General features: G+C 73.0%; 42 protein-coding genes and 1 riboswitch. Of the genes, 7 read left to right on the top strand and 35 right to left on the bottom strand.

The window, feature by feature from the left end:
- Window positions 1-93: 93 nt before the first annotated feature.
- From IH80_RS0130620 to IH80_RS41100, 3 genes are read right to left on the bottom strand one after another with little or no spacing between them, the layout of a single operon-like run.
- Entirely contained in the window at window positions 94-726 is a 633-nt protein-coding gene (locus tag IH80_RS0130620) for a TIGR03086 family metal-binding protein (protein WP_030964817.1), read from the bottom strand.
- Entirely contained in the window at window positions 723-1,250 is a 528-nt protein-coding gene (locus tag IH80_RS0130615; RefSeq protein WP_030964815.1) for a DoxX family protein, read from the bottom strand. The genes IH80_RS0130620 and IH80_RS0130615 overlap by 4 nt, the downstream gene beginning before the upstream one ends.
- Window positions 1,247-1,639 (bottom strand): GNAT family N-acetyltransferase, encoded by a 393-nt coding sequence (locus IH80_RS41100; RefSeq protein WP_051810144.1) that lies wholly within the window; start codon window positions 1,637-1,639, stop codon window positions 1,247-1,249. Before IH80_RS41100 ends, IH80_RS0130615 begins: the two co-directional genes overlap by 4 nt.
- 282 nt (window positions 1,640-1,921) lie before the next feature.
- On the opposite strand from IH80_RS41100, the gene IH80_RS0130605 reads away from it, so the two are divergent.
- Entirely contained in the window at window positions 1,922-2,212 is a 291-nt protein-coding gene (locus tag IH80_RS0130605) for a hypothetical protein (RefSeq protein WP_030964819.1), read from the top strand.
- Window positions 2,213-2,273: 61 nt separating this feature from the next.
- Here the strand turns inward: IH80_RS0130605 and IH80_RS0130600 are convergent, their stop codons facing one another.
- From IH80_RS0130600 to IH80_RS0130575, 6 genes are all read right to left on the bottom strand, one after another.
- Window positions 2,274-2,567, bottom strand: a complete 294-nt coding sequence (locus IH80_RS0130600) for a WhiB family transcriptional regulator (protein ID WP_030964814.1) — start codon at window positions 2,565-2,567, stop codon at window positions 2,274-2,276.
- Window positions 2,568-2,721: 154 nt separating this feature from the next.
- Window positions 2,722-3,465: a class F sortase gene (locus tag IH80_RS0130595; RefSeq protein WP_030964813.1), complete on the bottom strand. Its 744-nt coding sequence runs from the start codon at window positions 3,463-3,465 to the stop codon at window positions 2,722-2,724.
- A gap of 29 nt (window positions 3,466-3,494) precedes the next feature.
- Window positions 3,495-4,325 carry a hypothetical protein gene (locus tag IH80_RS0130590; RefSeq protein WP_051810141.1) on the bottom strand — a complete coding sequence of 277 codons (831 nt, stop codon included), beginning with the start codon at window positions 4,323-4,325 and terminating at the stop codon, window positions 3,495-3,497.
- Window positions 4,326-4,409: 84 nt separating this feature from the next.
- On the bottom strand, window positions 4,410-5,039 hold the full coding sequence (locus IH80_RS0130585) for a ribosome-inactivating family protein (RefSeq protein ID WP_234432434.1): 630 nt from the start codon (window positions 5,037-5,039) through the stop codon (window positions 4,410-4,412).
- Between the two features lie 237 nt (window positions 5,040-5,276).
- The gene (locus tag IH80_RS46975; RefSeq protein ID WP_030964809.1) at window positions 5,277-6,239 is read right to left on the bottom strand and encodes an FAD binding domain-containing protein; all 963 of its coding nucleotides are present in this window, start codon (window positions 6,237-6,239) and stop codon (window positions 5,277-5,279) included.
- The gene (locus tag IH80_RS0130575) at window positions 6,236-8,800 is read right to left on the bottom strand and encodes a molybdopterin-dependent oxidoreductase (protein WP_030964808.1); all 2,565 of its coding nucleotides are present in this window, start codon (window positions 8,798-8,800) and stop codon (window positions 6,236-6,238) included. Before IH80_RS0130575 ends, IH80_RS46975 begins: the two co-directional genes overlap by 4 nt.
- A 318-nt stretch (window positions 8,801-9,118) precedes the next feature.
- On the opposite strand from IH80_RS0130575, the gene IH80_RS0130570 reads away from it, so the two are divergent.
- Window positions 9,119-10,333, top strand: coding sequence for a hypothetical protein (locus IH80_RS0130570; RefSeq protein ID WP_030964806.1), 1,215 nt, complete (start codon window positions 9,119-9,121; stop codon window positions 10,331-10,333).
- A gap of 187 nt (window positions 10,334-10,520) precedes the next feature.
- Here IH80_RS0130570 and IH80_RS0130565 read toward each other — a convergent pair whose 3' ends face one another.
- From IH80_RS0130565 to IH80_RS0130485, 16 genes are all read right to left on the bottom strand, one after another.
- Window positions 10,521-11,765, bottom strand: a complete 1,245-nt coding sequence (locus tag IH80_RS0130565; RefSeq protein ID WP_037881570.1) for a M20 metallopeptidase family protein — start codon at window positions 11,763-11,765, stop codon at window positions 10,521-10,523.
- Window positions 11,766-12,221: 456 nt separating this feature from the next.
- On the bottom strand, window positions 12,222-12,878 hold the full coding sequence (locus tag IH80_RS0130555) for a CE1759 family FMN reductase (RefSeq protein WP_030964804.1): 657 nt from the start codon (window positions 12,876-12,878) through the stop codon (window positions 12,222-12,224).
- Complete coding sequence (locus tag IH80_RS0130550) at window positions 12,875-13,987, bottom strand: LLM class flavin-dependent oxidoreductase (RefSeq protein ID WP_030964803.1); 1,113 nt, start codon at window positions 13,985-13,987, stop codon at window positions 12,875-12,877. The genes IH80_RS0130555 and IH80_RS0130550 overlap by 4 nt, the downstream gene beginning before the upstream one ends.
- 153 nt (window positions 13,988-14,140) lie before the next feature.
- A complete protein-coding gene (locus IH80_RS0130545) occupies window positions 14,141-14,869 on the bottom strand; it encodes a hypothetical protein (protein ID WP_030964802.1) in 729 nt (242 codons plus the stop codon).
- Window positions 14,870-15,100: 231 nt separating this feature from the next.
- Window positions 15,101-15,706, bottom strand: coding sequence for a hypothetical protein (locus tag IH80_RS0130540; RefSeq protein ID WP_030964800.1), 606 nt, complete (start codon window positions 15,704-15,706; stop codon window positions 15,101-15,103).
- Between the two features lie 203 nt (window positions 15,707-15,909).
- A complete protein-coding gene (locus IH80_RS0130535) occupies window positions 15,910-16,230 on the bottom strand; it encodes a hypothetical protein (RefSeq protein ID WP_030964799.1) in 321 nt (106 codons plus the stop codon).
- Between the two features lie 99 nt (window positions 16,231-16,329).
- Complete coding sequence (locus IH80_RS0130530; RefSeq protein WP_037881567.1) at window positions 16,330-17,316, bottom strand: ABC transporter substrate-binding protein; 987 nt, start codon at window positions 17,314-17,316, stop codon at window positions 16,330-16,332.
- Between the two features lies 1 nt (window position 17,317).
- Window positions 17,318-19,381 carry an ABC transporter permease subunit gene (locus IH80_RS0130525; protein WP_030964797.1) on the bottom strand — a complete coding sequence of 688 codons (2,064 nt, stop codon included), beginning with the start codon at window positions 19,379-19,381 and terminating at the stop codon, window positions 17,318-17,320.
- Between the two features lie 118 nt (window positions 19,382-19,499).
- Window positions 19,500-20,639 (bottom strand): quaternary amine ABC transporter ATP-binding protein, encoded by a 1,140-nt coding sequence (locus IH80_RS0130520; protein WP_030964796.1) that lies wholly within the window; start codon window positions 20,637-20,639, stop codon window positions 19,500-19,502.
- Entirely contained in the window at window positions 20,636-22,195 is a 1,560-nt protein-coding gene (locus tag IH80_RS0130515) for a GMC family oxidoreductase (protein WP_030964795.1), read from the bottom strand. The genes IH80_RS0130520 and IH80_RS0130515 overlap by 4 nt, the downstream gene beginning before the upstream one ends.
- A gap of 16 nt (window positions 22,196-22,211) precedes the next feature.
- Window positions 22,212-23,696 (bottom strand): aldehyde dehydrogenase family protein, encoded by a 1,485-nt coding sequence (locus IH80_RS0130510; protein WP_030964794.1) that lies wholly within the window; start codon window positions 23,694-23,696, stop codon window positions 22,212-22,214.
- 285 nt (window positions 23,697-23,981) lie between these two features.
- Window positions 23,982-24,749: a hypothetical protein gene (locus IH80_RS0130505; RefSeq protein ID WP_158943680.1), complete on the bottom strand. Its 768-nt coding sequence runs from the start codon at window positions 24,747-24,749 to the stop codon at window positions 23,982-23,984.
- Between the two features lie 26 nt (window positions 24,750-24,775).
- Window positions 24,776-25,051: a WhiB family transcriptional regulator gene (locus IH80_RS0130500; protein ID WP_051810139.1), complete on the bottom strand. Its 276-nt coding sequence runs from the start codon at window positions 25,049-25,051 to the stop codon at window positions 24,776-24,778.
- 96 nt (window positions 25,052-25,147) lie between these two features.
- A complete protein-coding gene (locus IH80_RS0130495; RefSeq protein WP_030964791.1) occupies window positions 25,148-25,609 on the bottom strand; it encodes a hypothetical protein in 462 nt (153 codons plus the stop codon).
- A complete protein-coding gene (locus IH80_RS0130490) occupies window positions 25,596-26,051 on the bottom strand; it encodes an Ohr family peroxiredoxin (protein ID WP_037881564.1) in 456 nt (151 codons plus the stop codon). The genes IH80_RS0130495 and IH80_RS0130490 overlap by 14 nt, the downstream gene beginning before the upstream one ends.
- Before the next feature lie 78 nt (window positions 26,052-26,129).
- Window positions 26,130-26,191: riboswitch (guanidine-III (ykkC-III) riboswitch) on the bottom strand.
- A 7-nt stretch (window positions 26,192-26,198) separates the two neighbouring features.
- Window positions 26,199-27,200 carry an AraC family transcriptional regulator gene (locus tag IH80_RS0130485; RefSeq protein WP_030964789.1) on the bottom strand — a complete coding sequence of 334 codons (1,002 nt, stop codon included), beginning with the start codon at window positions 27,198-27,200 and terminating at the stop codon, window positions 26,199-26,201.
- A gap of 217 nt (window positions 27,201-27,417) precedes the next feature.
- On the opposite strand from IH80_RS0130485, the gene IH80_RS0130480 reads away from it, so the two are divergent.
- Together IH80_RS0130480 and IH80_RS0130475 are read left to right on the top strand one after the other, a co-directional pair.
- Complete coding sequence (locus tag IH80_RS0130480) at window positions 27,418-28,194, top strand: type 1 glutamine amidotransferase domain-containing protein (protein ID WP_030964787.1); 777 nt, start codon at window positions 27,418-27,420, stop codon at window positions 28,192-28,194.
- A 104-nt stretch (window positions 28,195-28,298) separates the two neighbouring features.
- Entirely contained in the window at window positions 28,299-30,449 is a 2,151-nt protein-coding gene (locus IH80_RS0130475) for a hypothetical protein (RefSeq protein WP_051810137.1), read from the top strand.
- 41 nt (window positions 30,450-30,490) lie between these two features.
- Here IH80_RS0130475 and IH80_RS0130470 read toward each other — a convergent pair whose 3' ends face one another.
- The 6 genes from IH80_RS0130470 to IH80_RS0130445 form a co-directional block, all read right to left on the bottom strand.
- Window positions 30,491-31,096, bottom strand: a complete 606-nt coding sequence (locus IH80_RS0130470; RefSeq protein WP_030964785.1) for a TetR/AcrR family transcriptional regulator — start codon at window positions 31,094-31,096, stop codon at window positions 30,491-30,493.
- Between the two features lie 14 nt (window positions 31,097-31,110).
- Window positions 31,111-32,010 carry an NmrA family NAD(P)-binding protein gene (locus tag IH80_RS0130465; RefSeq protein WP_051810135.1) on the bottom strand — a complete coding sequence of 300 codons (900 nt, stop codon included), beginning with the start codon at window positions 32,008-32,010 and terminating at the stop codon, window positions 31,111-31,113.
- Window positions 32,007-32,432: a nuclear transport factor 2 family protein gene (locus IH80_RS0130460; protein ID WP_030964783.1), complete on the bottom strand. Its 426-nt coding sequence runs from the start codon at window positions 32,430-32,432 to the stop codon at window positions 32,007-32,009. Before IH80_RS0130460 ends, IH80_RS0130465 begins: the two co-directional genes overlap by 4 nt.
- A 204-nt stretch (window positions 32,433-32,636) precedes the next feature.
- Window positions 32,637-33,002, bottom strand: a complete 366-nt coding sequence (locus IH80_RS44105; protein WP_079026062.1) for a hypothetical protein — start codon at window positions 33,000-33,002, stop codon at window positions 32,637-32,639.
- Between the two features lie 244 nt (window positions 33,003-33,246).
- The gene (locus tag IH80_RS44990; RefSeq protein WP_158943678.1) at window positions 33,247-33,429 is read right to left on the bottom strand and encodes a hypothetical protein; all 183 of its coding nucleotides are present in this window, start codon (window positions 33,427-33,429) and stop codon (window positions 33,247-33,249) included.
- A gap of 247 nt (window positions 33,430-33,676) precedes the next feature.
- The gene (locus IH80_RS0130445) at window positions 33,677-33,838 is read right to left on the bottom strand and encodes a hypothetical protein (protein ID WP_030964779.1); all 162 of its coding nucleotides are present in this window, start codon (window positions 33,836-33,838) and stop codon (window positions 33,677-33,679) included.
- Between the two features lie 309 nt (window positions 33,839-34,147).
- On the opposite strand from IH80_RS0130445, the gene IH80_RS42810 reads away from it, so the two are divergent.
- Window positions 34,148-34,321 (top strand): CsbD family protein, encoded by a 174-nt coding sequence (locus IH80_RS42810; protein ID WP_078906817.1) that lies wholly within the window; start codon window positions 34,148-34,150, stop codon window positions 34,319-34,321.
- A gap of 564 nt (window positions 34,322-34,885) precedes the next feature.
- Here IH80_RS42810 and IH80_RS0130435 read toward each other — a convergent pair.
- Complete coding sequence (locus tag IH80_RS0130435) at window positions 34,886-36,163, bottom strand: hypothetical protein (RefSeq protein WP_030964777.1); 1,278 nt, start codon at window positions 36,161-36,163, stop codon at window positions 34,886-34,888.
- Window positions 36,164-36,353: 190 nt separating this feature from the next.
- Between IH80_RS0130435 and IH80_RS0130430 the strand changes: the two genes are divergently transcribed.
- Window positions 36,354-37,649 carry a NucA/NucB deoxyribonuclease domain-containing protein gene (locus IH80_RS0130430; RefSeq protein WP_030964776.1) on the top strand — a complete coding sequence of 432 codons (1,296 nt, stop codon included), beginning with the start codon at window positions 36,354-36,356 and terminating at the stop codon, window positions 37,647-37,649.
- Between the two features lie 370 nt (window positions 37,650-38,019).
- Here the strand turns inward: IH80_RS0130430 and IH80_RS0130425 are convergent, their stop codons facing one another.
- The 3 genes from IH80_RS0130425 to IH80_RS44985 form a co-directional block, all read right to left on the bottom strand.
- Window positions 38,020-39,252, bottom strand: coding sequence for a hypothetical protein (locus IH80_RS0130425; protein WP_158943676.1), 1,233 nt, complete (start codon window positions 39,250-39,252; stop codon window positions 38,020-38,022).
- A gap of 219 nt (window positions 39,253-39,471) precedes the next feature.
- Window positions 39,472-39,732 carry a hypothetical protein gene (locus IH80_RS0130420; protein ID WP_158943673.1) on the bottom strand — a complete coding sequence of 87 codons (261 nt, stop codon included), beginning with the start codon at window positions 39,730-39,732 and terminating at the stop codon, window positions 39,472-39,474.
- A gap of 280 nt (window positions 39,733-40,012) precedes the next feature.
- Window positions 40,013-40,150: a hypothetical protein gene (locus IH80_RS44985; RefSeq protein WP_158943671.1), complete on the bottom strand. Its 138-nt coding sequence runs from the start codon at window positions 40,148-40,150 to the stop codon at window positions 40,013-40,015.
- 277 nt (window positions 40,151-40,427) lie between these two features.
- Between IH80_RS44985 and IH80_RS0130410 the strand changes: the two genes are divergently transcribed.
- The gene (locus IH80_RS0130410; RefSeq protein WP_030964772.1) at window positions 40,428-40,823 is read left to right on the top strand and encodes an STAS domain-containing protein; all 396 of its coding nucleotides are present in this window, start codon (window positions 40,428-40,430) and stop codon (window positions 40,821-40,823) included.
- Window positions 40,824-41,547: the final 724 nt, after the last annotated feature.

Below are 41,547 nucleotides of genomic sequence, written 5' to 3'. Positions count from 1 at the left end.
ATCCCCGGCTACCACCTCACCGACCTCCCCGCCCCCGCCCACTACCACGCCGCACTCGCCACCCTCACCACCACCTGAGACCTGCGGAGCACCTCACGGCGCCGTCGGAGGTGCCCAGCCCGGGTCCCGTCCCGACAGACCCACCGCCCGGTCCAGCAACGGGGCGTCGTCCGGGACAGGTACCACCGGGCCGAAGATGCCACCGCCGCGGTCCCCTTCGTGCGCGGCTGCGAGGAGGAAGGCGTGCGAGGCACGCAACGCGGCCCCGTCCGGCAGGTACTCCTGGCCCGTCGCCCGGGCCAGATCCCAGCCGTGGATCACCAGCTCGTCCACGGCCACCGCACCGGCGACCTCGCCCGGGAGGTCCACGCCGCCCGCCCGGGTCATGCCGGTCCAGGCCCCGGGGTCCTGCCAGGCCTCGGCCAGCTCGCCGAGGACCCGGGGCAGTTCCTCGCGCCAGGCGGCGGGCAGGGACGCTGCAGCCGGGTCCGGTGCCGTGTCGGTCGTCGGGCCCAGGTCCTTGCGGGCGGCGTCACGGAACGCGACGGCGAGGCCCCTGAGGTGGCCCAGCAGACCTCCCACCGTGTACGCGGGGCACGGCGTCGGGCCGGCCAGCCGGGTGTCCGGCACTTCCGCCACGAGGCGGGACACGATCCGGGTCTGCTCCGCGAGATCGACGGACGGCGTACCGGTCGTCCTCTGCTCCTCCGGGGGCACTCTTCTCATTCCTCCTCGGCGCCGTCGTCCGACTGGTTGCGTGCGCGCCTCGTGACCACGGCTGCCGCCGCGAGGGCACTCGTGGCGAAGGCCAGGGCGAGCATCCACCGCTGGTCGAAGGTGTGGCCGGTGGCGTGGTCGAGGGAATAGCGGCCCGCCCCGGCGAGGCCGATGGTGGCGGCGGTGAAGCCGAGGAAGGCCGGGTACTCGAACCCGCCGCCCTGGGCGAAGAAACCGGCGGGGGCGTGGACGGCCACTGCTCCGGCCATGGCTCCCGCGGCCACGGCGCCGGCCGCCGGCGTGGCGAGGCCCAGCACGAGGAGCGCCCCGCCGCCGGTCTCCCCCAGGCCTGCGGCAAGGGCGCTCTGCCGGCCGGGGGTATAGCCCATGTGCTCCATCGCGGCGGCCGTCTTCTCGAGGCCGCCGCCGCCGAACCATCCGAAGAGCTTCTGCGTGCCGTGCGCCATGAGAACCGCTCCGGTCCCTGCCCTCAGCGTCAGCAGGGCGAGGTCGCGTCGGTTGATGCAGCTCATGGAGGTCTCCCTGGAGGCGGCGGGCCCGGTCGTCGTGCGGTGACGACATTCGTATCCCGTCGGGGCCGCAACGACCCCGCGCCGCCCCGCAAGTCCGCCGAACGGGCGGCAGCCCGGCCGGGCACGGGCCGGGCTGCCGCCGGGCGCGTGGGTGTCCGGCGCGGCAGGCCCAGCCGGTCGGCTACGTGTGGCCCCACGCCCTTCCCCCGGGTGTCCGGTGCCACGATGAGGCGGGCCAGTTCGACCTCGTCCTCCTCGTCGTCGAGCCACAGCTCTCCGTAGCCCACGACCGTGCCGTCCTCGACGAGGACGCGGGCCCGGACGTCGGCGTCCCGCTGCCAGTCGGTGACCGTGGCGGCGTGGGCAGCGGTGAAAGGGAGGAGGTCCATACCCGTCGGTCCGTCCGGACGTCACGATGCGGCAGCGCCCCGCACCGGGACGCAGGGCGACCCTCCGTGTGCCTCGGGCACCATGGCACACGGGTATTCCGCGCCCGGTGTGCCGCGCCCCGTTCGGCGCTCTGTTCCGCGCTCTGCTCCGCCTCTGTTCCGCGCCCGATCCTGTGTCGCAGCGGGACGCCGTCGCCTCCGCAGGGCGCGCGAGGGCCCACGCGTTCACACTGGCAGGACGACGAGTGCAGTGCACTGCGTGCAGTGCGGCAAGGAGGCCGGATGAGCTGGGCATCATGGACCACTCGCGGGATCTTCGCCGGCCGGGACGGTGTCATGACCGGCGAAGCGGGACCCGTCCTCACCGGTGAGCTCGACATCCACACCACGTGGACCGAGGTCGAGGGTCTGGCGCACGTGACGGTGCAGTACAGCGGGGCCTCCGACTGGCTTCCCCTTGCGGGAAGCCCCGTCCCGTGCCCCAGTGAGGAGGCGAGCCGCGCCCTGCACGAGGCGGTCATCAATTCCGTACGTGCCGGGTCGACCCTGCCCCTGAGCGCCGGTCTTCCCTGATCCACGGGCGCTGCCGGGCGGTGCCTGGCAGTGCCCGGGCGGCGCCGGGCGGCGCCGGCCGTCAGGCGGCCGCGCCCACGCTCCGGCGGGCGACGTGCTGGCGGCGTTCCTCCTCGGTGAGCCCGCCCCACACCCCGTACGCCTCGCCGGTACGCAGCGCGTGCTGCAGGCACGCCTCCCGCACCGGGCACCGGGCGCATATCTCCTTGGCCGCCTCGTCGCGGGCGGCGCGGTCCTCACCGCGCTCTCCCGCCGGGTGGAAGAACCGGCGCGAGCCCAGGCCCCGGCAGGCCGCTTCCGCCTGCCACGCCCAGTGGTGCTCCGCCAGGCCCGGGAGTCGCGAGACGTCGGACATTGCTGGCTCCTTCCGAGGGATGGTGATGACGAAGGCTCGCCTGCTCACGATCCGCCGGATGAAACGTCCGTGGCGACACGGCCGTCGGGCGGGGCCCGTCGGCCGCAGTGGGGGGCTGCGGCCGACGGACGTCTTTCCGGCCCTGCCGTGCCGGCTACGCGGCGCCCGTCATACGGGCGAACACGACCACGTTGCTGTCGTAGTAGTGCTTCTTGGGATCGAAGTCTCCGCCGCAGGTGACCAGACGCAGGCCCGCGTGGTCGAGGTTCTTGTAGACCTCCAGCGTGGGGAACTCGGCCTTCGGGTACTCGCTGACCTTGTCCACCGTGAACGTGACCGTCTTGCCGTCCTTGCGCGTCACCTTGATGGTGTCACCGCCCTTCATCGTCTTCAGCTTCTCGAACACTGCTGCCGCTCCGTTCCACGTGACGTGCCCTGCGATCACGGCCGGTCCCTCCGAGCCGGGCGTCGGCCCCGGCTCGTACCAGCCCGCGAGCGCGGGGTCCTTCGGGGTCTGCATGGTGCCGTCGCCGTTCTGCTTCAGCGTTTCCAGGGTGCTGGTCACGCCCAGTGACGGGATCGTGATCTTCTGCGGCTCCGAGCGGGCGAGGGCGGGCTGGGCCCGGCCCGCCCCCGTGCCGCCTCCCGTGGCCGAGCCCGCGCCCGTGCCGTTCTTCGACGCGTCGGCGGGCTTTCCGCTGGGGGCGCCGCCCGCGGCATCGGGCGCCGCGCCCTGTGCGGCCTGGCCCTGCCCGGCCTGCCCGTCCGGGGCGGCGGGCTTCGCCGCGTCCTGTCCTCCGCAGCCCGCGAGGAGCAGCGCGGCGAGTACGGCGACGGCCAGGGGGCGTACGGTGCGGCGGCGGCTCCACCCGGTGGCCGTGGCGGTCGTGCCGGGCACCGGCGGCGTGCCTGCTTCTCGGGTCGGCTTCACGCGCCGCCCCCGGTGTTGTCCCGGCGGACCGGGACGGGGACCACGGACGCCCGCTTGCGCGAGAGGGCCACCGCGCCGGCCGCCGCGGCGAGCACGGTGATCGCCACGCCGTCGCGGACCGTCACCGGCACGGAGGTGCTCTCCGAGGTGCCTCCGCCGGTCTCGATGGCTCCGACGGGGATGGATCCGACGGCCGCGCCCTTGACCTCTCCGCAGTTGGTCGGGGCCGTGGCCTCCTGGGGCAGCTTCGGGTCGAGCTCGCTCTTGCCGGCTCCCTCGAAGTCGTACTTGCCGTTCTTGTTGCGGTCGATGCCGTGCTGTACGACGTGCAGGTCCTTGATGTGGTCGACGACGTCCTGGCCGACGGTGATGGTCCGCTTGTAGGAGACCTTGCCCTTCTTGTCGGCGACGGGCATGCGGTCCACGGCCAGGCCGCTGGCCGGCTTGGTGTCACCTGTCGTGGTGAGCGAGATGTTGATGTCGCCGTAGTCGTGCGTGGCCTCGGTGTTGCTGAGGACTCCGTCGCGGTCGGTGTCGTCGGTCGCGTCCGGGCACTTGAAGTCGTGCCCCTTCGTCGAGCCGTGCAGGTGCTGGGCCGACGGCGAACCGGGCACCATGCCCTCGGACTCGATCTGCACCGTCAGCTGATTGCCCTTGAGACTGAGCATGACCGTGCCGCGGGAGCCCGAATTGTTCAGCTGCGCCAGATCGATCTGGTACGCCTTTCCGCCTTCCGCGAGCGCTGGTCCGGAAAGACCGAGGGTCAGGAACACGGCGGCGGGTACGGCGGCGAGAACCACGTGGCGACCGGCGCGCTTGACTATCACATTCGCTCCTGTTCCGTGGATCCCCAGGACGGGAATCGCAGATCGTACGGGGTGGAAACGAGCCCCCCGGGAAGGGTCTCGTTCCTACTTCGGCGCCCCAACGCCCATGGATGGGTGCCTGTTTGGAAATTTTTCGGCGCCCACTGCGTCCGGCAGCCTTCCCCCGGTCATCCAGATGCGTGACATCGCATCGGCCAGGGCGGGGAATCGGGCTGCCTCGCAGAGCATCACCGAGAGCACGAGCATTCCGTGCGCGGTGGATTTCGGATCCCGGTTGCGGTGCAGCCGCATGACCGCGTCGCCCAGGGGGCGGCGTCCCAGGAGGAGCCCCGGGAGCCGCACGCCCGCGGCCACCTCCAGGTCCCTGCGGCGGCCGCCGAACGGCAGTACCTGCGTACGGCTGATGCCGGGCGGTGCGGGTGAGTCCCGCACGTGGCGGACGTACGCCTCCGGCGGGGCCTGTCCGTTCTCGAAGGTGTTGCGGAATCCGATGATGCGGGGGCCTGCGTCGTGCAGGCGGAGCTCGATGTAGAGCTCGACGAACACACCACTGAGTTGAATACGGAGCGGGAGTTGGGATTTACCCCGGACCCCCGGGCCGGCCATGCTGAAAATACCGTGAGCATCTGCCGCTCTCGACCGGATGGTCGACGTCAGGAGCCGATACTCGTCCACCGATGCGTACGCCGACGAAAACGACACGGGTTTCAGCATGGCCGCCTGCATCAGGTGGAGGAGCCGGGAGCCGGACTCCTCGTGAGTAATCTGAACGGATTCGGTTCGACCTTGCTGTACTCACGCACGCGCATCCACCGCCTTATACATCGTTCCGGTCACCGACGGGAGGGGTGGCCCCCTTCCCCGGTTCCGGATTCGGTTTCGGTTCGGTCTCGACCTTTGTAGTCCTCCTGGCGGGGGCCGGGCGAATAGTTGGCCTGTGATGCCAAAAAATCAGCGCGCTGCCCCGCCCAGTGCCTGTTCCAGCGCCTCCAGGACCGTGTCGCGGAACAGCGTGGCCTTGTAGCCGGTCTGCGGCTGGGGCCGACAGCGGGTCAGTACGGTCGCGGCCGCCGCGGCGAGGGTCCCGGGAGTGGCGTCACGGCCGATCAGGACGGTTTCCACCTCGGGCAGTCGCAGCGGAACGCGTGCCACCCCGCCGGCCGCGACGGCGGCGTGCGTGACGGTGGCGCCGTCGAGGGCGAGCCGGGCGGTGGCCTCGACCAGGGGCCACTCGGCGTGGGCCCGGCTGGTGGCCCGGTGGTAGGCGGCGCGTTCGCCGGGCAGCGGCGCGGGCAGCCGGACGGCGGTGAGGACGCGGTGCGGCGGCAGCAGGTGGTCGGCGTGGTGGAGCCGGTCGCCGTCACCGTACAAGTCGGCTACGCTGCGCGGCGCTTCGTCGTGGATCTCGGCCTTGGCGTCGTAGGTGAGCAGGGCCGTCGCCAGGGTGGACGGATGCGGGGTGATGCAGGGACCGCTTCCGCTGACCACGCCGAAGTGGTGGTCGCCCTCGCGCGCGGGGCAGTCTGCGCCGCCCTTCTGAAGGCAGCTGACGTGCGGGTTGCGGAAGTACCAACAGCGGTTGCGCTGCAGCAGGTTGCCGCCCAGGGTGCCGGCGGCGCGGATCTGCGGGGTGGCGGCGGTCCCGGCCGACAGGGCGAGGGCCGGCCAGCCGGCGCGCACCCGGGGGTCGGCGGCCAGCTCGGCGAGGGTCGTCAGGGCTCCGATGCGCAGCCCGCCGTCGAGCAGCGGCTCGGTGCCGCGCAGGTCCGCCACGCCGTCGAGGTCGGTGAACGGCCCGGTGGAGACGCCGCTGCGCTGCCGGGCGCCGGTGTCGGTGCCGCCGGCGCGCAGTTCCCCACCGCGGGCCCGTACGGCGGCCGAGAGGTCGGTGAGGTCGGGCTGTTCGGTGCTCACGTACCCAGTCCTTCCAGGAGCCGGTCGGGGCGGATGGGCATGTCGTACGGGCGCCAGCCGGTCGCGTCGTGGACCGCGTTGGCCAGGCACGCCGCGGTGGGCAGGGTGGCGATCTCGCCGAGGCCGACGCCGCCGCCGGGGACGTGGTCGAAGCCGTCCTGGTGGAAGTGGACGGTGATCTCCGGGGTGTCGCCGATCCCGGGGATGCGGTAGTCCTCCAGGTTGTCGGTCAGGACCCGGCCGGTGACCGGGTCGGCGCGCCGCTCCTCGTACAGGGCGTAGCCGATGCCCTGGATGACGGCGCCCTCGCACTGGCTGCGGGCCAGCCGGTCCTCGTGGATGCGGCCCGCGGCGATGCCGCTCCAGACGCGCAGCGGGCGGATCCGGCCGAGCCGCGTGTCCACCTCGACCTCGGCGACCTGCACCGAGCCGGTGAAGCCGCGGCCGATCGCCACGCCGCCCAGGGTGAAGGGGAGGGCGAAGCCCCGGTGGTCGCGGGGGCGTCGCCCGGTCACCCGTACGCCGTGGGCGGCGGCGAGCCGGGCGGCGACGTCGGATCCGCCGAGTGCTTCGCGCAGCCGGGCGGCGGCGTCCGCGGCGGCGGGTACGAGGGAGGGGGTGGTACGGCTGCCGCCGGAGGTGGGGCCGTGGACGGTGTCGCTGTGGCCGATCTCGGCGCGCACCCGTGCCTCGTGCAGGCCGAGGGCGTCGGCGACGGCGCCGCGCAGCACGGTCCGCGAGCCGGTGCCCATGTCCTGTACGGCGCAGCGGGCTACGACGATCCCGTCCTCGACGGCGAGTTCGACCTCGGTGACGGGGTCGAGGAGGTAGAGCCAGTTGGCTGCTGCGACGCCGACGCCGCGGCGGAAGCGTCCGGTGCCGCCGCGGCGGCCCGACCAGAGCGGCAGTGCGGCGGCCTGGTCGTAGAGGGCGTGCCGCTTGGGGTTGCCGTCCCAGCGGCGGCGCAGGGCGATCGGGTCCTGGCCGAGCCGGTGGGCCATCTCGTCGACGGCCTGTTCCAGGGCCCAGCACATGGTGGGGCCGCCAGGGCCGCGGAACGGGGCGCCGGGGGGCTGGTGGGTGACCGTGTCGAAGTCGCGGAGCCGGCGGGGGGCCTTGCCGTACATGAACCGGGCGAGGGCCGCCACGGTGCCGCCCACCGAGACCCCGCCGTCGCTGTCCGCGTCCATGGCCAGCGCGCTCAGGTCACCGGCCCCGTCGACGGCCATCGCCAGCCGGATCCGGCTGCCGGGCCGGTATCCGCCGTCGGTGAGTTCCTCGTCCCGGTCCAGCACGACCCGGACCGGCGCGCCGTGCAGCCGGGCCAGCTCGACCGCGGCGACGACGTCGGAGGTCAGTCCCATCTTGCAGCCGAAGCCGCCGCCCACGTGGACGGCCCGTGCCACCACCCGTCCGGCGGGCAGGCCGAAGCGTTCGGCGGCGAGTTCGGCGACGTGTTTCACGGACTGCGTGGACACCTGGAGGTGGAGGGTGCCGTCGGCCCAGTGGGCGAGGCAGGCGTGCGGTTCGAGCGGGGTGTGGGTCTGCGCGGCGGTCGTGAACACGCCGTCGACGACCCTCTCGGGGTGCTTGGTACGGGCCTCCTGGATGCGGCGTACGGCCACGGCGGGGCGTTTGCTCATGGCGGACGGGCCCCGCAGGTTGCCGCGCCAGCGGGCGGGGACCAGTTGGGGGGTCTCGCCGGATCCGGGGGCCCGCTTGCGGGACGCCTTGTCCTCGTAGACCGGCGGGCCTTCGCCGGTGCGGGCCAGGCGTGCGTCCAGGGCCGCGGGCAGCACCTCGTAGTCCACGGTGACGCGCGCCGCGGCCGCTCGTGCGGCGGCCCGGTCCGGCCCGGCGACGGCGGCGACCGGCTGCCCGACGTAGCGCACCACGCCGTCGGGCGGCAGCAGGGGCACCAGCGGCAGGTCCCCGGCCTCCAGTGAGCGTACGTGGGCGTGCGCGTGCGGGGAGCGGATGATCACGCCTTCCAGCAGCCCCTCGGGGTGCAGGTCCGTGGTGTAGCGGGCGGATCCGTCGGTCTTCTCCGGGGCTTCGACGCGGGGAACTGCCGCCGCCCCGGTGCCGGTCGGCGCCGCGTCGTGGTCGCCGGCGCAGGCCGCGGCCACCGCCCTGAAGATCCCCTCGTAGGCGCCGCAGCGGCACAGGTGACCGGACAGGGCCTCCGCGATCTGCTCGCGCTCCGGCCGGGCGGTGCCGTGCAGGGCGCGCCGGCGCTCGTAGAAGGCGGCCGCCTCGACGACGAAGCCCGGGGTGCAGTACCCGCACTGGAGGGCGTCCTCGGCGGCGAAGGCCCGTGCCACGGGGTGGCCGGACAGGCCCTCCACGGTCGTCACTCGCCGCCCGGCGAGCCGGGCCGCCGGGGTCAGGCAGGACACCCGGGGTTCTCCGTCGACCTGGATGGTGCAGGCCCCGCACACGCCGCCGGCGCAGACCAGCTTGGTGCCGGTCAGGCCCAGCCGGTCGCGGACCACGTCCACGGCGGCGGGGTCGCCGTCCACGTCGACCGTCCGCCGGGCGCCATTGACCTCGAACTCCACGAGACGTACTCCTCCGCCGTGGGGTGGTGGCCGCCGGGGCCACGCTCGCCGTCACCCTCCTTGATATCCCGGCGCCGGGGCCGCCGCAGTACGGCGCGGGCCGATGGCGCACGGGCCCGATGCCCCGTGACGGGTCTGCGGGGCCCCGGGCCGCGGGGCGCTACCGGTCGGTCGTTGCTCCGTTCGCGGTGCGCCGCGTGGAGCCGGTCGCGACCGGGTCGCCGACGGGTGGGGGCGGGGGGGAAGTGGCCTGCGCACGGCGGGTGCGGCGCCGAAATCCCCTTCGGGACCCGTCACGGTGCGCAGTAGCATCCCGGGATGCCGAACATCACGACCTTGACTCCCGGGGCCGGCCGGATCGACACCGCCGGGCTGCGGGCGTACGACGCCGACCGGGTCGCGCGGTGCGCCGTCGACCCGGCGCAGCCCTGGTGGCGCCGGCTGGCCTGCGTGGACGCGCTGACGGGCCGGGTGCCGCAGGCCCGGGTGGGTGAACTGCTCGCCTGCGTACGGGACACCGGTGACACCGGATCCGTGCGCAAGGCCCTGCTCGGTCTCCTCGCGGACCGTGTCGAGCTGCTGCCCTGGCTGCGGCACGAGGACCGGCGGAACGAGGAGGCGTACGGCATGAAGGAGGAGGTCCTCCGGGCGCGCGCGGGTCTCGGGGACCTGACGGCGGCGGCCGAGCTGGCGACCCTCGCGTTCAGCCACTGGCGGACCCGGCGGGCGACCGGTGAGGCCGGACTGGACACGCTCGTGGACCGGTACGGGGCGGAGGCGGTGCTGGCCGAACTCGCGGGCGGCCGGCCGGAGGACCGGGCCGCGGTCGTGCGCCTGCGCGACCGCCGCGGCGAGGACGTCATCGACGCGCTGGCCGATCCCGACCCGGGGGTGGCCCACTGCGCGCAGTCGCTGCTGACCGGCCCGGACCGGATCCGCGCCTACCTGGACGCGGCCCCGACGGCCGACGCCGCGCTGTGGGCCGCCTACGCCCTGCACCGGCTGACCGGTGACGCGGCACGGACCCGGGCCGTGTACGAGTCGCTGGGGCGCCCGAGGGTGGAGGTGGCGGGCCTGGACGAGGAGCTGCGCCGGGTGATCGTCCACGAGTACGCGGACGAGTGCGAGAAGCAGAGCGACCCCCGCTGGCGGATCGAGGTCCTGTGCACGGAGCCCCCGCAGCCGCCGGACGAGGAGCGGCAACTCGCCCTGGCGACGGCGGCGCTGGCCGCGGCCGGGCTGGCGCCCCGTGCCCCGCTCTCCTGCGGCGAGGCCCACCGCCAGGGCGACGGGACGTACCACGTGATCGGGTACGGGGAGGACGGCGGGAGCGAGGTCTTCATCAGCACGCTGGGGCCGTTCGCCGGGGGCCACTTCGACGACCCGGCCGCCCGCGCGGCCCTGGAGGCGGCGGGTTTCCGCTGGATCGACGGGCCCACGGGGGCGGTGCGGGTCACCGGCCTCGGCGTCTACTACTTCGGCGCGCGCGAGCCGCTCGACGTCAGCACCCTGCTGTTCTACTGGCAGGACTGAGCGGAGCGGTCGGGCGGGCCGCCACAGCTCGACGCGGTTGCCCGCGGGGGCGCGGGAGCCGAAGCAGTCGGTGTCGGCCGTGTGTCGGTCTCGAACGGCGCGAACACCGCGGGCCCGGCTTCGGCAGGGCGGGCCCGCCCCCACCTGCCGCGGCCCGGCGCGGTGGGCCGGTGGCACGGTGGTGCCGTCAGGTGCGTGGGTCCGTGCCGGGGCCGGCGCCGGGGAGGAGTCCGGCCCGCAGGGCCACGGCCGCGTGGACGGCGGCGCCGACGGCCATGGCGTCCTCCTCGAAGACGACGCGGTTGGAGTGGCAGTCGGGGGCCTGCGCCGGGGGGACGCCGGGCGGACACGCCCCGAGGAACGCCATCGCGCCCGGCACCCGTTGCAGGACGTACGAGAAGTCCTCGGCGCCCATGAACGGCTCGGCCAGGTGGTGGACCCGGCCGGGGCCGAGGAGCGCGGCGGCCGCGTCGTGGAGGTCCGCCGTACGGGCGGGGTCGTTGACGACGGGCGGGTAGCCCTCGACGAGGGTGACCTCGGCCTTTGCCCCGTGGGCGGCGGCGACGTGGTGGGCGACGCGGGTGACGCCCTCGCGCACCAGCTGCCGGGTGGCGGGGGTGAGGGTACGGAAGGTGCCGCGGATCTCGGCGGTCTCGGGAATGACGTTGCTCGTCGTGCCGGCGTGGATCGAGGCCACGGTGACCACTGCTGGATCGAACACGTCGACGGTGCGCGTGACCATGGCCTGCAGGGCCTGGACGATCTCGCAGGCGACGGGGACGGGGTCGAGGGCCCGGTGCGGTGTCGAGGCGTGTCCGCCGCGGCCGCGGACGGTCACGTGCAGCCCGTCGGATGCGGCGAAGGTGGGGCCGGGCCGCAGGTGGAGGGTGCCGCTCTCGAACCGGGTGGTGACGTGCAGGGCGAAGGCGGCCGCGACGCCGCCGTCGGGGGTCTCCAGTACCCCCTCGTCCATCATGTGGCGGGCGCCGCCGCCGGATTCCTCCGCGGGCTGGAACATGAGGACGACGCGGCCCGCGAGCAGGGCGCGGCGGGCCGCGAGCAGTCGGGCCGCTCCGACGAGCATGGCGGTGTGCGTGTCGTGTCCGCAGGCGTGCATGGCACCCGGCACGGTGGAGGCGAAGTCGAGACCGGTCTCCTCGTCCATGGGCAGGGCGTCCATGTCGGCGCGCAGCAGGACCGTCGGGCCGGGCCGGGCGCCTTCGAGTCGCGCGGTGACGGAACTCAGGTTGGATCCGGTGGCCAGGTCCAGCCCGAGCCCGTCCAGCGCCTCCAGCACGGCCTGCTGGGTGTGGGGCAGGTGCGTGCCGGTCTCGGGGCGGCGGTGGATTCTGCGGCGCAGTGCCACGATGCCGGGCAGGGCGGTGCGCGCTTCGGCGAGCAGCTCTTCGAAGGCTTCGGGCGGGACGTGCACGGCGCCTCCTCCGCGGGAGCGGACGACGAACGTAGTGGACCTTCGGGACGTACAGGAGGTACGGAAGGTACGGGAGGTATGGGACGTCTGCCATGGTGCCGCGCCGTCCGCCCGCCCGCCACGCCGGCGCACCGCGTCCGGCGGAGGGCGTACGTGCGTGCGTGGACCCGTGGGTGGCCCCCCGGCTCGGCTCTGGGGCCCGCGCGGGGCGCGTGGGCGGTGACGGCGGTGTACCGGAGCCGGGCGGCGTGCGGCAGGGGTGCGAGGGCGGCGAGCAGTCCGTCTGCGGTCGAGCTCATCGCTGGGCAGTGTGCCTGATGGTGCGGCCTCGGCCCCATCGGATTCCGGGGCGCCCGCCGCCCGGGGGCGGCGGGCGGCGGGCGACGGGCGACGGGCGGCGGGCGACGGGCGACGGGCGACGGGCGGTCGGCGGCGGGCGTGGAGGAGGTGCAGCGGTTACGGGACCCGCAGCGCGGCCAGCCGCTGTTCGAACGGCACGGTCACGAAGCCGTCCGCCGGATCCACCGACGTGATCGCGCCGGTCGCGGAACGGGGCGCGATCGCGGCGGCGGTGTCGACGTCGGGGGCTGCGCCGGGGACCGCCGCGGGGGCGGTGAACCGTGCCAGTTCGGCGCCCGCACGCGCGATCCGCTGCGCGAGTCCCTCCTCGCCCCAGTCCTCCGAGGCCGCGTACACGGCGGTCGGCAGGACGAGCGCGCGCAGGTGGGTGAAGAGCGGGCGCAGGGCGTGTTCGGTGACCAGGGAGTGCCGGGCCGTGCCGCCGGTCGCGCCGAGGAGCACCGGTGTGCCGGTGAGGGCGTCCTTGTCGATGAGGTCGAAGAAGGACTTGAACAGACCGCTGTAGGAGGCCGCGAACACCGGCGTCACGGCGATCAGGCCGTCCGCGGCGGCCACCGCGTCGAGCGCCGCGGCCAGCCTGGCGGGCGGGAACCCGGTGACGAAGTGCTGGGCGATCTCCGTCGCCAGCTCCCGCAGTTCGATCACTTCGGTCTCGGCGTCCGCGTGCTGCAGGGTCGCGGCGGCGAGCCGGTCGGCGAGCAGTCGGGTGGAGGAGGGTGAGCTCAGCCCGGCCGATACGACGACGATCTTCATGCCTGCGTCTCCTCCTTCGCGTCCTTCGTGGTCTCCCGGGCGGCGGCCGCGACCCGGGCCGAGTGCGTCGGCGCGTCGGGCACGCCGGCCCGGCGCATGTTCGCGAACTCCTTGCGCAGTACCGGCACGACCTCCTCGCCCAGCAGGTCGAGCTGCTCCAGGACGGTCTTCAGGGGCAGGCCCGCGTGGTCCATCAGGAACAGCTGGCGCTGGTAGTCGCCGACGTAGTCCCGGAAGGAGAGGGTCCGCTCGATGACCTCCTGCGGGGAGCCGACGGTCAGCGGTGTCTGGGAGGTGAATTCCTCCAGGGACGGGCCGTGGCCGTACACCGGCGCGTTGTCGAAGTACGGACGGAACTCGCGCACCGCGTCCTGCGAGTTCTTGCGCATGAACACCTGGCCGCCGAGGCCGACGACGGCCTGCTCGGGGGTGCCGTGTCCGTAGTGGGCGTAGCGCTGCCGGTAGAGGTTCACCATCTGCTCGGTGTGGGAGGCCGGCCAGAAGATGTTGTTGTGGAAGAAGCCGTCGCCGTAGTACGCCGCCTGTTCGGCGATCTCGGGCGAGCGGATGGAGCCGTGCCATACGAAGGGGGCGACGCCGTCGAGGGGGCGGGGGGTGGAGGTGAAGGACTGCAGCGGTGTGCGGAACTTGCCCTTCCAGGTGACGACGTCCTCGTCCCAGAGGCGGCGCAGCAGCGCGTAGTTCTCGATGGCGAGGTCGATGCCGTCGCGGATGTCCTTGCCGAACCAGGGGTAGACCGGTCCGGTGTTGCCGCGGCCCATCATCACGTCGACGCGGCCGTCCGCGACGTGCTGGAGCATCGCGAAGTCCTCGGCGATCTTCACCGGGTCGTTCGTGGTGATCAGCGTCGTCGACGTGGACAGGATCAGGTTCTCGGTGCGTGCCGCGATGTAGCCGAGCATCGTGGTCGGCGAGGAGGGGACGAACGGCGGGTTGTGGTGCTCGCCGGTGGCGAAGACGTCGAGGCCGACCTCCTCGGCCTTCTGCGCGATGGCGAGCATCGCCTTGATGCGTTCGTGCTCGCTGGGCACGCGTCCGGTCGTCGGATCGGCCGTGACGTCGCCGACTGTGAAGATCCCGAACTGCATGGCTCCCCTTCCCAAGGTTGTTTATGATTCAACTATACCCGGGAACGAGGGGTGCGGCCGCGGTATTCCCGATGACCCGGTGAAACGAGAAGCCGCCCGGCAGGACGGCCCGGGCGGCTGGTGACGACCGCGTCCGCTGCGACGCGACGGCGGTCAGGCGGGGGCGTTCCAGGCGGTCGTCAGCCCGTCCAGCCATGCGGGCGGCAGCTCCACGGCGTCCCACTCCTCGCGCAGCTCCCGCGGTGCGGCGGCGAGCCGCTCCAGCACGGCGATGCTCGTGGCGGAGTGGAGGAGCGAATAGCGGCCGTGCATCGCGATCGGGCTTCCCGGTCCGTAGCCGGCGAACATCCGCTCCAGCCGGGCCTGGTGGTCCGCGGCGAACTCCGTCAGCCGGCCGGCGTATCCCGCCCGCTGCCGGGGGCTCATCGTGCCGAGGACGGCGGCGAGGACCTCGTCCGTCACTTCCGGATCCAGCTCCGAGACCTCCGTGAACGACAGGTACAAGGGGGTGACCGCCACCCGTGCCCGCTCCACCTCCATGCGTCTGGCCCGAGGCCGCTCCCCCGCCGGACCCTGCTCCCCTGCCGCTCCGACGGCCCGTACCAGGGTTCGCTCGGCGACGGCCCCCAGCTCTTCCAGGACGTCCCGGGCCCCGTCGAGCCGGCCCGACGCGTAGGGCTCGTCCTTCTCCCCCGCGGGGCTCCGGCCGCTGCTCAGCTCCTCGTGCGCGAGAGCCAGCGCGCCCGCCTCCAGGAGCCCGATCAGTTGCCGTGCGTCATCGGACGGGACCCCCGCCCGCGCCAGGAGCTGCAGCAGCGTCGCCCTCGCGTTCTCGACGCTGACCTCGTCCGGCCACTGCCGCCCCCCGTCGGCCACGCTCATCAGATCCTCCTCGTCACTCGGTGGTGCGGTGGGTGCGACGCGTCGCACCCTTCGACCGTGCAACGCGCGACGGCCGGACCGTGCTCCCCGCGGCGGCGCAGCCCCGGCGGCCGGGAGAACGCGATCAAAGGCACCGTAGCCGGTGATCCTTCCAGACGGCCGACGGCGCTGCTTCCCGCCCGGCGGACGGCCCCGGCGGCCGCGGCCGGGGCCGTCCGGCCACCGCGGCCGTCAGGGACGCAGGCCCGCCCGCCTGAGTGTGATCTCGGACAGGGCGGAGATGGCCTGCGGGTCGCCGCGGCGCCAGGCGTCGGCGAGGCCGCCGGGCGGGGCGGGGATCGCGGCGAGGTCGCCCGGCGGCCCGGTGAGGGCGCGCAGGGCGAGCAGGTCCGCGCCACCGGGAGCGTCGAGGAGATGCCGGATGGTGGCGCTGCGACGGATCCAGCGCAGCCGGAGGGGAAGCCACAGCAGCAGCACGAAGGCCACGGGGACGACGATCAGGCCGAGCGCGGCCAGGAACGCCACCTGCCCGACGGTGTCCTGCAGCGCCTGACCGGCGTCGGCGAGGTCGCTGCCGGCGTCGGCCGCGGACCGGAACGGCGTCTGCAGGAGGTCGCCGGCGAGCGGCACCCGCGAGGCCGTCTCTCCGGCGTCGTCGAGGGCGGCCGCCAGGCTGTCCCCGGAGCTCTCCACCCTCCGGCCCGGCTCGGCCAGCAGCATGATCGCGTCGTGGACGGCCAGGGCGAACCTCACCGCCGCGGCGATCAGGAGCACCGCGATCAGGTCCGCGAGGATCTGGCGGTTGCGCCGCGCGGGGGTCTGGGCGTAGAGAAGCAACGGCTGCTCCTGTTCCGGTCACGGCATCGAGGAGGGCCGGCCCCCGCCGGAGGCGTCCGCCGCCGACGGCGAGGCCCGGCCGGTCGCTCGACCGTACGTCGCCCCCACCCCCTCCACGGGTGTCCCCCGGCCCCGTTCCACGAGACGTTGCCGAGTTGGCGCAGCGCAGCACCCAGCCCGAAGGCCCGCTGAGCCGTGGGGGCTCAGGGCATGGCGTAGGCGGAAAGGAGGGTGTCGGCCCGGATGCGCAGCTCGGGCGACAGGTCTCCGCGGACGGTCACGGAGACCTCGTCGCCCTCGACGGAGCGGGCGAGCCGGACCTCCGCCCGCTGCGCTGCGCCGGCCAGGGGGTACGCGTACCAGCCGTCGGACCGCTCGTCGTCGGTTTCCTCGACCGCCCCTGCCACCGTCGCCCAGTCCGTGGCATCGACGTCATATCCCACGTAGTGCGACAGCACCTCCAGGAAAGGCCGCAGGTTGCGCTCCCAGATCCATCCGCCGACTTCGGCTTCGGCTTCCGCCATGGCTCCCCCTCAGCGTTCAAGGGGCCAGCCGGCCACGGGCGGCGGGCGGGCGGGGTGGGTGTGCCCTCCCTCCCCGTGGGAGGGAGGGCACAGGGGTGGTCAGGCCAGCCAGGGCTTCCAGACGTTCTCGTTGCGCTCCACCCACTTCTTCGCCGCCTGTTGCGGCGACAGCTTCTCCTCCGCGATCATCAGCGAGACCTCGTTCTGCTGGGCCTTCGTCCAGTGGAACTTCTTCAGGAAGGCGGCCGCCTCGCCGCCCGACTCCGCGAAGCGCGTGTTGAGGTACTTCTGCAGCGGCGTGTGCGGGTACGCGCAGGCCACCTTCTCCGGGTCGTCGGCGCAGCCTTCCGTGTACTCGGGCAGCTTCACCTCGGTCATCGGGACGCGCTCGAAGAGCCACTGGGGCTCGTACCAGTACGTCAGGAAGGGCTTGCGCTCCTTGGCGAACTGCTTGATCTGGGTGATCTGGGCGGCCTCGGACCCCGCGAAGACCACTTCGAAGTCCAGGTCCAGGTTCTTCACCAGCGCCTTGTCGTTGGTGACGTAGGACGGCGAGCCGTCCAGCAGCTGGCCCTTGCCGCGGCTCTCCGGTGTGCGCAGCTGGTCGGCGTACTTGTCGAGGTTCTTCCAGTCGGTGACGTCGGGATGGGCCTCGGCGAAGTACGTGGGGACGAACCAGCCGATGTGGCCCGTGACCCCCAGGTCCCCGCCGCGGGTGATGGTCTTCTTGCCCTCGACGTACCGCTTCTCCTGTTCGGGGTGGCCCCAGTCCTCCAGGATCGCGTCGACGCGCCCCTGGCTGAGGGCGTCCCAGGCGGGCACCTCGTCGACCTGGACGGTGTCGACCCGGTAACCCAGCTCGTGTTCGAGGAGGTAGGAGGCGACGGCGGTGTTCGCCTGGGCGCCGACCCACGACTGGACGGAGAGGGTGACGGTCTTCGCGCCCCGTGCCGCCGCGTACGGGGAGGTCTGGCGGGTCATGTCGGCGGCCCCGCAGCCGGTGAGGACGGCGAGTCCGGTCGCGGCGGCGATGACGGCCGCGCCGCGGCTGCGGCGCAGGGGGCGCCGGTGGCTGGTGTCGCGCATGTCAGGCCTCCTTCGCGGGCTGGGTGACACGGTCGAGGAGCAGGCCGAGGCAGACGATCGCGGCGCCGGCCACCAGGCCGGTGGCGAGGTCGCCCTGCGCGAGGCCGAGGACGACGTCGTAGCCGAGCGCGCCACCGCCGACGAGGCCGCCGATGATGACGACGGCGAGCACCAGCACCACGGCCTGGTTGACGGCCAGCAGCAGCGCGGGCCGGGCGAGCGGCAGCTGGACCTGGCGCAGCAGCTGGGAGCGGGTCGCGCCGAGCGAGCGGGCGGATTCCACGACGGCCGGGTCCACCTCGCGCAGGCCCTGGACGGTGATCCGGACGACGGCCGGCAGTGCGTACACGATCGCGGCCGCGGCGGCCGGGGCGCGGCCGACACCGAAGAGCGCGACCACGGGGATGAGGTAGACGAACTGCGGCAGGGTCTGGCAGACGTCGAGCACGGGCCGCAGCAGCCGCTCGGCCCGGGCGCTGCGGGCGGCTCCCACGGCGATCGCGAAGCCGAGGACGAGGGTGACGGCCACGGCGGCCAGGACCTGGGAGAGCGTGTCCAGGGAGGCTTCCCACACGCCGAGCACCCCGACGGCGGCGAGGGCGAGGACGGCGGTGAGCGCGGTACGCCAGGTGCCGGCGAGCAGGGCGAGCGCGCCGGCCAGGAGCAGGAGCAGCCACCAGGGGGCGGCCTGGAGCCCGGCGCGCAGCGGGTCGAGGACCCACCCGGTGAACCGGGCTGCCCAGTCGGCGGTGCCGCCGACGACGGGGACGCCGGAGTAGAGGTGGTCGGTCATCCAGGCGACGGCGGAGTTCACCGGCTCGGCCAGGGAGACGGTCCAGGACTCCGGCCATACGGAGGTGCCGGCCATCCGGCCGACGACGGCGACGGCCACCGCCGCGAGGAAGGTGAGGAGGCGGCCGTACCACCCCGAGAACACCCGCCGCAGCAGGTGCTGTTCGCTGACGGGTACGGGTTCGGCGCCGAGCCGGCGGCCCGCGGCGTCGGCGGTGCGGTCCAGGACCACGGCGAGCAGCACGATCGGGATGCCTGCGGCGAGGGCGGCGCCGACGTCCACGGAGGCGAGGGCCTGGTACACGCGGTCACCGAGGCCGCCCGCGCCGATCACGGAGGCGATGACGGCCATGGAGAGGCCGGTCATGATGGCCTGGTTGACGCCGAGGAGGAGCTGCGGGCGCGCCAGCGGGAGGCGGGCGGTCAGCAGCCGCTGGCGGCCGGTGGCGCCGAGCGAGGCGGCGGCCTCCATGACGCCAGCGTCGGCCCCGCGTAGGCCGAGGGCGGTCAGGCGGGCCATCGGCGGGGCGGCGTAGACCACGGTGGCGAGGACGGCGGCGGGGACGCCGATGCCGAAGACCAGCACCATCGGCAGCAGATAGGCGAAGGCCGGCAGGATCTGCATGGTGTCCAGTACGGGGCGCAGCAGGCGGTGGGCGCGCGGGGAGAGTCCCGCGGCGAGGCCCAGCAGGGCGCCGAGCACGACGGAGGCGCCGACGGCGACGACCATCAGCGCGAGGGTCTGCATGGTCGGCACCCACATGCCGAGCAGCCCGCAGGCGGCGAAGGCGGCGGCGCAGGTCAGGGCGAGCCGGGTGCCGGCGAGGCGCCAGGCGACCAGGGCGGCCAGGGCGGTGACCCCGGTCCATCCGGCGGCGAGGAGGAGCACGTACACGGCGCGGACGGACACCACGACGGCGTTGCTGACGTGGCCGAAGAGGTAGAGGAACAGCGGGTGGCTGTCGCGGTGGTCGATGATCCAGTCGCCGGCGCGGCCGAGCGGGCCGGAGAGGTCCACGGCCAGGGCCGCGGGCCAGCTGCCGGCGCCCGGGAAGACCACGGCGAGCGGGATCAGCAGGGCGGCGGCGATACCCATCGGCACCAGGAAGGCGCGGCCCGCGACCGGGTCGCGCCGGGCTCTGCGGGGCCGGGCCGCGGCGGCGGGCGCGGTGCGGGAGCGAGCCGGGCCGGCGGGTCGTCCGGCGGACTTCCGGGTCTGCGCGGGAACCACGGCCCGGGCGCCGGCCTGTGTGTGGGTCGGGGACGCGGTCATGCGCACCACCTCCGGGCGTCGGTGACAGGGGTCGGGGGACGGTCGGGGCGGGTCGTGCCACCACCCCCCGTCCGGGCGGGGCGGGTCATGCCGCCACTCCCCATTCGGGCGGGGCGGGTCATGCCGCCATCCCCCTTCCGGGCGCGGCCGGGAGTCCGGCCACGACGGCGAGCAGCCCGGCGTCGTCCACGACGCCCAGGCAGCGGCCGTGGTCGACGACGCGGGCCGGTCCGCCGCTGCGGGCGACGGCCTGGATGGCTTCGACGACGGTGGTGGCGGGGCCCAGTGCCGGTCCCCGTTCTGCCTCGCCCGCGGCGGCGGGGCGCATCGCGGTGCGGACGGTGAGCACCTGCTCGCGCGGGACGTCACGGACGAAGTCCCGTACGTAGTCGTCGGCCGGGGAGCCGACGATCTCCTCGGGCGTGCCGAGCTGGACGATGCGGCCGTCGCGCATCAGGGCGATCCGGTCCCCCAGGCGCAGCGCCTCGGCGAGGTCGTGGGTGATGAAGACCATGGTGCGGCCCTCCTCGTGGTGGAGCCGGGCGACCTCCTCCTGCATCTCCCGTCGGATGAGGGGGTCGAGGGCGCTGAACGGCTCGTCGAACAGCAGCACTTCGGGGTCGGCGGCGAGGGCGCGGGCCAGGCCGACGCGCTGCTGCTGCCCCCCGGAGAGCTGGCCGGGGCGCCGGTCCTCCAGTCCGTCCAGGCCGACCTTGGCGACGAGCTCGGCGGCCTTGGTCCGGCGGTCCGCGCGGCCGACGCCCTGGATCTCCAGTCCGTACGCCACGTTGTCGAGGACGGTGCGGTGCGGGAGCAGGCCGAAGTGCTGGAAGACCATGGCGGCGCGGTGGCGGCGCAGGGCGCGCAGCCGGGTGGCGTCCATGGCCAGGACGTCCTCGCCGTCGATGGTCAGGCTTCCGCAGGTCGGTTCGATGAGGCGGGTGAGACAGCGTACGAGGGTGGACTTGCCGGATCCGGACAGGCCCATGACGACGAAGACCTCGCCCTTGCGGACGTCGAAGGTGACGTCCCGGACGGCCGCGGTGCAGCCGGTGCGCTCGCGCAGGTCGGCGGCCGGGAGGTCCGCGTCGGCGGAGCCGGGGACCTTGGCGGCGGCCTTGTCGGGGCCGAAGACCTTCCACAGGCCGTCCACGGAGAAGACGGGGGACCCGGCCGGGTCGCCGCCGGACGCACCGGCGGGTGCGCTGACGGAAGGGGCAGGAGTGGTGCCGGGGGTGGAGCCGGGGGTGGTGTTCATCGGGCATCACCGTCCCGGGCCAGCAGGTCGGCCGCTTTCTCTCCGACCATGAGCACTCCGATCATCGGGTTGACGGCGGGCATCGTCGGGAAGACGGAGGCGTCGGCGATGCGGATGCCCTCGAGTCCGCGGATCTTCAGGTCCGGGCCGACGACGGCTCCGGGGTCGTCGGCGGCGCCCATCCGGCAGGTGCCGGCCGGGTGGTAGACGGTGTGCGCGACGGCACGGGCGTAGGCACTCAGCTCCTCGTCACCGGTGATCTCCGGGCCGGGGCACACCTCGCGGCCCAGCCAGCCGGCGAGCGGCTCGGTCGCGGCGATCCTGCGGGCCAGCTTGATGCCGTCCACCAGGGTGCGGCCGTCGTAGTCGTCCTCGTCCGTGAAGTAGCGGAAGTCCAGGGCGGGTTTGACCTCGGGGTCCGCGCTGGTGAGGTAGAGGCGGCCGCGGCTGCGCGGCTTGGGGATGTTGGGGGTCATCGACACTCCGTGCGCGGGGCGTTCGTAGCCGATGCGCTCGGGGTTGTCGGTGAAGGGGACCTGGTAGAAGTGGAACATCAGGTCGGGTCCGGCGGATTCGGGGTCTCGGCGGACGAAGAGCCCCGCGTCGCTGTCCATGGCGGAGTTCTCCGGGATCGGGCCGTCGGTCTCCCAGACGATCACCGACTCGGGGTGGTCGAGGAGGTTCTCCCCCACCCCGGGCAGGTCGTGGACCGGCGGGATGCCGAGGGCCTCCAGGTCGGCGCGCGGGCCGATGCCGGAGTGCAGCAGCAGTCGCGGGGTGTCCACGGCGCCGGCGCACACCAGTACCTCGCGGCGTGCGGTGACCAGGGACTCCGTGCCGTCGGCAGCGCGCACGCGGACCCCGCGCGCCCGGCTGCCGTCGAGTTCGATGCGGTGGGCCCAGGTCTCCAGGAGGATGCGGAGGTTGGGGCGTTCGTCCATGACGGGGTGGAGGTAGGCCACCGACGCGGAGGAGCGCTTGTTGTCCTCGGGGTGGTAGGCGAGGTCGAAGAAGCCGACGCCCTCGTGGAAGGGCTTCCGGTTGAAGCCCTCGATCCGCGGGACGCCCAGGGCGCTCTGCGCGGAGTCGACGAAGTCGCGCGCGATGGCGTTGCGGTCCTTCTCGGCCACCGGGACGATGTTGTTGAGGAGCTTGTCGAAGTACGGGTCCATGGCGGCCGCGTGCCAGCCCTCGGCTCCCGCCTCCTCCCATTCGTCCCAGTCGGACGGGAGCGGCTTGAAGGAGATCAGGGTGTTGTGCGAGGAGCAGCCGCCGAGGACCCGGGCGCGGCTGTGGCGGATGTGCGAATTGCCGCGGGGCTGCTCGGTGGTGGGGTAGTCGTAGTCGAGTTCGCCGCCGAGCAGGCCCATCCAGCGGCGCAGGGTGAGCACGTCGGGACGGTCGACGTCGCTGGGGCCGCCCTCGATGACGGCGACGGTGACGCCGGGGTCCTCGGTCAGGCGGGAGGCGATCACCGAGCCGGCGGTGCCGCCGCCGACGACGACGTAGTCGTACTCGTGCTCCGTGGGGGTGGGGGAGGGTGTGGGGGTGGTCATGCTGTGTGCTCCTCCTTCAGCCCGCGAACCAGCGCACGGGGCGCGGGGCGAGGTTCTGGTACACGTGCTTGGTCTCGCGGTACTCGGCCAGGCCCGAGGGGCCCAGTTCGCGTCCGGTGCCGGACTTGCCGAAGCCGCCCCACTCCGCTTGCGGCAGGTAGGGGTGGAAGTCGTTGATCCAGACGGTGCCGTGGCGCAGCCGGCCCGCGACGCGGCGGCCGCGGCCGGGGTCGGATGTCCAGACGGCGCCGGCGAGGCCGTACTCGGTGTCGTTGGCGAGGTCGATGGCCTCGGCCTCGGTGCGGAAGGTCTCGACGGTCAGGACGGGCCCGAAGACCTCTTCCCGTACGACGCGCATCCCGCGGTGGCAGCGGTCGAGCACGGTCGGGCGGTAGAAGAAGCCGGGACCGTCGGGGCGTACGCCGCCGGAGCGGAGCACGGCTCCCTCCGCGAGGGCGGAGGCCACGTACTCCTCGGTGCGTTCGCGCTGGGCGGCGGATACCAGCGGACCGCACTCGACGCCGGGGTCGGTGCCGCGGCCGAGGCGGATCCGGTCGGCACGGCTGGCGAGTTCGGCGACGAAGCGCTCGGCGAGGCTCTCCTCGACGATGAGCCGCGAGCCCGCGGAGCAGACCTGGCCGCTGTGCATGAAGGCGGCGTTGAGGGCCTGGTCGACGGCGGTGTCGAAGCCTTCCTCGGTGGCGCAGGCGTCGGCGAAGACGACGTTGGGGTTCTTGCCGCCGAGTTCGAGGGCGACCTTCTTGACGGACTCGGCGGCAGCGCGCATCACCTTCGTGCCGCTGGTGAGACCGCCGGTGAAGGAGACGAGGTCGACGCCGGGGTGGGCGGCGAGGTGCGCGCCGACGGGGTCCCCGGGGCCGGTGACCAGGTTCGCGACGCCGGCCGGCAGTCCGGCCTCGACCAGCAGGCCGATGAGGGCAGCGGTGGACAGCGGGGTGATCTCGCTGGGCTTGAGCACGAAGGTGTTGCCCGCGGCGAGGGCGGGGGCGATCTTCCAGGAGGCCTGGAGGAGTGGGTAGTTCCAGGGGGTGATGAGCGCGCAGACCCCGACGGGTTCGTGGACGACGACGCTGTGGACGTCCGCGGTGCCCGCGTCGATGACGCGGCCCGCGCTCTCGCCGGAGACGAGGTCGGCGAAATAGAGGAAGGCGTCGGCGACGCAGTCCACGTCCACCCGGCCCTCTTCCAGGGTCTTGCCCGCGTCGCGGCTCTCCAGCAGGGCGAGGCGTTCGCGGTCGCGGTGGAGCAGGACGGCGGTGCGGCGCAGGACGGCCGCCCGTTCCAGGACGGGCGTCCGGGGCCATTCCCCGCCGTCGAAGGCGGAGCGGGCGGCGCTGACGGCAGCGTCGGTGTCCGCGGTGCCGCCTTCGGCGACGACGGCGAGGACCGTGCCGTCCGCCGGGTCGAGGACCTCTCGGGTGGCTCCTGAGACCGCGGAACGCCATGTTCCCGCGATGTGGATGGTCGTCTGCTCGGACACGACGCGCTGTACCTCCGCTTCCGGCCACCACGGCTTCCCCGCGGTGGTGCTGCTCGGGCGCGCCTGCCCCGGTCCTCGGAGGACATGTCCCAACCGTCACTTGAAGTGACGGGAGTCACTCCCCGTGGCCCCGCGGCGGGATGGACCGCGGGCACAGCCCGGCCATGGTGGGTCGCCGGGCTCCGCAACGGCAAGGGCCGCAGGGGCAGCTGGCAAGGCAGTCCGCGAGCCCTACGGCGCTGCCGCGAGGGCTTCCGCGCCATCCGGACACCTGCCGGCAGGCCGTCAGACGGCGCCGGCCCGCAGGGCAGAGAGCACCCTGCCCAGCACGTCGCCCCCGGCTCGGGGCGTGCCGTCGGTGAAGGCCGCGCGGGCACGGTCGAGGTCGTCGTGCCGGAAGGGCCGCGGCTCCTGCGGGGTGAGCCGGATGACCAGCGGACGTGCGCCCGCCCGCTCGTACGCGGCGAGCTTGTGGTGCCCGTCGAGGAGATATCCCACGGTGCTGCCGGCGGTGGGGAACAGCGCGACCAGGGCCGGCAGGGCGCCCTCATCACCCCCGGCGCGGATACGGTCGCCGTAGGCCCGTACCGCGCGGTGGTCGCGCGGCGGCCACGCGTCCGTGGTCACCAGAGCCAGGTCCTCCTCGGCGTACCAGCTCTCGACCCGGCGGGCACGCGGGTGGACCACCCGCAGAGGATGCGGGGCGAGACCGGCGCTCACCACGTACCGCCCGGGGGCCAGGAGGGACAGCAGCGGCCGCAGGCACTCCGGATCCGGCGGCTCGGCCCGGCCGGTGCGCGGGTCGGGCACCAGGCCGGGGGCGCCGAGCCACTCGGTGAGGTACTTGACCTCGGAGATCCCGGGGCTCCCGGCCCCCGCGCGGGCGGCCAGCCAACCCACGCTGCCGTAGCCGTCGTTGGCCTCCAGGACCGCAGCATCCCCCGCGAGGAGCAGCAGGCTGCCGCCCTCGTCGCCGACGACCTCGATGACCCCGTGCCCGTCGGGCACGTCGACGCACACGGAGGGGCGGGGCGGAGGCGGTCGTCCGGTCATCTGGCGATCGTACGGCCGGACGAGTCTCAGGTGTTCGCCAGCAGGAGGTGGCGCTCGTCCGGGGTGAGGCCACCTCGCACGCCGTGCGGGATCCGGTCGGCGAGGGCGTGGCGGCGGCACGGGAGCCGGACCGGGCAGCGGCGGCAGACCGCCTTGGCGGCCTCTTCACGCTCCCGGACGGCCTCGGCCCGCTCGTTCGCGGCCGGCTCGAAGACGTCCCGCGCCCCGGAGCGGCACGGCCCGTCGAGCGGTGCGTCGGGCCGGGGGTCGAGGAGTACGTCCGTACGGGAGTCGTCGGTCACGCCCGGGTTCCTTCCGGCAGGGGCGGTCCGTCGTGACCGCCTGTTGCGGCGCGTATCACCGGAACCCGCGCATTCATGCGCCGTCGGTTTCCCGGGTCACAGACGCCAGTACGTACCCGCCCGGGAATCGACGTGCACCACGTGCCGGCCGACGCGCACCACGTGGTGGTGCGGGCCGGACCAGGAACCGGTGGTGCCGTCCGTCCCGGGCAGCGGGGTCCAGATCTCCAGGAAGGTGCTGCCGTCCGGGTTCGTACCCCGCTCCACGAGGTCCGCGCCGTCCCACCGGAAGGCGCCGGTGTCGTCGCCGGGCTCGCCCGTGAGGTGGTGGAAGCGCACGTGGGAGCCGTCGAAGGAGGTCGTACCGGCGAAACCGCGGCTGTCGGCGTAGTACGACCCGGCCTGCAGCCACACCACTTCGCCGTCCGGGAGGTCCTCGATCAGCGGCCCGCCGTTGCGGCTGATGCCGCGCCGCAGCCAGGCACCGTGCTCGGGTACCGGGACGCCCCGGTCGTCGCCCCGGCCGCCCGCCGTCGGCTCCGGCTCAGGCGCGGTCATCGGTGGCGGCGGTGTCGTCCACGGCCAGGAGCGTCAGCGGCACGTTGCCGCGGACCGCCTGGGAGTACGGGCAGACCGCGTCCGCCCTGTGCAGCAGGGGCTGCAGGTCCGCAGCCCGCCACCCCGGCAGGCTGACGGTGAGGGTCACCGCGAGGCCGTATCCGGCGGGCGTGTCCGTCGTACCGAGCTCCACCTCGCACGCCACGCGCGCTGCCGAGGCATCCGCCCCGAACTCGGCGGCGACCTCCGCGAACGCGGAGGTGAAGCATGCCGCGAAACCGGCCGCGAAGAGCTGCTCGGGGTTGGTGGTGCCGGGTACCTTCTTGCGCGGCGGCGCGAGGCGGACGTCCAGGCGTCCGTCGTCCGTGCGGACGGATCCGGTACGGCCCCCGGCGGCGTGCGCGGTCGTCCGGTACAGGCTGCGGGTGAGTGGCACGGTCATGGCGTACGGCCCATCTTGCTCGACGAGGACGCTGCCAGGGTGCGGACAGCGGTCGGTGCCGCTCGTGCAGCAGCACCTCGCGCGTCGTCGTGCGTAACCGGGTACGGCGCATCTCGTCCGGGGCCTGGGATCCGGCCGCCGCACAATCTAGCACCGCGGAGTGTCGGCCCGGAACCGGCTGCGGTACGCCCCCGGAGGCAGGCCCTCCCACCGGGTGAAGGCCCGGACCAGGGTGGTCGCACCGCTCAGCCCGACGAGCGGGGCGATCCGGTCCAGGGGCAGGTCGGTGGTCTCCAGCAGCCGTCTGGCCCGGGCGTGGCGGGCGGCGTCGAGGAGGGCGCGCCACGACGTGCCCTCGGTGTGCAGGGCCCTGCGCAGGCTGCGGACGCTGAGGTTGAGCTGCTGGGCCGGGCCCTCGGGGCTCGCGTCCTCCAGCGCGGCCCGGTCGAGCCACCGCCGGACGCCCCCGGCCACGGTCCCGGTCGCGGACAGCCGGTCCAGGAGACGGTCGGCGTAGGCCCGGTGCAGGGCGTTGAGGGCCGGGTCGTGGAGGGGGCGGCGCCGGTCGAGGTCCTCGTCGGCGACCGTGATCGCGTTCTCCGCGGCGTCGAAGGCGACGGCGCAGCCGAACACCCGCGCGTACGGCTCGGCGGCCCCGGCGCGGGGGTGCGCGAACGACACGGCCAGGGGGGTCCAGTCGTCGCCCGCGATCCAGCGGGCCGCCCGCACCATGCTGCTGACGACCGCTTCCACCTGCTGGGGGTGCATGGCGGGCGGTCCGACGGTCGGCCGGTAGCCGATCCGGCCGACGCCGCCCTGGCGGGCCAGGGTCACGGTGCCCGCCTGGCTCACCAACGGGTGGTAGCGCTGGGCGGCCTCCGCGGCCTCCCCGAGACTGGCGCAGGTGAGGACGAGGTGACCGAGGATGTGGAGGCCGTCGGGCCGGATGCGGTCGCCGACCAGGAGGCCGGTGTGGGGGCCCGCGTCCCTGGCGGCGAGCACCCCGTCCCACAGGGCGCGCATCTCGCCGTACTCCAGCCGGTCCGTGGGCAGGGCCCAGGGGCCGGACCCGCCGCCGCCCCCAGCCGTCGCGCTCAGGACGGCGTGGGCGTAGGACGCGGTGACGGAGGGCGGCTCGGCGGTGGACACGGCCGTCAGTCAATGCGGGCGCACCACCCCCGTCAAGAGCGTCCGCAGCCCGGCCTGCGCAGGGAGACACGGGGAGGGAGGGAGGGGGACGGACGGGGAAGGACGGGGACGGACGGGGACGGACCGGTCCGGGGAGTCAACGCCCTGGCCGTGGGGGTCAATGACGGCGCGGCGGGCCGCTCATAGCGTCGTCCTTCGGACATCAGAGGAGTACGCCGTGATTCTCTTCCTGCTCCCCGCAGGCGACTACGACCCCACCGAGGCGGCTGTGCCCTGGGCCGCGTTGCGGGACGCCGGCTTCGAGGTGCGCTTCGCGACCCCCGACGGAAAGGTCGCGCTCGCCGATCCGCGGCTCACGGACCTGGGATTCTCGTGGCTGTCGCCCTGGCTGATGACCCGCCGGGCCGAGCTGGCCGCGTACCGGCGCCTCACCGATGACCCGTCGTTCCTCGCCCCCTGCTCGTACGCGGACGTCGATCCGGCCGCCGTCACGGGCCTCTTCGTCCCCGGCGGTCACGCGCCGGGCATGCGGACGCTCCTCGAGGACGCCACCGCCCAGCGGTTGTTCGCCGGGGTCTTCGCCCAAGGGCTGCCGGTGGGAGCCGTCTGCCACGGGGTGCTGCTCGCCGCCCGGGCCAAGGATCCCGCGACGGGGCGCTCGGTCCTCCACGGCAGGCGGACGACGGCCCTGACGTCCTTGCTGGAGTTGACGGGGTGGAACCTCACCCGCCTGTGGCTGGGGCGCTACTACCGCACGTACCGGACCACCGTGCAGCAGGAGGTCACGGCGGCACTCGCCGATCCGCGCCACTTCCTCGCCGGTCCGCCGCTGCCCCTGCGCGACACCGCCGCCCGGCCCGGGCGCGGCTTCACCGTCACGGACGGCAACTACGTCTCGGCGCGGTGGCCGGGTGACTGCCACCGTCTCGCGGCGGACTACCTCGCGCTGGTCCGCGCGCACGCGGCGGCGGGAACGGCGGACCGCGCCGGTTGAGTCCCGCCCCGGCCCGTGACACCCCGGCCCGCATCGGGCCGGCCGTCCCGGGCCACCGAAAACCATCTCCGCAGTGTCGTGCACGCTTCGAGAAAGGGATGGGGATGACTCGACGAAGAGCAGCGGGACGAGGCCGGTACCTGCTGATCGGCCTGGTCCTCGCGCTGGTGGCACTGGCGCTCGGCCCCGCGACGGCGGCCGGCGCGTCGGCCGGCTCGCGGTGGTGGGAGCCCGTGGCGCGCCCGGCGCCGGACTCGCAGGTCAACGTCACCGGGGAGCCGTTCACCGGGACCGACGCCCAGGGCCGCGTCCGCGGATATGTCGACGCGCACGTCCACCTGATGTCCGACGAGGGGTTCGGCGGACGGCTGGTCTGCGGCAAGGTCTTCTCCGCGGCCGGTGCGGCGGACGCCCTCAGGGACTGCCCCGAGCACTACCCGAACGGCGTCCTCGCCCTCTTCGACATGATCACCAAGGGGGGTGACGGCCGGCACGACCCGACCGGCTGGCCGACCTTCCGCGACTGGCCGGCCCACGACTCCTCCACCCACCAGCAGACGTACTACGCGTGGGTGGAACGGGCCTGGCGGGGCGGGCAGCGGATCCTGGTGAACGACATGGTCACCAACGGGGTCATCTGCTCGCTGTACTTCTTCAAGGACCGCGGCTGTGACGAGATGACCGCGATCAGGCTCCAGATCCGGAAGACGTACGAGCTGCAGGACTACGTCGACGCCATGTACGGCGGCCCGGGCAAGGGCTGGTTCCGGGTCGTCACCGAACCCGACCAGGCGCGCAGGGTCATCCAGGAGGGCAAACTCGCCGTCGTCCTCGGGGTGGAGACCTCGGAACCGTTCGGCTGCAAGCAGGTGCTGGACGGCGCCCGCTGCACCATGGCCGACATCGACCGCGGCCTGGACGAGCTGCACGGCCTGGGCGTGCGCAGCATGTTCCTGTGCCACAAGTTCGACAACGCCCTGTGCGGTGTGCGGTTCGACTCGGGCACCCAGGGCATGGCCGTCAACGTCGGCCAGTTCCTCTCGACGGGCACCTTCTGGAGCACGGAGCCCTGCCCGGGTCCCGAGCACGACAACCCGATCGGATTCGGCTTCGCCGCAGGACCGGCCGAGCACACCGCGGACGCCGGCGCGTCGCACGCACGGGCGGCGGGTGCGGTGGGCGCCGAGGACGGGGCGGAGGCCGCGGCGCGGGCCAGGATCCGCGGCGCCTTGCCGGAAGGGGTGGAACTCCCGGAGTACGGTGCCTCCCTGCAGGCGGCCCAGTGCAACCGCCGGGGTCTGACGGCGCTGGGCGAGTACGCGGTGCTGGGCATGATGAGGCGCAGCATGATGCTGGAGATCGACCACATGAGCGTCAAGGCTGCCGGCCAGGCTCTGCGAATACTCGAAGCCGAGCGCTACTCCGGTGTCCTGTCCACCCACGGCTGGATGGACGAGAACTGGACCGAGCGGGTCTACCGCCTGGGCGGCTTCATCACCGGCCACATGTACGAGGCCCCCGCGTTCGCCGCACAGGCGCGCGAGCACGCCGCTCTGCGGGCCAGGTACGGTGCCGGCTACGGCATCGGCACCGACATGAACGGCTTCGCGTGGCTGCCCGGACCACGGGCCGCGGCGGGTGACCCCGTCCGCTATCCGTTCCGCAGCGCCGACGGCGGCTCGGTCCTCGACCGGCAGGTCACCGGCTCGCGCGTCTGGGACGTCAACACGGACGGGGGCGGGGCCCATTACGGTCTCGTGCCGGACTGGATCGAGGACATCCGGGTCACGGGCGGCCAGGACGTGGTGGACGAGCTGATGCGGGGCGCCGAGGGCTATCTGCGCATGTGGGAGCGTACGCGCGGCCACACCACCCCCTACGCGTCCCTGGTCCGCGGCTATCGCCCGCACGCCGGGCACCTGGCCTCCTCACGGGCGCTGCCCGCGGGCTTCACCCATGAGGCGGTCTGGAAGGTGCTGCGGGACCCGGCACCGGGCACGGTACGGCTCTACGAGTGCAGGGCGGCGAACCATTCGCTGCTGACGCCGGATCCGGGCTGCGAGGGTCAACAGTCCCTGGGGGCGGTCGGTTACGTGTACACGAAGCCGGTGCCGGGCTCTGTTCCCCTCTACCGGTGCTACATACCGTCCGTCTTCGACCACTTCGTTTCCGGCCGGGCCGACTGCGAGGGGCCGTACGTGCGGGAGGGCCTGCTCGGCCACGTCATGCCTGCGGCCGGGTCCGGCGCCGGCTGACGGCGGGCGCCCACCGGGACACGACCGCGCCGCTCCTGCCCTCAGGAGCGGCCGCGTTCCGGTGGGCTGCTGCCGAGGACGTCGGCGACATGGGCGGCGAGTGCGGAGCGCAAGCCGTCGGGGGACATCTGCCGTTCGTCGATCAGGTGGGTCACCAGGTCGGCGCGGATCGCGGCCAGCAGGGCGTGGGCGGTGAAGTCCGGGTCGTGGACGCCCGGTACCCGGTCGAGCGCCGCGCGCAGGGTCTCGTGCCACCATCCGTAGTGCCCGGCCCGGTGCGGGCTGCTGATCCCGGCGTCCTCCGCGGCGGACATGAGGTTCCGGTTCTCGATCTTGAACGTCAGCGCGGTGTCGAGGAGGTCCAGCACCTGCCGCCGCGGTGCGGAACCGGTCTTCTCCTGCACCTCCTGCACCGCGCGCTGCACCGGTTCGAGGCGGGAGGTGATCACGGCGGCGATCAGGCCGGCCCGGTCGCCGAAGCGGCGGAAGAGGGTGCCCTTGCCCACACCGGCGGCTGCGGCGATGTCGTCCATCGACACGCTGTGGGGGCTGCTGCTGGCGGCGAAGAGGGCATCGGCGGCCGCCAGTACGGCCTCGCGGTTGCGCTGGGCGTCCGCGCGCTCCGTACGCTCCGCTCGTGGGGCCACGGGTCCTCCTTGGTCTACGGCCGCTCCGGCCCCTGGGAATGATATGCGGCCGGTGCGTGCGGGCCGCCCACGGCCGGCTGCACCTCCCGTTCGACGAAGGCGCGGAGGGAGCCCGGGGGGCGGCCGGTGAGGCGCTCGACGGTGTCCGAGGTACGGTCCTCCGCGCCGGCGGCGATCGCGCGGTCCATGGCCGCGAGCATGGTGGCGAACTCCAGCGGGATCTCGGCCGCCCAGCGGTCGCGCAGCTGCTCGAAGGTCAGCTGCCGGTGCACGACGGTGCGGCCGGTGACCTCGGTGATGATCGTGGCGACGTCGGCGTAGCTCAGCGCTTGCGGCCCGGTGAGGATCAGGTCGGTGTTCGGGGCCTGTTCGGCGGTCAGGGCGTGTACGGCGACGGCGGCGATGTCCTCGGCGTCGACGAATCCGACACGGCCGTCCCCCGAGGCCGTGAGGATGGCGCCGTCTTCGCGGATGGTGCGCGCGTGGGGGGCGGGGCCGGTGAAGTTCTGCATGAACCAGGACGGCCGCAGCACCGCCCACTCCTCGAACAGGGAGGGCAGTTGCTCGTGCACCCGGCCCACGGCCGGGCCGCCGGAGGGGATCGCGGAGGAGCTGAGCAGTACGACGCGGCGTACGCCGACGGCGCGGGCCCGGTGGAGGAACGGCAGCATGACCGCGGCCGGGTCCGGAGAGCCGGTGGGCGGGACGAGGTAGGCGCGGTCGGCGCCGTCCAGGGCCCCGGCCCAGGTCGTGGGGTCGTTCCAGTCGAAGCGGACGGCGTCGGCGCCCGCGTGCGGGGCGGCGTTCCGGCCGGCTGCCTTGACGCGGCGTCCTGCGGCGGTCAGTCCCGCGGTGACGCGGCGGCCGGTGGTGCCGGTGGCCCCGATGACCAGCGTGGCGTGGGTGGTCGTCATCGGTTCGCTCCGGTGAGGTCGGCGCCGGTCAGGGATGCGGCGAGGGGGTTCCAGTAGTCGCGGTAGGAGGTGATGAGCCCGTTCTCGACCGTGACCACGGCGATGTAGGTCATGTCGTAGCGCGCGCCGGTCTTCACCATGCGGCCGACGCCCCGTATCTCGACCACGATCGTTTCGGGGACGGTGGTCTGATGGATCTTCACGTCCGGGAAATCGTGCAGGTCGATGTGGTCGGGGTAGTCGCGCATGTACGCGCCGACCGCGGCCTTGCCTTCGAGGCGGGTCGGCCGACCGTCGGGCGCGAAGGGGAATTCGAGGACACCGTGGGCGGCCCACAGGTCGACCCAGGCGGGGACGTCCTTCTCCAGCAGCAGGCGCAGGCCGTGGCGGTACAGCTCCGCGGGCTCCATGGGGATCGTCATGAGGGGGCTTCCGTTCTGCTCGGGGTGGCGGCGATGCCGTGGCGGCACGCAGGAACACAAACGGACCGCCAGTCCGCATGATCGCGAGCTTACGGACCGTCGGTCCGTTGAGCAACCGCAGTGACCCCCGTAGGCAGGGGAGGAAGGCACGGGAAAGGCCGTGGCCGACCCGCGGTACGGGTCGGCCACGGCCTTCGGCAGGGCTCAGGAAGTGCGCTTCAGGGTCCAGGTGTTGGGGTTGAAGCTGGGAACGGCGGAGTAGCGACAACCGCTCGAGTAGTAGGTGCTGACGATGGTCCAGCCGGCGGGCGGCCAGGTCGAGGCGCAGGCGTTGACCTGGGTGCCGACGGGGTAGCCTCTCAGGTCCTTGATCTGCTTCATGTTGGGCGTGAAGCCGGAGCCGCACCCGGCGCTGTTCCACCACTGGACGTCCACCCAGCCGTCCGGGGTGAGCGCGCTGGCGCACATGTTGACCGTGTCACCGGGCGCCGCAGAGGCGGGACTTGCGGTGACGGCCAGTGCGGTGACGGCCATGGTGGCCAGGGCAACGGCATAGCGGGTGCGGATCACGGGAGTTCCTTCCTCGGTGCACTGGGTTCGCCGCCGACCGTCGGCAGGCCGTACCAGGCGCCGCGTTATTGCTATCCGACCGGCGGAGACTCCAGAAAGTCACCTTTTGGGCATAACCCTGCGATCGTTTAGCGCCGTTGCCGATGACCGGCGCCGGTGCCCGGTCGCCGGTCGGCCGGTCGCCGATGTCCGGCCGGTCGCCGGTCGGCCGGTCGCCGGTGTCGGGGTCGTCGGTCGGCCGGTGTCAGCCGATCGGCTGCCGCGCCTCTGTGCGCACCTTGAGGGTGGCCTCGGCGAACTTCGCGAGGTCGATGGAAGCGGGCTGCTGCTGCGCGGTCTCCGGCGTCACGAATCCGACCGAGGCGCCCGTGTTCTCGCCCGCCCATGCGCACATGGGCAGGGAGCCACCCGCTGCGCCCTGCTTCATGGTCAGCACCTGGCAGGACAGGGTGATGTCGGAACCGTTCGGGATGATGTCCTTCGCGGGAACGGCCCGTCCGGTTCCTGCGCTGCGGCGGACCCATCGTTCCCACCAGTGCACCGCATCCCGGCGGGGTGCGGCGGGGCCCCGGGGACTGCGGCGGGCGGGATACGGCCGGACAGGCAACGGTGCGGGGCGCCCACCACGTGGTGGGCGCCCCGCACCGTTGCCTGTGCGCGGTGCCGCGCTACAGCTACCAGCGGTACCAGCGGCCGCTGCTGCCCTTCGGGCGGGCAACAAAGCCGATCAGCCACAGGATCAGCACCGCGATCGCGACCCACCAGAGGATCTTCACCGCAAAACCGGCACCGAACAGGATCAGAGCGAGCAGAAGAACAAGAAGCAGGGGAACCATAGTTATCAACCTCCGACCCACCGCGTGCCCGACCGGCCCTCTACCATGCAGACGGGTTTTACGGGTTTCTTATCCACACAGGCGGGCAGTAGGACACCCCTTCCCGTCGGCCGATGCCCCGCACCGGCGCGGGAGCACCGATGCCGGCCCCGCACCGCTCCCCCGCACTCCAGGGGTCCGCGCCGGCCACGCAGCGCGGCGGCCCGGCATCCCGATCCGCCGGCTCGGCAGAACGACCGGGTTTGCCGACCCGGATCGTGAGCAGGCGAGTGGTCACGACCAACCCGGTACAGCAACGAGGAGGTCCCGATGTCGGGCACGGAGAAGACCAAGGCACACGCCGAGCAGGCCAAGGGCAAGGCCAAGGAGGCCATGGGCCGCATGGCCGACAACGAGCGGATGACCGCCGAAGGCCACGCGGACCAGGCCAAGGGCAACGCCCGCCAGGCCAAGGAAGACATCAAGGACACCTTCCGCCACTAGACCTATCGGACGCACTCCCCCTGTGCCGGGCCCCGACCCCCTTCCCCCGGGTCGGGGCCCGGCCACGTTCCGGCCGGGGAGCGGTCCCGCCGCGGCCCCTGATGGCCAGACCGCACACCGCCGCCCCATCTGCCTCGCGCGACCGGGCCGCGATCACGCGTGACGCTCGCGTTCCCCCGCGCCGGACCGGTCCTGCGCCGCCCCGCACCGGGAGGCGCCGGTCAGCGGGCCCGTCCTCCCCTGGCCGGGCCGCCTGTTGCCCGTGGGCGGGGCAGGAAGGACCGCCGGTCCTTGGTCCGCTTGACGCCAGCCGCTCGGCTGGCCGCCACATCCAGGGACGTCGTACGGCCCGAAGCTGAACGTCGACTTCACCCGGCTCGAAAAGGAGCCGACCGCCTCCGGCACAGCCGCCTGACCCGGCAGAGCCGGGGGGCCAGTGGAGCAGCCGATATCGGCTGCTCCACTGGCCCCCAAGGCCGGGGCCGGAGTAGGGACGCGGAGGGCCCCGCACGGAACCGGGAGGCGGGGGGTTCACGTGCGGGGCCGCTCACGGGGCGTGGGCCGTCAGACTCCGGTCAGGGTGTACGTACCCGTACCGTCCTGCCTGCCGCTGGAGTACTGGCGGATCAGATCTCCATCCGCATAACGGTCGTAGCCCATCATGGAGCCGGTGTACTTGTTCTGCAGACCGATCTTCGAGCTGCCGGGTACGTCGCGGTAGATGTAGAACCGCTGGAGGTCGTCCTCCCCGCAGGTGGCCGTCGTCAGGTAGGCCTGCTCCTGGTTGGCGATGTTCGCCGGGATGGTCGCGCATCCGCCGTTGCCCCAGTTCCACAGGGACGCCTCGAGGACTCCGTTGTTCTCAGTAACGTTGCACAGCCGCCAGTTGTCCAGGTGGGCGCTGAAGAACGTAGATACGCGCAGGCGGATGCCGTCGTTGGCCAGGAGCGGTGCGCTCCAGTTCAGGGGCTTGCCGGGGACGTCGATCTTGTAGACGCCGGGCTCGCAGTTGAGCGCGGCCTGCGCGCTTCGCCCGGTGGCCTTGGGCTGCCCGGCGGACGTGCCACTGGTGGGAGCCGGGCGCTGCGCGAGGCGGTCCTGCGTCTGCTTCGTCGTCGGGGCCACCGCACCCGCCGGGTGCTCGGCCCGCGCGGCGGGCGAGCCGCAGTCGAGGAGGCCCTTCGCCTTGGCCATGATGCTGTTGGCCGGCACCGTGTCCTCGCAGCGCACCGCGCCTTCCTCAAGGGTGGTGTAGGTGGTGAAGCTGCCGCTGCCGGGCCCCTCGATCCACTTCAGCGCCCAACCGCCGCTGCCCTGTTGCACGCGGTTGCAGTTGAGGCTTCCGTACGTGCCGGTGACCTTCTTCGTGCCTTTGTAGACGCCGTAGTAGCCAGGCCGGGAGAAATTCCACGTGACCGTGTTCGACTCGCTGCTGGTGGAGGAGTAGTTGACCTGAACGTTCAGGCCCAGGCTCGCGCCGACGGTGCCGAGGGTCTCGACGGCGAAGCTGCCCTGGACGTTGCCGTTGAGGCCGACGGAGACCGAGATGGTGGTCTGGGTGCTGGTGGTGACGCTCTGGTAGCCGGTGGCGCCCTGAGTGACGTACCAGCCCTTGAAGTGGGTTATCTCCGGGGTGACTTCGGTCGTCTTGATGTACGGGTGGCGTGTGCCGAGGTCGGCAGCCGTGCAGACGTCGCCGGGTTTGACCTGCGTGGCGGCGACGGACTTCGCGGGTGCGGCCGAGGCCGGTGAGACGGCAAGGCCCACGGTGGCTACAGCGGCCGAGGCCGCACAGGCCATGAGCGCTCGGCCTAAGCGGCTGACGGGCTTTGTGGGGCGCATCGTTGCCCTTTCCCCCTGGTCGTGTGTGTTCGGTCAAGGGGTGAACGTAGCGGCCAAGGGGGTGGGGGCGTGAGGCCGGAACGTGCCAAAAACGATCATAGATGGGCTTATTCCGCCCCTGGCGCGCACGGGTGTGGACCGGTTCCATCGCTGACGCACCCGCGCACGTCACCGAATAGGGGACCATCCTTTGAAACACGCCTCACGTCGGCTCGCGACGGCAGTCTCGCTCGCCCTCACTGCAGTCCTCCTGGCCCTGGGCATCTCACCGGTCGCCGCAGAACCGCCTCCTGCGGGCCGGGCGGCCCCGGAGGGCCACGGCACCTGCACGGCCACCACCGCCGGCTCCGATCTCGCGCGCCAGGGCGCGGCACGGACGTGCGTCAAGGAGCGGCCCGTCACCGGCGAGGATCTCGCCCGTATCCGCACCCGCGCCGCCGCTGTCCCCGGGGTCGCCGCTGCCCCCCTGGACGGCGTCGACCCCGGGGACAACCCGGATGCCAGCCCGGAGGCGCTGTGCACCTCCAGCAAACGCCAGGATGTCGTCTCCAACCGCCACGCCTACTGCATGCGGCACGGCATCGTGTACGTGCTGGAGAACCGCGCGGGCAACACGATCGGCACCGCCGAACTCCTGGTCACGGCCCGGTCCGCGCTGGACCCCAATAGCGTGCAGTGGCAGGAGGACATCGCCGTCTACGCCGGCAAGTACGACGGGGTTTCCGCGGTGAGACTCGCCCTGTCGTCGTCGTGCACCGCGTGCATACCGGGGCCGCCCGCCTGGGGGGGCAGGGCCATCGAGCTGCGCGCGGGTGAGGAGGACCAGACCGGACACCTCTCCTACGAAACCACTACCCGAGGCGGCGGCGAGCGTTCGCGCAGCATGATCGCCTACCAGAGCCAGACGGAGAGCCCCGATGCGGAGTACCCCGTCATCAGCTATGGGCAGTGGGCGGGCCCCTCGGTGGCCTGTGACGGGCAGGTCGGCAATAGCCCCGGCTGCATCGCCACTGACAACCTGGCCAGGGTGGTCCTCAGCAAGTCCCAATACGGGGCCTCCGCAGTGGCCTACGAATGGGCGCAGAACAACCTGAGCGACAACAACGCCATGGGCACCGCCAAAAGGCCGCTCACGCGTGACGGTGACGAGGCGAGGGCAAAGAGCAGGAGTTACTACACCTGCAAGGCTCCCCCGAAGCCCTTCGTAGCCGACCCCACCGTCGTGAATGATGAATGTGACGAGTTCCCCTTTGCCAGGACCCGCCAGGGCGGCACGATCGGCTCCATGTGCGCGGAGATCATCCCCCGCTACGTGGGCGGCGGCGCATGGCGAGTAGATGTCGTACGCGACGAACCGGTCGCGCCCTGCATCAGAGCCCATGTCCCCTCAGACCAGAACCAGAACGCGGGGCGGTCCGTGGGCCGTCAGGTTCAGTCCGAGCGCATCCTCCAAGGCGAGGCGTACCAAGTAGTCATCACCCCCTAGGCGCCGCGCTTCCCTCCCCGGCCACCCGGGGAGGGAAGCCCCTGCTCCCCTGCTCGGTGAGCGATCTCGCCGTGCGACGGAGTTCCCCGCCTGGTGCGCAGTCCGCGAACTTGCCGCCGAGCCAGGCGGTGTCCTCAATGTCGATCGGTCGCTACTCCGTTCGTGGTGCGACGACATGAACTGACTGATCAGGCCTGGGCGGAGGGCGTAGAACCATCCGTCGGTCAGGAGGGGGATGCGGCGCAGGCCTCCTGGTACGCCTTTGCGGGCTCCGTCACCGACGGTCGACTCGTCCCCGGCCAGGTGCTGCGGCCGCTTGCGCTCTCGACCACTCGGACGGAGGCCATGCGCAGCATGGCTGGGGCTGGCGTCAGGCGCCGTCTCCGGCCAGCCGCAGCAGCACCGCGACGGGCTGGTCGACACCCTTCTTCATGGTTTTCATCCCGTACGGCTCCTGCTCGTCCTCGCTGAGCACCTCGCGTCCGTCGGGATCGCGGGAGATGTGCACCTCCATGTACGGAGCGGCGTCATTGCCTTTCGGGATGACCCACCACATCGCGGCCCAGTCCGGTGCCTGCGTCATCCGCATCACCTCGCTGGACCGGTAGATCCTCGAGTGGTAGCGGAAGAAGTCGTCTCCGGGCTGGGCCAGCCAGGAAGGAGCATCACGCAGGTGTCTGTGCTCCTCGCCCTGGACGTCCCATGAGTGCTCGATGGATCCCGTGTAGCTGTTGGCGAGCTTGCAGCGGTCGGCGCGGATGAAGGACACCGACGCGAACAACTCCACCCGGCCCTGCCCGGCGGCCACCGGCACCTCGATGACAGCGTCCTTGGAGAAGTCGTCGCCCGGGTCGAGCCGGGCACCAGCGTTGGAGATCTGTCCGGCGGCCAGCAGCCGAGCAGCGGCGTTGAAGTTCTCCTGCCGGTGGGTGTCCCAGCCGTCTCCGAGCTCCTGTCGCCACCGGCTGCGCTCCGTCCCCTGCGGGCGGAAGGCGGACGGCCACAGCTGCGCGGACCACAGGGTGCCGACCACGAAGATGCTCACCGATCCCTCGTTGCGGAAGGTGAAACGGGCCGGCACGTAGAGCCGCTTGCGGTCGGGATGGAGGACCGGCTTTCCGAAGGAGACCATGAACGGTACTTTGGGCGGGGCCACATAGGGGACGTACATCGCCGAGTACGCCACGCTCGCCGAGCCGATCAGGGCGGACACCGCCACACCGGTGGCGAAACTCCGAGGGTGTGGCATGCCCCGCCACACCTTCTCCCGGATCAGCACCCACAGCGCCCACACGGCCCACGCCGCCAGGGCCGCCCACAGCCAGAACCAGCCGGCACGGTAGCCGCCCTCCCACTGCAGCACCAGCAGCACCAGGCTCGTCACTGCCACCGTGCCCACGCCGAACAGCACCGCCGGCCCCGAATACCGCGTCGCACGCCGGCCCCAGAAGTCCAGCACGGCCCCGGCCGCGACCACCTCAACCAGCGCAACGACCAGGAACAACGCCCCCATGACACGGCCGCCGAACGTCAGCGCCCGCAGCGCATCGGACAGCCCCGCCCGGAACAACACCGCAGCCGACACCAGCAACCCGAGCGCCACGCAACAGCCTGTGGCATGTCCCCTCCACCTCGGCCACCCCGCTCGGCACGAGGACCCGGCCTCACCCTCCGGCACAGCACTACCCGTATTCACACCCGCAGCATGAACGTCCCACCGCCACTCCGCAGCCGCTGCACGCATCCGGGCGCCGCCCAGCCGGAGCGATACCGGTACCGGCCCGCAGCAAGGGCACCGACCACGCTGCGGTGCCGATACCCGTCAGCCATCCGGGGGGCTTGGCGGCGGCCGCGGTGACTGGGCGACGGCGCGACGGGCATCCGGACGCCATGAGCAGCACTCCCCCAGTCGGGCCCGGCCCACGTCCGCTACCGACAGCAGGACGGGCCCGGTCCAGAACTTGAGCCGTGTCTGCTCGACGGCCGACCAGCCCGGCGCCATCGCCTCGGCGTCCTCGCCGAGCTCCTCCTCCCGGCCGGTTCGCCGCTGGGCGGCGCGGCGGACCGCGTCGGAAATCGTCATCACCCGGCGGTTCATCAGCGACCCGTCCTCCGAAGCGACAGTCCAGGCCCCCCACCACATCCGACGTCTCTCCTTCCCGCTGACCCTGGCCGCTCCGGCTGGCTCCCACGAGGCCGACCAGGGCGCAGGGCCAGGTGGGCAGCCTGTGGTGGTGCTGGATGCGGCCGCTACCGTCCGTTGCACGCGTTCCTGCTCAAGACGGCCACCGACGGCCCGAACCCGATCGGCCTCGCCTCACCGGCATGAACGACCCTGTACAGATCGGCCCCTTGAGGCATGGTCACCACCCGCTGCGCCGGTGACCTTGAAACGCCATCAGCAGCATCTGATCACCACGCTGGCACTCGGAGAGCTGCTGCAGCGCTTCCGCATAGGCCATCTGTCCGTCGAGAAGCTCGCGGTGAAACTCGACGGCCACTCCAATGACGGCTCCTCACGTACGGGCCACCACGCGGCTCGCGATGGCCCCAGGTCTCGAGGCTGGGCGCGCGGCCCTGTGGACAGAGTCCGCCGCTGACGGGGAGGACTCGCCCTGACTTCGGCCCCCACTTGGCCACTTTGACGCGTGCCCGTCACAGCCGGCGCTGTCCAGGTTGGTGTGGCAGCGTCAGCGAGCCTTGCACCCGTCCGGGCGAACACCGCGCCAGAATGGGGAGCCCCGAGGGCCCGGTGCCCCCGGGCGGAAGGAGAGCGCATTGATCACCACGAACGTTCAGCGCCACGGCACGGTCCTGGTCAGCGTCACCGGGGCACTCGACGGGGGCGCGGGCGCGGAGCTCCAGCGGGCGCTGGACGACGTCACCACCGGTGAGCGGGACCTCATGGTCGACCTTCACGGCGCGATGTCCATGGACGCCGACGGCCTGCTCCATCTCCTGACCCTGCACCGGCGGGCGGAGAGCCTGGGCCTGCGCGTCCTGGTCGTCGGCTGGCAGCCCCAGCCCCAGCAGCTCATGGCCGATGTCGCCGGCATCCGCGGGCGCGGCTCGGCCACCGGCGAGCGGTACGCGGTGGCGGGCTTTCGCCGGCTGATCGAGGAGCGGGCGCAGCGCGCACGCGACCTCTCGGATTTCGGTGCCGGTTGGCTGTAGCGACGCCCCGGTCAGTCGCTCACACGGACAGCTCCCATTCCTCGGGGCCGGCGCCTCGCCACTCCACGAAGTCGGGGTCGGTGAGGTCCACGTCCTCGGCGCTCTCGAGCCCGGCCGCGGCGAGGAAGACCCGAATGTCGGATGGCCAGGGGCGACCCCGATGGCGGAGGCGTCCTAGCGGACCCGGCGCCAGCCCTGAGCGTCCGGCGGGTGGACGATCAACTTGGCGGCCATGCGCCCAGCCTCCGACCCGTCCGCGCACACGGCACCTGTCGGCGCCCAAACGGGTGACGTCTTCCGGAGACCGGCCGAGTTGTGATCCTGTCCTTTCGCGGGAAGGAGAGCCTGCAACTCCTGGAGGCTGATGCAGCTGAGTGGAGAGTCCCATCAGGGCGGAGGTCCGGACTGACGAGATAGGTGCCCACCCGTGGGTGCATCGCGCGAGTTCAGCGCCCTGCCCGCGCAGCCAGGCCCGCAGGGCGGTGGCGGCGCGGATGACGGCTCGGGCGGTCGCGGTCTGGGTCAGGCTGAGCGGACACTTCTCGAGCTCACCGGTTCGGCCCATTGTCCGTGACGGGCGGGCGCCTCCAGCCGTTGTGGGGGACGTCGTCCGTGCCGTACCCAGCGGCAGAGTGAGTTCAAGGAGATCTTGATGTTCCGTTTCGCCAAGGCCGTAGTCGTTACCGCCGCCACTGGTGCCGTCCTGGCAGGCGGGGCCGGCATG

It is taken from the genome of Streptomyces sp. NRRL S-378 (assembly GCF_000720645.1).
Classification (GTDB): domain Bacteria; phylum Actinomycetota; class Actinomycetes; order Streptomycetales; family Streptomycetaceae; genus Streptomyces.
This window is presented reverse-complemented; position numbering and strand designations above follow the sequence as displayed.

Excerpts from the sequence above, each read along its gene's own strand:
- IH80_RS0130620 (WP_030964817.1), bottom strand. The coding sequence starts at position 726 with ATGAGAAGAGTGCCCCCGGAGGAGCAGAGGACGACCGGTACGCCGTCC.
- IH80_RS0130615 (WP_030964815.1), bottom strand. The coding sequence starts at position 1,250 with ATGAGCTGCATCAACCGACGCGACCTCGCCCTGCTGACGCTGAGGGCA.
- IH80_RS41100 (WP_051810144.1), bottom strand. The coding sequence starts at position 1,639 with ATGGACCTCCTCCCTTTCACCGCTGCCCACGCCGCCACGGTCACCGAC.
- IH80_RS0130605 (WP_030964819.1), top strand. The coding sequence starts at position 1,922 with ATGAGCTGGGCATCATGGACCACTCGCGGGATCTTCGCCGGCCGGGAC.
- IH80_RS0130600 (WP_030964814.1), bottom strand. The coding sequence starts at position 2,567 with ATGTCCGACGTCTCGCGACTCCCGGGCCTGGCGGAGCACCACTGGGCG.
- IH80_RS0130585 (WP_234432434.1), bottom strand. The coding sequence starts at position 5,039 with ATGCTGAAACCCGTGTCGTTTTCGTCGGCGTACGCATCGGTGGACGAG.
- IH80_RS0130570 (WP_030964806.1), top strand. The coding sequence starts at position 9,119 with ATGCCGAACATCACGACCTTGACTCCCGGGGCCGGCCGGATCGACACC.
- IH80_RS0130555 (WP_030964804.1), bottom strand. The coding sequence starts at position 12,878 with ATGAAGATCGTCGTCGTATCGGCCGGGCTGAGCTCACCCTCCTCCACC.
- IH80_RS0130550 (WP_030964803.1), bottom strand. The coding sequence starts at position 13,987 with ATGCAGTTCGGGATCTTCACAGTCGGCGACGTCACGGCCGATCCGACG.
- IH80_RS0130545 (WP_030964802.1), bottom strand. The coding sequence starts at position 14,869 with ATGAGCGTGGCCGACGGGGGGCGGCAGTGGCCGGACGAGGTCAGCGTC.
- IH80_RS0130535 (WP_030964799.1), bottom strand. The coding sequence starts at position 16,230 with ATGGCGGAAGCCGAAGCCGAAGTCGGCGGATGGATCTGGGAGCGCAAC.
- IH80_RS0130530 (WP_037881567.1), bottom strand. The coding sequence starts at position 17,316 with ATGCGCGACACCAGCCACCGGCGCCCCCTGCGCCGCAGCCGCGGCGCG.
- IH80_RS0130525 (WP_030964797.1), bottom strand. The coding sequence starts at position 19,381 with ATGACCGCGTCCCCGACCCACACACAGGCCGGCGCCCGGGCCGTGGTT.
- IH80_RS0130520 (WP_030964796.1), bottom strand. The coding sequence starts at position 20,639 with ATGAACACCACCCCCGGCTCCACCCCCGGCACCACTCCTGCCCCTTCC.
- IH80_RS0130515 (WP_030964795.1), bottom strand. The coding sequence starts at position 22,195 with ATGACCACCCCCACACCCTCCCCCACCCCCACGGAGCACGAGTACGAC.
- IH80_RS0130505 (WP_158943680.1), bottom strand. The coding sequence starts at position 24,749 with ATGACCGGACGACCGCCTCCGCCCCGCCCCTCCGTGTGCGTCGACGTG.
- IH80_RS0130495 (WP_030964791.1), bottom strand. The coding sequence starts at position 25,609 with ATGACCGCGCCTGAGCCGGAGCCGACGGCGGGCGGCCGGGGCGACGAC.
- IH80_RS0130490 (WP_037881564.1), bottom strand. The coding sequence starts at position 26,051 with ATGACCGTGCCACTCACCCGCAGCCTGTACCGGACGACCGCGCACGCC.
- IH80_RS0130475 (WP_051810137.1), top strand. The coding sequence starts at position 28,299 with ATGACTCGACGAAGAGCAGCGGGACGAGGCCGGTACCTGCTGATCGGC.
- IH80_RS0130465 (WP_051810135.1), bottom strand. The coding sequence starts at position 32,010 with ATGACGACCACCCACGCCACGCTGGTCATCGGGGCCACCGGCACCACC.
- IH80_RS0130460 (WP_030964783.1), bottom strand. The coding sequence starts at position 32,432 with ATGACGATCCCCATGGAGCCCGCGGAGCTGTACCGCCACGGCCTGCGC.
- IH80_RS44990 (WP_158943678.1), bottom strand. The coding sequence starts at position 33,429 with ATGAAGCAGGGCGCAGCGGGTGGCTCCCTGCCCATGTGCGCATGGGCG.
- IH80_RS0130445 (WP_030964779.1), bottom strand. The coding sequence starts at position 33,838 with ATGGTTCCCCTGCTTCTTGTTCTTCTGCTCGCTCTGATCCTGTTCGGT.
- IH80_RS42810 (WP_078906817.1), top strand. The coding sequence starts at position 34,148 with ATGTCGGGCACGGAGAAGACCAAGGCACACGCCGAGCAGGCCAAGGGC.
- IH80_RS0130435 (WP_030964777.1), bottom strand. The coding sequence starts at position 36,163 with ATGCGCCCCACAAAGCCCGTCAGCCGCTTAGGCCGAGCGCTCATGGCC.
- IH80_RS0130420 (WP_158943673.1), bottom strand. The coding sequence starts at position 39,732 with ATGACGATTTCCGACGCGGTCCGCCGCGCCGCCCAGCGGCGAACCGGC.